Origin of the sequence: Pantoea rodasii (assembly GCF_002095465.1) — a bacterium.
Classification (GTDB): Bacteria; Pseudomonadota; Gammaproteobacteria; order Enterobacterales; family Enterobacteriaceae; genus Pantoea; species Pantoea rodasii.
Genome location: NZ_MLFP01000002.1, coordinates 57,672 through 115,342, shown reverse-complemented (window position 1 = coordinate 115,342; position 57,671 = coordinate 57,672). Strand labels below are relative to the sequence as shown.

Here is a 57,671-nt window from a genome sequence, read left to right as displayed (position 1 = left end):
CGCCGCCAAGCTATGCGCGCGAAATGTTTAACCGCTTTGTGGTGGCGCTGCAACCGACGCAGTGCCAGCTGATTGTGCTGGCCGGCAACCACGATTCCGTCGCTACCCTGAACGAATCACGCGAGTTACTCGCCTGTTTAAATACGCGGGTGATCACCAGCGCCACGCCGCAGGGGGAGCAGCAGGTGCTGACGCTGCAACAGCGTGACGGCACGCCGGGCGCGCTGCTGTGCGCGATTCCCTATCTGCGCCCACGCGATATTCTGCGCAGTCAGGCGGGACAATCGGGACGCGAGAAACAGATATCGCTGCTGGAAGCCATTGAGCAGCACTATCAACAATGCTACGCCGCCGCGCTGGCCGAGCGTGGCGATCGCGCACTGCCGATTATCGCCACCGGGCACCTCACCACGGTTGGGGTAACAAAGAGTGACTCGGTGCGCGATATTTACATCGGCACGCTGGATGCCTTCCCGGCACAGGCTTTTCCTGCCGCAGATTACATCGCCCTGGGCCATATTCACCGGGCGCAGCGTATTGCCGACAGCGACCATATTCGCTACAGCGGATCGCCGATCCCGCTCAGTTTTGACGAGCTGGGCCGTGAAAAAAGCGTGTTCCTGCTGGAGTTCGGCGCTCAACTGGATGGCGTCACAGCGCTGCCGATCCCGCTGTTCCAGGCGATGCAGATGTTGAAAGGTTCGATGGCCGAGATCGAGCAGCAGCTGAGCCAATTCAGCGAAGGTGACAGCGAGCAGCCGGTATGGCTCGACATTGAAATCACCACGCAAGAGTACCTGAGTGATTTGCAGCGCCGCGTAGAGCAACTGACTGAAACCTTGCCGGTAGAAGTGCTGCTGGTGCGCCGCAGCCGTGAACAGCGGCAGCGCAGTCTGGCACGCATGGACAACGAAACCCTGAGCGAACTCAAAGTCGAAGAGGTATTTGCCCGTCGGCTGGCGCAGGAAGATCAGTTGGATGCCGGGCAGGCCGAGCAGCTGACCCAGCTATTTCGCACCACCCTCGCCGCGCTGGAGAACCCGTCCGCATGAAAATTCTGACGTTACGCTTTAAGAATCTCAACGCGCTGCGCGGAGAATGGTATATCGATTTCCGCCGCGAGCCCTTTGCCAGCAACGGCTTATTTGCCATTACCGGCGCAACCGGCGCGGGTAAAACCACGCTATTGGATGCCATCTGTCTGGCGCTCTATCACCAGACACCGCGCCTCGGCGTGCTGTCGCAGACGCAAAACGAACTGATTACGCGCGATACCGCTGAGTGCCTGGCCGAAGTCGAGTTTGAAGTCAAAGGTGAGGCCTGGCGCGCCTTCTGGAGTCAGAACCGCGCACGCGGCCAGGCCGATGGGAAATTGCAGGCACCGCGCGTGGAACTGGCGCGCGTGGCCGATAACCAGATTGTGGCTGACAAAGTCGGTGACAAGCTCAAGGCGATTGAAACGCTTTCGGGTCTCGATTTTGACCGTTTCACTCGTTCAATGATGCTGTCTCAGGGCCAGTTCGCTGCCTTTCTCAACGCCAAACCGGGCGAGCGCGCCGAACTGCTGGAAGAACTCACCGGCACAGAGATCTACGGCCAAATCTCAATGCAGATTTTCGAGCGCTGGCGCACCGCACGCGGTGAACTGGAGACGCTGCGTGCCCGCGCGGGCGGCATGCTGTTATTGGATGAAGTGCGTCGCGCAGAACTGACGCAGCAGCTTGAGGACTTAGCCGCACAGGAAAAACGTTGAGCGAGCAGTTTGCGCTGACTCAGCAGCAGCAGCAGTGGTTGACGCAATCCCAGCAGTTGGCGCAGGAGCAACAGCAAGCCGAACAAGCCAGCCAGCAGGCTGAACAGGCGTGGCAGCAAGCGGAAAGCGATCGTCAGCGGCTGGCACGCGCGGAGCCCGCCGAAAAGCTGCGTGAAAAACTGCAACAGCGCGAGCAGTTACAACAGGATCAACGGGCACAGACACAGCAGTCACAGCAGCGACATGCACAGCAGCAGCACGCGCAGACTGCGCTGCAACAGGGCGAAAAACACTATCAGGCGGCACAGCAGGCGCGTGAACAGGCGCTCGCCGACCAGCAACAGCTGGAAACCTTGCTGACGGAACAGGTGATTCCGCTCGATCAACAACTGGCCAGCAGTGCGCAGCAGTTAACCGAGCAACAGCGTCTGCAGGCGCAGCAGTCACAGGTGGTGCAGCAGAGTGAAAGCGCGCTGAATCAGCATCAGCAAGCGAGTGAACGCTTACAACAGCAAATGGCTGAGCAGCAGGCCTTTCGTAGCCGTGAAGCCGCGGTGGCGCACTGGGGCCCGGAACTGACGCGCTGGCAGGCGGATATCGCCCGTTTTGATGAACGCGAGCAGTCGCTGGCACAGCTCAGTGCACAGCAGCAGCAGCAAAACGCACAGTTAAAACAGCAGCAGCAGGCCATTGCGCAAAGTGAGCAGGCGTTGCAACCTTTGCAACAAGCCGAGACGCACGCCAGCCAGCATCGTCAACAAGCGGAGCAGGCACTGACTACGCTCGAAGCCGACACCAGCAGCACCACGCTGCGTGAGGCACTGGCCCAGCATCAACATCAGCGAGCGGCACGCCACCAGCTCAGCCTGCTGGCAGCACGCTGGCAATCATTACAACCCCAACTTCAGCAACGACAGCAGAAGCTCACCCAGTTACAACAGCAGCATCAACAAGATGAACGCGCTTTGCAGGCACTTCGCGACGACTACAAGCGCGAGCATCAGGCACTGCTGGATATCCGCAAAATTTGCGAGCTGGAGCGCACCATTGCGCAGTTAGCGGATGAACGCACCCGATTACAACCCGATCAGCCCTGCCCGCTGTGCGGATCCTGCCAGCACCCGGCGATCGCGCAGTATCAGCAGTTACAGCCGGGCGAAAACCAGCAGCGGCTGGCGGCGCAGGAAGCGCTGGTCAGCAAGCTCAAAGAGTCGGGCACCGCGAAAGGTGAGCAGCAAAAGCTTTCGCTGCAACAACAGCAGATGCTGCAACTGGAGATCACTGAGTTCGAACAGCAACTCGCCGCTGCCCGCGAGCAGTGGCAAGGTCTCAGCGGTGAGCTGGCACTTACCTGCACGCTGGAGCAGCAGGAAGCCTTTGCAACCTGGCAACAGCAACAAGATGCGCAGGAAGCCACGCAACAACAGCAACTGCAGCAGCGTGACAACACGGCGCGGACGCTGCAACAGGCCAAAGAGGCGCATCTGTTACAGCAACAGCAGTTGCAGCAGCAGTTAAGCGCTCAACAGCTGGCGCAGCAGCAACTCAGCAACCTGCAGCATACGCTGGATGAACTTAACCAGCGCGAAACCCTTGAGCGCAGTGGCTGGCAGCAGTTGGCGCAACAGCTGGAACAGCAACTCGCGGCACACCAGTTTACCTTACCTGAGCGCGATGCCCGTGCCAGCTGGCTGATGACGTTACAGCAGCGCTGGCAGGCGTGGCAGCAGAGTGAGCGATTGCTGACCGAGCTACAACCGCAGCTGGCCAAGGTCGACAGCGAGCGCAGCAGCCTGCAAAACAATCTCACGCGTGAGCAGCAGCAGCTGGAGGCGCTACAGCGCACGTTGAATACCTTGCAGCAGCAGCATGCAGAACAGCAGCAGCAGCGCCAACAGCTGTTTGGCGAACGTCAGGTTACCGCCGCGCGTCAGCAGCAACAGGCCGCGCTGCAACAGTGCGAACAGGCGCTGGCACAGCAGCTGCAACAGTGGCAGCAGGCGCAGAGCCAGCTGCACAGCCTTAACGGCCAGTGTGAGCAGATCGATAGCCAACTGCAGGCGATGCATCTGCGCATGCAGGCTGCGGAAGCGGCGTTTAACAGTGCGTTGCAACACAGTGACTTCGCCGATGAAAACGCACTGCGCAGCGCACTATTGGATGAACAAGAAATTCTGCTTCTGCGCCAGCGCCTGCAAACCCTGGAGCAGCAGCGCCAGCAGCAGATCACCCTGCGCCAACAGCTCACGCAGCGTGTGACCGCGCATCAGCAACTGCGCCCCGCCGATCTCAGCGATGAAATCGCCGCCGGTATCGCCGAACGGCTCGAATCTCTGCGCGTGGCACTGCGCGACACGGCCCGGCAGCAGGGTGAAGCGCAGCAGCAATTGCACAGCGATGCCCAACAGCGTCAGCAGCAACAGTCGTTACTGGCGCAGATTGCCGATGATGAAGTGCAGCTGACGCAACTGGGCCGCCTGAATGATTTAATCGGTTCAGCCAAAGGTGACAAGTTCCGCCGCTTCGCCCAGGGATTGACGCTCGATCATCTGGTGTGGCTGGCGAACCGTCAGCTGGATCGCCTGCACGGACGCTATTTACTGCAGCGCCGCGTGACGGATGAGCTGGAGCTGGAAGTGGTCGATACCTGGCAGGCCGATGCCACGCGCGATACCCGCACGTTGTCCGGCGGCGAAAGTTTCCTCGTCAGCCTTGCGCTGGCGCTGGCGTTGTCGGATCTGGTCAGCCACAAAACGCGCATTGAATCGCTGTTCCTCGATGAAGGCTTCGGCACGCTGGATGCCGAAACGCTCGACACCGCGCTGGATGCCCTCGACGCATTGAACGCCAGCGGTAAAACCATCGGCGTGATCAGCCACGTTGAGGCCATGAAAGAGCGCATCCCGGTACAGATCAGAGTGCGTAAAATGAATGGATTGGGTTACAGCAAGCTGGAGTTGCCGGGGGAATAATCTTTCGCCTTGCCATAAAACTGGGCCTGCTTTCGCAGGGTGCGGCTTTCCGGTCGCCCCTGCCTATTAGGCTGTGTCACGTGCGAGCGGTTCTGCGAAAAAGCCTGGATCTAATCAGAGTCAGAGAAATGCCATAGCAATCCCTTTACTGTTCAGTACACTGGCCACCATGTTTTGCAAATCCGGGCAAATTGATGAACGTATTTCGCCGCGCTGTTGGCACGTTGTTGTTGAGCACCCTGCTCAGCGCCTGCCAGCAGGCTCCATCGCATCCTACGGAAAACATCACAAACCTATGCCAACTGCAAAGTGAACCCGGCAGTGCATCCTGCAAATGGGCTGATGAAATGCAGCACCAGCTCAACCGGCAATTTTCCGATGCGGGACATTACGCGGGACAACAATGCATGGTGCGGCTGGAGTGGCAAAACAGCGGGCGCTATGCGGTCACGCAGACACAAGGTGATGAAACCCTGTGCCTGCGCGCCTGGCAGTTGATTGGTCAGTCGAAAGGATTACCGCCGCCGCCGGATCGTACCCAGCCTGCGTGGTTCGGCTTCGCGCCGCATCAGGCTAGCTCACCAGCCCATCCTGGCGCCACTGACGCGGGCTGATGCCAAACCAGCGCCGGAAAGCGCGTGAAAAGGCACTGACTTCGGAATAGCCCAGCAGCAGCGCCATCTCCGAGATCGGCAATTGCTTCTGTTGCAGGTAGTGCGTGGCCATTTCGCAACGCACTTTATCCACCAGCGCGGTGAAGCTGATGCCCTCTTCGCGCAGCCGCCGTTGCAGCGACCAGCTCGACAGGCCCATTTTATCCGCAATCTCTTCCAGCACCGGTTCGCCCTGCATCAACGACAAATTGACCTGCGAACGCGCCTGCTCCACCACACTTTGCAGTGAAGCGCTACTGTTCAGGCGGCGGATGGCATCCTGCATCACCATCAGCAGCATCGGGTCCTGTTCTGGCATCGTGCGTTGCAGATCCCGTTTAGCGATCAACAACGAGTTAAAGGGTTGCTCGAACCACACGGGCGCATCAAACACTTTGCAGTGCTCGTGCCACTGCTCCGGGCGTGGATGCTCAAAGTGCACCTCGCGCGGCGCCCAGTTTTTGCCCGCCACGTGACGAATCAGATTCAGGAACATCCCGAGCGTCAGTTCTGCATCCTGCCGACGCGAGAGGATTGCCCCGTGCCGCACCTGATAATCCAGCCGCCAGCAGTCGCCTTTGTCGACCAGACGCGTCAACGTATCGTGCTGATGCCAGGGAAAAGCATTCACCACATTGTGCAGAGCCTGCTCCAAAGTGGGCGAACAGAGCCCGATATAGCCAATCAGCCCTAATGACTGCGGTTTGAACTGCTTGCCGTAGTGCAAACCGAAGTTATCAAAACCAGAGTGGCGCGCCGCTTCTTCCATCACACGGCAATAGTTGACCAGGCCAAGGCTGAGCGTCGGGCTGGCCAGTAGCTCAGAATCGATGCCGCTGATGCCAAAAATACGATCAACATCGCCGCCTTTGTCGGTGATAAAAGTGCTTAAGCCGGTTGCCGCCGCCGCCAGCACGCCACGGTTATTGGCCTGGGCTGCGAGCGAGCTGTACGCTTCAGAAGGAGTCATCAGTGATTGCATCGGAACCTCTCAAGGATCGCGCGAGTGAATCTAATGGAGGGATGCAGCAAGATTCGTACCATGACGTACCGAGAAGCCGTCATCCATGACGACCCGGCCAGGTTCGGGAGTATTCCCTGGCATGCGCTTTGATGCACATGCGGCCCAAGGGTCCGGTGGCATTCCGTTGCGCCGCTATCGCTCTCTGTAAATATCCGTAGCGGCGCAGTTTATTGCGCTATGTGGGGTGCATTTACGTCGTTGCGCAATACATTGCGCCGCTACGACGCAGTGCTGCTCGCTACTGGTGCAACTCAAACCCCGACCGGCAGCTGGTTGGTCTCCAGATAGCGACGGCACAGACGCACGGAGTGATCGGCCCAGCGCGGTCCCAGGCTCAGCGCCATCTCGGTGTCCGCATGGGTACCCATCCACGCCGTCATCTGAATGCGGCGTTGAATCAGCAGCGTCGGCACCAACGCCATCTCCTGATCGCTGATGTGCGCCACGCGCTCATAGCCCTGAATCCAGTTATCCACCCACTCGGCGGCACGAGGATGATGTTCGACAAAACTGATCGCCGCCGCCAGATCGTGCAAATACCAACCCATGCCGCAATCATCAAAATCGATCACCCGGGTTTCACCCTGGTGCTGCAGCAAATTGGTGAGGCGCAGATCGGCGTGGATCAATCCATAACGATCCGCACCTTTGCCAAAGCTCTGTAGCTCATGGCCAACACGCGCCACGGCCTCGGCAACAATCCCATGATCGGCCGGATTGAGATTCGGCGCATCCTGCCAACGGCCCCAGTGGCTGCGATCGCTGACCATGGTGTGATGATCCCAAATAATGCGCTGGAAGCCAGCCGGTTTTTGCCAGCTACGGCTGTGCTGATGCAGGCGCGCGGTGATGTGCCCCAACTGCTGGAAGGCTTTGGGATCGACATCGGTGGTCGGCATCTCCCCCTCGATCCAGTGGAACAACACCGCGTGACGAACCCCGCCTTCCGGCATATTCAGCGACAACACCGTTTCACCATCGAGGGCCGGAATGGCCTGCGGAACCATGATGCCAATCTCGCGCAGCGCGTCCAGCCACAGCAGCTCGCTCTGTATATCGGCTTTGCTGTGATAGTCAGGGCGATGCAGGCGCAGCGCATAACGCTTGCCACCCGCCAGCAGCAGAAAAGTCGCGTTCTCCGAACGACATAACAGCTTCAGTTCGCCCTGCAAGGGCCCGGGATAACAGGCCAGCGCCTGCTGTGCCAGTAAAGTCATTTCCGCATCGGTCAGGGTATCGGATTGTTTGGCGCTCATTCATCTGTCTCCAGCATCAATCTTTAGGGAAGCAAGTGTTATCAGCATGGGATGACGTCGTCCTGACTGCTTGACCGCAGATAACCCAAAGTTGACCGCAGCGTGCAGTTGGCACTTTTCTTGCCTCAGAGTTGACCGTGGAGGACAAAACTCACTGCGCCCACGTCAAGTTTTCCCGCAGCGGGCGGCGGCATTATCACTTCACTGTAGTGCATAGAACAAAACAGCGCGGTGCAGCCGCCGCACAACAATCACGACGGGGAGACGATTATGACGAGTAAGCTCAAACCCACGCTGGGCACTCTGCATTTGTGGGGTATCGCGGTTGGACTGGTAATTTCCGGGGAGTATTTTGGCTGGAGTTATGGCTGGGGCGTGGCGGGCACGTTGGGGTTTCTGATCACCACCGCGTTGATCGCCACCATGTACACCTGCTTCATTTTTAGCTTTACCGAACTGACTACCGCCATTCCACACGCCGGTGGTCCGTTTGCTTACAGCCGCCGCGCCTTTGGTGAAACCGGCGGTTTAATTGCCGGTCTGGCGACGCTGATTGAGTTTGTGTTTGCCCCGCCGGCGATTGCCATGGCGATCGGTGCCTATCTCAACGTGCAATATCCCGATCTCAACCCGAAAACCGCCGCCGTCGGCGCGTATCTGGTGTTTATGACCCTCAACATTCTCGGCGTGAAACTGGCGGCGATGTTTGAACTGGTGGTGACAGTGCTGGCGGTGCTGGAACTGCTGGTGTTTATGGGCGTGGTCTCGCCGGGCTTCAGTATCGCTAACTTTGCCGCTAACGGCTGGGCGGGAAGCGATCACTTCGGCATGCCGGCTCTTTCCGGTATCTTCGCCGCCATTCCATTTGCCATCTGGTTCTTCCTCGCCATTGAAGGCGCCGCCATGGCCGCCGAAGAGGCCAAAGATCCGAAACGCACCATTCCCAAGGCTTACATCACCGGTATTTTAACGCTGGTGGTACTGGCGATTGGCGTGATGCTGCTGGCCGGCGGCGCAGGCGACTGGCGTAAACTGTCCGACATTAACGATCCGCTGCCGCAGGCGATGAAAATGATTGTCGGCGAGCATTCAAACTGGATGCATATGCTGGTGTGGATCGGTTTGTTCGGCCTGATTGCCAGCTTCCACGGCATTATCCTTGGTTATTCACGTCAATTCTTCGCCCTGGCGCGCGCCGGTTATCTGCCGCAGGGTCTGGCGAAACTGTCACGCTTCCAGACGCCGCACCGCGCCATTATTGCCGGTGGCGTGATTGGTATCGCGGCAATCTACAGTGATGGTCTGATCAATCTGCAGGGCATGACGCTGACGGCCGCGATGATCACCATGGCGGTGTTTGGTGCCATTGTGATGTACCTGATGAGTATGCTGAGCCTGTTTAAACTGCGCCGCACGGCACCGGATTTAGAGCGCAGTTTCCGCGCGCCGGGCTATCCGTTTATTCCAGGCATCGCGCTGGTGCTGTCACTGGTGTGTCTGATCGCCATGCTGTGGTTTAACCCGGTGATTGGCGGCCTGTTCGTGGGGATTATGGTGGTGGGATATATTTACTTCCTGGCGACCAAAACCCAGCGTCAAAATGCGCCGCAGGATGCGATGTTGATGGGTGAGTAATGGCTAAATTGCAGGGGCGCAGACCTGCGCCCCTGTCCAAAGGTTGCTATTGAGGCGACCTTTTTTACGATTTAAGCGGCCACAGCCATGCCGCACCGCGCACGCCACTCGAATCGCCGTGCACCGCTTTCAGCACCGGCGTTTCACACTCGCGACCAAACACCCACTGTTTTATCAGCGTGGGGAGCGTCTGATACAAACGATCGTTATTACTCATGCCGCCGCCCAGCACGATCACATCCGGATCGAGTAAATTCACCACTTGCGCCAGTGATTTGGCTAAACGCATTTCGTAACGGCTCATCGCCAATTCCGCCACCGGATCCTGCTGCTCAATCAGCTTGATGATTTCCGCGCCCTTCAATGCTTTGCCGCTCAAACGTTGATAATCGATGGCAAAGCCCGTGCCCGATACAAAGGTCTCAATGCAGCCCTGCAAACCGCAATAGCACGGCACTTCTTCGCGATGGCGCAGTTCATCTTCATCCATCCACGGCAGCGGATTGTGGCCCCACTCGCCGGCATTACCATTGCCGCCAATACGTGACTCACCACCAATCGCTACGCCCGCGCCCGAACCGGTGCCAATAATCACCGCGAACACCAGCGGTTTACCGGCACCAGCGCCATCTACTGCCTCAGAAACCGCCAAACAATTCGCGTCGTTGGCGATGCGCACGTCACGATTCAGCGCCTGCGCCAAATCCTTGTCCAACGGCTGTCCGTTGAGCCAGGTGGAGTTAGCGTTTTTGACTCGCTGAGTGTACGGCGAAATCGTGCCGGGAATGCCAATGCCGACCGTGCCCTTTTCGCCGGTTTTCTCTTCTGCCAGTAGTACTAAATCAACAATCGCCTGCACCGTGGCAGCATAGTCATCGCGCGGGGTATTGACGCGGTGACGGAACAGTTCTTGACCCTGATCGGAGAGCGCAATCACTTCAATCTTGGTACCGCCTAAATCAATCCCAATACGCACGATTTATTCCTCATTATTCGTTCTGGTGACAGATACAGTAGAAGGCTGAATCGGGAAAGGCAATGAAACCCATCCGATGTTTCGCTATCATGCGCGCTGACTTTGAGACTTGTGCGCCCGATCGCACCCACGGTAAGGAATCCCGATGTTGTGGTTTAAAAATATGATGGTTTATCGTCTGAATCGTGACATCCCGCTGTCCGCAGACGATCTGGAAAAACAGCTCGACGCCTTTACGTTTTCACCTTGCGGCAGTCAGGATATGGCGAAAACCGGCTGGGTGTCACCGATGGGCAACCGCGGCGAAGCGTTGACGCATGAAATCAATGGCCAAATCGTGATTTGCGCGCGTACCGAGCAGAAGATTCTGCCATCGCCGGTGGTGAAGCAAGCGCTGGAAGCGAAGATCGATAAACTGGAAGCGGAACAGAGCCGCAAGCTGAAAAAGACCGAGAAAGACTCACTGAAAGATGAAGTGCTGCATAGCCTGCTGCCACGTGCGTTCAGCCGTTTCAGCCAGACTTTTATGTGGATCGACACCGTTAACAACCTGATCATCGTCGATTGCGCCAGCGCCAAGAAAGCCGAAGATACCTTAGCGCTGCTGCGTAAGAGCCTCGGATCACTGCCGGTGGTGCCGCTAACGCTGGAAACCCCGATTGAATTGACGCTGACCGAATGGGTGCGTTCGGGCGAATTGCCTGCCGGTTTCACTCTGATGGATGAAGCCGAGCTGAAAGCGATTCTGGAAGATGGCGGCGTGATCCGTTGTAAGAAACAGGATCTGATCTCCGATGAGATCGCCACCCATATCGAAGCCGGCAAAGTGGTGACCAAACTGGCTCTGGACTGGCAGGAGCGCATTCAGCTGGTGATTGCCGACGATGCATCGATCAAGCGTCTGAAGTTCAGCGACACGTTGCGTGAGCAGAATGACGACATTGACCGTGAAGATTTCGCCATGCGCTTTGATGCCGATTTCACCTTGATGACCGGCGAACTGGCTGCGTTGATCAGCAATCTGGTGGAAGCGTTAGGCGGCGAAGCCAAGCGCTGAAGCCTTTATTGATCAAACCCCACTGTAGCGTAGTGCTTGTCCGTTTAGCGATGGGTGATAACGCAGTCTGGTGCCGTTCAGGGGCTGGCGGTCCTCGCGCCGCTAACGCGGTACCTTCACTTCATTCATCTGCCTGACGGACCGGCGGGGATGGCACATCGTGTGCCGCCCCGTCTTTCGCCCGCATCCATGCGTGCTCTCCTGGCATCCTCATTACGTTCAGCGCTGCGGATTGCCAGCCCCTGAACGGCACCAGCCTGCTCTGAAGCTTCAGTGCGAGTTGTTGAAATGGGCACGATAGTGAAGGCCAGAGCACCTCTGCTGCTGCAAGGGCTATCCGCAGCGCTGAGGCGAAGACGTTGTGCCAGGAGCGTGGCGCATGGATGCGCCAGGCAGTTCGGGTCGGCCATGGATGGCCATACCCGAACGATCCGCCCGGCACGACGTTGCAGCCGAAGGCACCGCGAAGCGGCGTGAGGACGGCCCGGAAGCAGCAGAGGTGCACTGGCCCGCACGCCCGTGTATATGCTACGACCAAAAAGAAACCGGGAATGCTAAAAGCATTCCCGGTTTAATGATGACTCATGCTGAAAGTCAGCGTTTACAAGTAGCGGCACAGATAAGACGTTGGCTCAGCAACCTGTAAGTGGAATTCGCTGCTGCCGGGCACGTTAAACACGGAACCCGCTTCGTACCATTTCCACTCGGTTTCACCTGGCAGCAGCACTTTCAGTGCGCCGCTCAACACCGTCATCTCTTCCGGCTGTCCTGTACCGAAGGTGTATTCACCTTCTGCCATCACGCCAACGCTGGCACGGCCAATGGTTACGCTGTCGAAACCAATGGATTTCACTTTTCCGTCGAAATACTCACTTACGTTGAGCATGTTACTTCCTCACAGCACATTATGGTGTCTGGCAGATTACAAGGGAACTCGCTGATCTGTCACGCGAATTTGCGGCGCAGATCGCAAGTTGTGATCGGCCTTAAGCTAGACGATTAATTCTGCCGCCAGCTTCGCCACCAGTACATTGGATAGCAGCACCGGAATGCCCAGCATTTTCTGCAGGAAATCCCGGTGCTTCTGGTGATAGCCAATGCAGTCCAGCACCACCACATCCGCGCCCTGCTCTTGCAATGACAAACCGGCTTCGATCAAATCATTCTGCTGTGCCAGATAAGGGCTGGCAACGGCAAAGCAAGGTGCACTGTTCAGATGACGCCACTTGTTGGCCTGCTCGGCGATTTGCTCTTCCACCGGCACCACAATCCCCACTTTATGTTCTTGCACGATGGCCTTTACCAACGGTGGGATGATGCGATCCGGCTCCAGCAACAGCGCGGATTGTGTTTTTAGCGTGCCAAATTCACCGGTGCACAGCAGCAAAATCGTGTCGTAGCCCTGCTCTTCCAGTGCATTGATTTTGCGTTGCAGTCCCTGTTCAACTTTCGGTCCCGATAAGCGTACTTGCTCGCCAGTGGTCATACGTGAAACCAGCACCTTCTCGCCCGCTTCTGGCGAGTAGAACTGCTCCACTTCGGCTAACGTCAAACCGTCGAGCAAACCGGCGTGAGCTACCTGATCTTCGGGAAGATGATCCTGCAGCAGCGGCAGAATGTCGCTACGCGGGGATTGACCAATCGTTAAGGTAACCAGGGACTGTTTCATCATTAGGCTTTCCGCGTACGCAGGTGACTGAGACTACCATACAAAGATAGCAGCAAAGCGTACTCTTGCGCGTCATAGAACTGGCAGGTTTCACGGCCAAACTCTTTCGCCACTTCCACCGCAAACTTCACGGTCGCCGCGATATCCACTTCATGGCTGGCACCGGTGCCGCAACCCGGCACGACCGATTCCGCGCAGATCGCTACACCAACAACTGGCACATCGGTGGCGGTTGAAGGCTGCAGGATGCTGTTGAGGTGATACACACCGTTGCCATATGGCGTGATGTCCTGCGTGGTGATCGGGAACGTCACCGCTGGCTGGCCGCTGGTCATCTCCATAATGCGCAACAGATCTTCTGATACGCGCAGGATGTAACCCTCTTTCACGGTCGGCGACAGCGCGTAGCCTTTGTGATTGAGAATGCGGTTACCCTTGGTGGTATCGATGGAGAGAATCGCGTCAACACCGTCAATCACTTCGTTGTCATTCATGGTGATGTCATCGCAAGGCGAATCCATGAAATCCACCGGCTCGTGCGGACGCGTTGGCGCATCCGGGCAGATGTGCGTAGTGATGATCACATCACCGGCTAGCACATCGCCTTTGGTCTGCATTTGTGCCAGTTTCAGCGCACTGCTCACTGCCGCTACAGCGCCATCCGCATCCGACACCATACCGATACGCGTCGGGCGGGCACCGATGCCGCCTAAACGACCGACAATGCCCAGCGTGGGCGCAGTGCCGCCTTTGCTCTTGCCATGCGAACCCGGAATATCGATGCGCACGAAATCAGTGCGCCCTTTCGGGCCGGTGACGCGCTTGAAGCTGGCGGTCACGCCTGAATAGCTGGCAAACAGATCCACTACCTGCTGTCCATCCACGTAGGCGCTGTCGAGTAACTCAAAAACCTGCAGTGTCTGCTGTAAACTCATATTGAATTCCCTGGGTTATTTCTTGGTGCTACTGGCAAAAAGAGAATGGAAGAAGCTGTACAGCGCGTCGCCCGCAATAAACCCTGCGGCCATCACCTCCATCGGTGAACGTCCACGCTCGCCCCACACTCGAATGATCAGGATACGCAGTGCGATCCCCACCATCACCGCCCAACCTGCTGCGGCGTTGTTGATTAACAAACCGGTCGCCAGCAATACGCCTAACTGACGCTTCGGCCCACCGATAAACTGAATAATGGCACCCGGAATCGCCCACATCAGCAGGTTGCCGGCAATACCTGGCTCAGCCCCGGCCTGAATGGTTTTGGCATAAACGCGTGCCACTGGCGGCAGCAGATTCTCGGCAAAGAACAGGTTGTGCGCGTACCACACCACTGGAATACAAATCACAAAGGCAATCATCGCGGCGATAAGCTGGATGCGACGGCCCCACAGCTCTTGCTGCATATCGGCACCGTTACCGCGCAAAATGAAGCCCGCTTTCAGGTCATAACCCATGTCGGCAAAGGCCGGTCCTGTTGCGGCGGTAAAGCCACACAGCAGGCAGAGCGCCAGCGGCGGGAAGCCGAGCAGAATACCGAGGATCAGCGTAATCAGCGCCACTGCAAATGCCGGGAACCAGCCGGAGTGCATCGCGGCGATGCCGACAATCAGCTCATGCACAAAGGCGGCGAACGCGGCATAGACGATAAACAGCACCAGCATCGGCAAGCCCATCTGGCTCCACAAACCGCCCGCCAGCGCCAGCAGCGTTGAGATGATGATGTAGCCCACGGTGCCGAAGCCGAGTGAACGCTTCACTTCGCTGTCACTGCGGCTGACATTCAGCTGATCGTTGCGACGGCTGACAATCACCTGCACCACTTGAATCAGCGCCACCAATCCTGCACCGACCATCATGCCGTGTGGGATATACAACGCATTGATATCGATACCAGCAACCGGTTGCGCATAAGCACGCAACAGAAAACCAATACCCAACATGCTCAACGCCCAAATATTGCCGATAAACGCGGTCCCAAAGGCCGACATCGGTATTTTCAGCATTGAACCGACGATACCGCCGACAATGCCCACCACCAGCAACCACGCCTGACGGCCGCCTTTATCGCCGGCTTTGATCGCTTCCGCTGCCGCCACGCCAGGCGGCCATGCATTGCTGGCCGGGAAAATACGTGTATCGAACAAGCGGTAAAGCAGATAGGCATCCAGCAGCATCGCAGCGCTAACGCCGACAAACAGCGGCAGCACTAGCTGCGGCTCGCCCAGCGCCCACGGCACCGCAATCGGCATCAGCAGGCTGTTTGCTGCGCCAAAGGTGGCAGAAGAGATAGCAGTTTGCGCAAGGTTCTGGACTTCAATTGAGCGATAGCGACGGAACCATTGCAGAGGAATGCGCGCCAGCAGCATGGCAAACAGCGCACCGATAATAGAAGTATTGGGTGTGACCCCAATGGTGGTAATAAGCTGAACCCCGATGATAGCGCCCGCTACGGATAGCAGAACCAGCATTAAGCCCACGCCAAAACTCTTTATTGGATTATGTTGACGCATATTATCCCCGTATTTTCACCCTGTAGAAAACGCGAATACGTTTCATGCCCGACACGCGGGACATCAACGCTTTTAATAAATCGTTCCCTGATTTTTGAAATAGGCAGGTCCGAAGACCTGCTATTTCCCTGGTGTGGCGCGAATAAACGCCTTTAAATCGAAAATAAGGTTATGCGCCGTATTTCTCGGCCATCAATGCAGCCGTAGAGCGCAGTTCGCTGAGCAGCGCTTCCGGATAACCCGGGGCCGCCTCTTGCGAAAGAAACGAGAGACACAGTGCGGCACTTTCGCCGCGATGCTTATTGGTAACCGCTACCGCCAGTGAACTGATGCCCGGCAACGTCTCATTGCGTGCCAGTGCCCAGCCCTGCTGGCGAATCACCGCCAATTCTTCACAGAGTGCATCAATATTCAGCGGCGAGTTCGCTGATGCGGCTTGCCAGTTGTCGGCAAAACGCGCGCGCACTTGCTCATCGCTCAACTGTGCCAACAGCACGCGCCCGGTAGAAGTACCGGAAAGGGAAACGCGCGAGCCTGGCGGTGTCACTAACTGGGTGAAAAAACGACCGTGATACATACGCATCACCAGGACGTCATGGCCATCCAGCACGGAGATGTAGCCCATACAGCCACTACTGGCAGCCAGCTGTGCCATCGGCGCAGAGGCGCTATCCACTAACGGCGTGGATAAGTAATGCCCCGCTACCGAAAGCAACACGCGACCAATCTGGAAACAGCGACTGTCAGGATCACGCTCAAGTAATCCTTCACTTTCCATGGTCGCCAGCAGGCGAGAAACTGTACTTTTCGGCAATCCCAATGCCTCAACCACCTCGGTGAAGGTCAGGCCCGGATGGCCCTGCGTCACGCCAAAGCGCTGGAAAAGCTTGAGTACGGCAGCGGCGTTTTCGAGTGTGGTCATGGCATTAGTTTCATTATGTGGAACTGAGTTCCTATATCAATACAATGAAAGTAATTCGCTACGTTTATCGGGTCAAGTGCAAATTTTGAACCGGCTAAATTTGCACCGATTTCACGCAGCACAAAATACGGCACAAACTAAAAAGAGAATGACGTTATCAGGCAATCAACCACGATGGCAGAAAAGGATAAAGATTTAGGCCGGCTTCACAGCCTTTTTGCGAGGGTGAAAAATTTCTATTTAACAACGGTAAGTCATTAACACTATAAAGGCGTCCTTGCCCGCCAGAATTACTCTTTATCAGCGTCTTCGTAACGCTCTTTGGCATCCTGCGCTTCAGCTTCGGTTTTGTGCTCGCTGATCAATGAGTCAGGCTTCGGATGGTCGGCGCGTAATTCATACCAAGTCACGGTATTGTCCGCTGCGCCTTTCTCAACGGCAACGATGCGTGCTTCTCGCGGATAGGGTGGTTTAGTTGGCATAGATTTCCCTCTTATGTCTGGTTTCCACACAGACAGCGGCGATCCCCTGTCTGAAGGTAAGTATAGACAATGGAGGATCGCGGTTGAAAAGAGGGATAAATCTGAAGGCGTTAGCTGGCGCGGGCGAGCGAAAGGGATTGGAGAATTTGGTCTACAACCTGTTCCGGCGCCTGCATGGCATTCACTTCATGATGTGCCGTTTGACGGTAGAGATGCGCACGCTCACGTAGAATATCGCTCATCTCTTCGGCAATCGGACGGCCGGTAAGCGTTGGACGCTGTGCGGCTTCAGGTTGGCGTTCCAGACGATCGGCCAACACCGTCGACGGCGCGTTCAGCCAAATCACCTGCCCATGCTCGCGCATAAAGCGACGATTCACCTCAGCCAATACCATGCCGCCACCGGTGGCAATCACCGTGGCCGGGGCCGTTACGGCACGCAGTGATTCAGTTTCGCGCGCGCGGAAGCTGTCCCAGCCTTCGGAGGCCACGATTTCCGCAACGGAACGCTGAGTGGTGAGTTGCAGATAATGATCGGTATCGCTAAAGGCATAGCCGAGTGCCTGCGATAGCGCCTGGCCGATAGTGGTCTTACCGCAACCGCGTGCGCCGATCAGATAGATGGGTAATGACATCCGGGCTCATCCTCCGCCGTATTTATGCCGCACGGGCAAGGTCATCAGGTCAATATTGCGTCGCATGATACCTGGATTTTATTTTATCAGCCACCCGCGAAGCACGATTTACGCGTATTTACGACCAGAAAATCACTATCTATATGATTAATAATCATAAAATGATGCGCATTTCGTGCATCACCCAATTTGTAAGTGCGGGCAACATTTCCTTACCAGGCCATTGATTTACTTTCTGTCACGTTGCCCACATATAAAGAGGTACGAATCATCGGAGGTTCACACCATGCAAAATGAAGAACAACAGTTAATCGAAAATCTTTTCAGCCGACTGAAACAGGCTGAAAACCAGAGCGGACCGCGTGATGCCGGTGCTGAGCAACTGATCAAACAGCAGTTACAGAACCAGCCGGTGCGCCTTATTACATGTCGCAGGCGATTCTGATTCAGGAAGCGGCGTTGAAGAAACTCAATGCACAAGTAACCGATCTGGAAAATCGTCTGGCGCAGGCTCAGCAGCAACAGCAAGCCCCGCAGCAGAGCAGCGGCGGTTTCCTGTCGAGTTTGTTTGGCGGCGGTTCACGTCAGTCTGCACCGCAGCAACAACAGCCGGTATGGAACAGCGCGCCGCAGCAGCCGCAACAACAATATGCCCCGCAGCAGCAGCAGCAGTATGCGGCACCGCCTGCCCGTGGCACCGGTTTTCTCGGTGGTGCATTACAGACAGCCGTGGGTGTGGCGGGTGGCGTGGTGATGGCCGATATGCTGACCAGCATGTTCCACCATTCCCAGCCGGAAGAAATCGTCAACATTATCAACGAACCGGCACTGCCGCAGGTGGATAACAATCTCGATACCTTCAACGGCAATGACAGCGACAACGCTTTCCTGAATGACAATGCCAGCTGGGACAACAACAGCCTGGCGGATAACAACGACTTCAGCGATTTTGGTGGCGGTGATTATGACGATGACGACAGCTTCGTCTGATTAGCGCTGTCTTAACCACTTATCCAGTTCGTTAGCAAACAGCTGGCGGTCACGTTGGTTTAGCGCCGACGGGCCGCCACTCTGCACGCCACTCGCTCGCATCGTTTCCATAAAGTCACGCATGGTCAGGCGCTGACGGATGGTATCCGGTGAGTAGCGCTCACCACGCGGATTCAACGCCGCTGCGCCCTTCTCCAGCACTTCAGCCGCTAACGGAATATCACCGGTGATCACCAGCTCGCCCGGTTGCACACGCTTAACGATTTCGTTATCAGCCACGTCAAATCCCGCCGCCACCTGCAGCGTTTTCAGCCACGGCGATGGCGGCACGCGCAGTGGCTGATTGGCCACAAAGGTCACGGTGATTTTGGCGCGCTCGGCTGCACGGTACAGCACTTCTTTGATGACATTGGGGCAGGCATCGGCATCAACCCAAATCGACATGTGTTTTCCTTTTTCGAACAGAATTGCAGGCGATCTTGCCCGCTTGCGTCAGAATGGCAAATATTTTTACGCGGCTTGTTATTCAGCACAGCTGTCGTAAGCTAACTCGCACGAGAAAATGAACACTTAAAGGATAGAGCGATGCTGGAGAAGAAAATCGGGTTTATCGGCTGCGGCAATATGGCGAAAGCGATTATCAGCGGACTGGTCAACAGCGGGCTGATCGCCCCGGCCAACATCTGGGTCTGCGACCGTAAACCGGCCACCAATCAGGCGATGGCAGAGCAGTATGGCGTGACGGCGGCAGAGAGCCCAGAGAGCCTGGCGCGTGAAGTCGATATCCTGTTTGGTGCCGTGAAACCGAATGTGATTCTCAAAGTGCTGAAAGATCTCGCCGGTCAATTAAAGAAAGATACGCTGGTGGTATCGATTGCCGCAGGCGTAACCCTTGATTCACTGGCGGCGGCGCTGGGACACGACCGCAAAATCATCCGCGTAATGCCGAATACGCCGTCGCTGGTGAACGAAGGTATGACTTCCGTCACGCCTAACGTGCTGGTTGAGCCGCACGAAGTTGACGAAGTGGTCGGCATTTTCGAGAGCTTCGGTAAAGCTGCGGTCGTGAATGAATATCTGATTCATGCCGTGGTCGGCGTGAGCGGTTCGGCTCCAGCCTATGTATTTATGTTTATCGAAGCGATGGCTGATGCCGCCGTGCTGGGCGGTATGCCCCGTGCACAGGCCTATCAGTTCGCGGCACAGGCGGTGAAAGGCTCAGCACAGATGGTGCTGGAAACCGGCAAACACCCTGGCGAATTGAAAGATATGGTGTGCTCTCCGGGCGGCACCACCATCGAAGCGGTAAAAGTGCTGGAGGAGAAAGGCTTCCGTGCAGCGGTGATCAACGCGATGCAACAGTGCATGGCCAAGTCAGAGGCGTTAAGTAAGCAGTAACCTGGTGGAATGAGTCAGGTGCGCATCTCAGCGCACCTGTGTTCAACCCATGTTACCCGCCCTGTCCCTGATACGCCTCAAACAACGCCAATCCTTGCGCCAGCGTCATCGGCTGCTGCATTGCTTCTACCAGCGCCGCCGTCAGCGTATACATTCCTGCTGAACATACCGCCGCAATGATGCCCTGACGACAGTAAAAGGCGATAAAGCTTTTGTCCTGCAGCGATCCCAGCAGTCGGTAGTCGTCCCACTCTTCGGCATGGCCCAGATATTCGTAGCGCGTGCCGTAGTGCGCGGTCCAGAAAAACGGCACGCGATCGTACATCACACCTTTGCCCAGCATATTGAGAGCCGCGATGCGCCCCTGTTGGTGCGCCACACGATAATGCTCAATGCGCTGCGGACCCCGCGGCGTGAGATAACTGGCGATATCGCCCGCGATCCAGATATTTTCGGCAACGCGCAGCTGCCCATCGGCGAGTAAACTGCCATCGTCCTGCAGTGGCAAATCATGGATGAAATCTGTCGCCGGTTTCACGCCAGTAGCAAACAGCACCTGACTTGCTGGCACAGATTTGCCCCCTTTCAAGCGCACCGCACGCACCTGATCTTCCCCTTCCAGCGCTTCCGGCTCACCCTCAACAAATTTCACCCCATTGCTGCGATGCAGATCGTAAAAATGGCGTCCAATCTCTTCACCAAACTGTTTTGCAAAAGGCAGCGGATGGCGTGCAATCACCGTAACATCCACATCCCGATTGCGCAGCGCGCCCGCCATCTCCATACCGATAAAGCTATTGCCGATAATCACCAGTTGCTGTGTCTCATCCACCTGTTTGAGCAGTTCATCCGCCTGATTCAGCGAACGTAATAGATGCACACCCTGCAAATCCTTACCGGGGATATTGAGAGGTTGAGGAATGCCGCCGCTGGCAATTAATAGCTGATCAAATTTCACTTGCTGACCATCAGTAAGAATCAGTGTGCGATCCTGCGCCTTGAGTTGCTTAACCTCGCCCTGAATGCGTTGTAACGAACTCAGCACATCCGGCTTGAGCAGCTTGGGCACATCCTCAATCGCCATTTTCCCCGAAGGCACAAACTTGCTGAGCGCGGTGCGATCGTAGGGGGCGGCGGATTCACGCTCTACCAAAACAATACGACCGCTAAAGCCCTCATCACGTAACGTCCAGATCGCCGCACTGCCTGCTGCACCGGAACCTAAAATCACGCACACCGGTGATTCGCCCTGAGCAACAGGCGCACTGGCAGGCGGCATCGCCTGCGGATTGACCAGCACCTTGCCCTGTTCAACACGCACCGGGTAACGTTTGAGATTAGCCAATGCCAGCGGCTCACACATTTTGCCATCACGCAGTTGAAACACCGCCTTGTGCCACGGACACACCAGCTTATCACCGCAGATTGCGCCCTGCTCTAACGGCGCTCCCGCATGTGGGCACTTTGCCTGCAACGCCTGCACCCGTTCGCCATCGCGAACCAGCACCATATCGACATCACCCACGGTGAATTTGGTCGGTTTGCGCTGCGCCAGCGACTTGAGTTCCACGACAGATTGATAGCTCACGATTAGCCTCCTGCGTTGTTATTGGATTCACGACATTAAATCCCTACAAACAGTAAGCCTGGCAAAACAGGAGGATTTCGCTGGAAAAACAAAGCGAAACGGCGAGTAAGCTATTACTTATCACGCCGTTAGCGAGGAAAAATAAAAATGCGATTCAGGTAGAAGCGGCTTGCCACACCTTTTTACCCTGTTTGATACATGCGACCAACGAGACGCTGCCATCTGGCTGGGGCTTTAACAGCAGCACGTCTGCCGGAGCACCGGGTGCCAACCCCTGCTGCTGTGGCAGATCTAACTGCTGCGCCGGACGAATCGACGCCATCTCAATCGCCTGCTGCAAAGGGGCTAATTTTTGCCGCAGCAGGAAATTGACGCCATCCAGCAGGCCTCGTGCAGAACCGGCCAGCAACTGGGGCGCATCCGCCATGCTTAACCGCCCTTGCGCGCTCAACTGCACACGTCCGCCTATCGCCGAATCGTAGATGCCCGGAGGCTGTCCAGCAAAGCGGGTTACATCACTCACCAGCAGCGCCTGCTCGCCTTTAGCGCGTAAAAAGACTTTCAGAACTTCCGCGGGCAGATGGTCACCATCGGCAATCAGCGTGGCCGCCAGCGCATCCTCCGCCAGCTGCTGCCAAATGTAATTGGGATGGCGCGGCAGTTGCAGGTGTGCGCCATTACCCAGATGAGTAGAAAGCGAAGCACCCGCCAGCACTGCATCATGGATCTGCGCGGCAGTGGCCGACGTATGCCCAATCGCCACCCGCACCTGCTGTGCTACGCAATGGCGAATCAACTCGCAACTTTGCGGCCATTCCGGTGAGAGCGTCAGCAAACCAATGCGCTGCTGCGCGGCGTGTTGCCAGCGTTCAAACAGTGCGATATCTGGCGCACAGATCGCTTCTCGTGGATGCGCACCACGTGGTCCATCTTCCGATGACAAAAACGGCCCTTCCAGATGAAAAGCCGGCACCGCCAGCGCGACGTCAGAATAGTGCTCACAGGCGCTGGCCAGCCGCTGCAACGCTTGCGCAATCTCTTCCGGCTGTGCAGTGATCACCGTTGGCATAAAGCTGGTGACGCCTTGCTGCCACAAGGCCTGCGTGGCATGCAGCACATCTTGTTCGCTAAAGGGAAAATGGTTGAAATCCACCCCCTGAAAGCCGTTAACTTGCAGGTCCACCAGACCCGGCGCCAGAATCAGATCGCTGTCGGGCTCTGACAGCGATCGCACCTCTGCCAGCGTGCCTTCACGCAGGTACAGTTCTATCGGTTCCAGCGTGCGATAATCGCGACCACGTAACAGGGTTTCAGTCAAAGCACACCTCCGCGCAAGCATCGGTATCGATATACAGCGTGCAGTTGGGATGCTGACGCAACAGCGTTGCCGGGCAAGCCGTCGAAATCGCGTCGTGTAATGTGGCCTGAACCGCCGCGCGTTTGGTCGCACCCGGCACCATGCAGAACAGCCGGGCACCGCGCATCAAAGCCGGTATCGTTAGGGTCACCGCGTGCGTCGGCACCTGCAGCAGCGTCGTGAAACAGCCGTCATTGACCTGCTGTTGGCGGCAGGCTTCATCCAGTTGCACCGTCTTGACGCTGAGCGGATCGTTGAAGTCCGCCACCGGCGGATCGTTAAAGGCCAGATGACCATTCTCACCGATGCCCAGACAGACTACATCAATCGCTGCGGCATCCAGTTCACGCGCGTATTCGAGGCAAATTTTCGCCGGTTCACCCCTTGAAGGGATGAGGTGCACCTCGCCAGGTTGCACCCGGTTAAACAGATGCTCACGCAGGAAATGGCTAAAACGCTGCGGTGCGGCCTCATCCAGCCCAATATATTCATCCATATGAAAGGCGTGAATGCGCGACCAGTCGACATCCGGTGCTGCAGCCAGCGCGGCAAGAAACTCACGTTGCGATGGCGCGGCAGCGAATACCATCCGCACCACTGCCTGTTGTTGCAGTAATTGCTGCAGATGGGCAATGAGTTCCTGTGCTGCCGCAACGCCTAATGCCTCACGGCGATCGAAGCGTTTAACCCACAAACGATCGCGTTTTCCCTGTTGAAGAAGCGTCATTTTATCCCTCCTGAGAAGCGTTATGACTTTGCGGCCAGCGCGTGCTGGCGGACATATCCTGATCCTGATTGAGTGCAGCAAGCAGCGTGTCGACTTCCGGGCGAACCGGTGCACGACGCAGCCATCCCATCACCACAAACAGCACCAGCGATGACAGCACCGGCGCGGCTACCTGAGTGGCGGTGCTAACGTCGTTAAAGATAAATTTCACGCAGAAAAAGGCACCCACGCCCACAGCCCAACTCACCAGTGCGGCGGCACTGCCGCTGCGTCGAAACGCCGGCAATAAACCCAAAAGCATCGGAATCGATATCGGCCCCACCAAACCGCCGAACCAGATAATCAGCAGTGAAAGCACACCGCCGAAACGGCTGGCATTCATCGCGATAATCAAGGTGGTGATGATGAACAGAAAGGCGGTAAGTCGTGCGACTAACAGCGAGCTTTTACCGCGCTGGAAGCGTCGCGGCAGCATGCCGGGCAGAATGTCTCGCGTGACCACCGCCGTGATGGCATTGGCATCTGATGAGGTCATCGACAGCGTGTGAGTAAACATCGCCACCAGCACTAAACCGATTAACCCATTCGGCAGCAGCTCCATTGCCATTACAGAGTAAGAACGTGAGGGATCGCTAAGATTGGGGAACAGCAGCGGTGCAGCCCACATTGGCCAGAACAGAATCAGCGGCCAAATGAGGTAAAGTGCGGCTGAGAGCAACGCCGCTTTGCGCGCATCGCGCCCCGCCGGTGCAGCGATAAAACGCTGTGCCAGATTCCAGGTGCCACCGTTGTAGCTCAGGGTATAAATCACGAAGTAGGCCAGAATGAAGCCGAGCGTATACGGCTCCTGCACGATCTCGGTGTGAGTGACAGGCAGATGCTGCCAGATGGTGAACAGCTCGGCGAAACCGCCAAGATGCATCGCCACCGCCACCACCATCACAATCGCGGCAACAAACTGCACCACAAACTGGCCAAAGTCATTGCAGGCATCGGCCCATAACCCCCCCATCACGGTATAGAACAGGCTGAGCGCACCAGAGATACAGATGCCAATCAGCGGATCTAATCCGGTAAAGACATTGATGATCACGGCGATGGCCGCCCATTTGGCGCCGACGTCGAAGGTTTTCAGCAGTACGCCGCTCCATGCCAGTACCATCTGCGTTGGCACGTTATAGCGTGTGGAGAGGTATTCCATCGGCGATTCAATATTCATATGAATACGCAGCCGGGCCCAGCGTGGAGCAAAGAGGCGTGAACCGATTAATACCGCAATCGAGATAGGAAAGGCCCACCAAAAATAGATGGTGATGCCCATGTTGTAAGCCACCGCTGCATAGGCGACAAACACCGCCGCGCTATAACCGGACATGTGATGTGAGACGCCCGACAGCCACCAGGGCATTTTCCCGCCAGCGGCAAAAAAATCACGTGTACTGCCCACTTTACGCATCGCCCATAGGGTGATGGCGACTATCATCAGCGCATAAAGCGCCATCACAGCATAATCAAGCACATTCATAGCAGTCTCCCCAGATAAAGGCTGCCCAACGAACGATCCGGTTTCGCGGGGATGATCAGGTTAAATTCTAATTAATCCTAACTTAGGATTAAAACATCCTGGCATCGTTATTCACTTGAAAATGTGATGACGCTCCGGCTATTACTTTTTCTTCTGACCTGAGGTTAGATTCGTAGGCGGGAGATTAAATAAGGTTCATATCAAATATGAACCTTATGGTGATGAACGAAGCGCTAGGCTTTTTTCAGGCAGGAACTCATAAAGGTCTTACGTGCATCGCCGCTGAGTTTTTTATCAGCCGCGTCGGTATTACAGGTTTTCATCTTCATTTGTTGCGGCGTCATGCTGCCCATTTTGCTGTCTTTTTTCAGACAGTCGCTCATAAAGGATTTACGCGCATCCCCTTTTAAATCCTGTGAAGAAGCGTGTTGGTTACACATCGTCATTTTATTTTGCTGGGCAGTTTTCTCTGCTGCACCCGCATTGCCCGCCAACAGCAGGCCTGCTGCTATCATTGCCAAAAGACACGATTTCATTGCCGGAATCTCCATAGAATTATTGCCTCTTAATAATGGCAGGAAATAAGCAAAGCAGAAAAAAATATATTCCCTCGCACCGAATTGCGCTGCATGTACGCAGGCAGCAAAACAGGCCGTTAAGAGGGACTTTTACACGCGGGGATGATTCAGCAGCTTCTCGACATAATTACGCAACAGTGTGGTGTCGCGCGTTTCTGCAGCAGGGGCAAGGGGTGGCATAGCGGTGGCAATACCCGCCGCAATATCACTGAATTGTTCAGGATCCAGCTTACGCAACATCGCCGTCAGCACGATTTCTAATGCCTCAACCTGGACCACTAATTCTTTAGACTCTTCTTCTTTCTCAGCCAGTTTAAGCAGAAGTTCCGCGATAAGGTTTTTCATGCGACAGGCTCAACAAGAGATGGAAAACAGACGTTAGCATTGAGGAGGTTAAAACAACAGGGATTTTTGGCGGTTTAAGCAAAATAAGCAATAAGCGCAGCGTGAAAAAAGAAACCGAAATTCAATATGTAACGGCGAAACGTTTCAATTTAGTCATACCGCCTTTTCGAAACGTTTCGCGCGCATTTATTTATCAGCTGATGGTGCTAATTAATGGGGTCCAACAAAACCACGACCTGGACCACCACCGCCATGACCACCCCAACCGCCGCCACCGCCTGGTGGTGGGAAGATACAACCGCTCAGCGCGGTCACCAGTGCCACAACGGCAGCGAGTTTAATAATACGGACCATAATTACCTCAGAATGGTGAAATCGGGCTGAGTGTATGAGGCGGCAACCGGCGCGACAATACAGAATTCTCTGCAACCCGGCGCTATTCATCTCTGCTCACCACGCTTAACAAATAACTGGCACTACACCGGCAAAATTCCCACAGAGGCGTCATGAAAACGACCAAAAATTCATCCATGCCGCGCAGTCGATCGCTTTACACCGGACGAGAAATCACGCAATGTGAGCGCATTACAATTAATGAGATCTTACCATGACTCTGCCTACACTCTCTTTAAGTGATATCCTCTCGCGCCGCGACTGGGAAAACCCAGTGATCACCAGCCTGAATCGGTTAGATGCCCATCCGCCTTTTGCCAGCTGGCGCGACGAAATCAGCGCGCGCGATGACGTGGCCTCACCTTCGCGCCAATCCTTAAATGGCCAATGGACATTCAGCTATTTCAGCCAACCTGAAGCAGCGCCGCAGAGCTGGTTGTTACAGGACTTACCAGACGCGCATTCGTTGCCGGTGCCGGCTAACTGGCAGCTTCATGGCTTTGACGCGCCGATTTATACCAACGTGCAATATCCGATCCCCGTGAATCCGCCGTTTGTCCCCAGGGAAAATCCCACTGGATGTTATTCGCTCACATTCAATATTGACGATCGCTGGCTGGCAGAAGGGCAAACGCGTATCGTCTTTGATGGCGTCAACTCTGCTTTCTTTCTGTGGTGCAACGGCCAGTGGATCGGCTATTCCCAGGATAGCCGACTGCCGGCCGAGTTTGATGTCAGCAAGGCATTGCAGCGTGGTCAGAATCGGCTGGCGGTAATGGTGTTGCGCTGGAGCGATGGCAGTTATTTAGAAGATCAGGATATGTGGCGCATGAGCGGCATCTTCCGCGACGTCACCCTGCTGCACAAGCCATCAACGCAACTGACAGATGTGCAGCTAGAAACCGCACTAAGCCCGGAATATATTCGTGGCGATCTGCGCGTGAGGATAAAAATCCACGCAGGCGATCGCCCGCTGAATCAGTGCCGTCTGCGCGTTATTCTGTGGCAGGGTGAGACCTGTATTGGCAGCGAAGAACAAGCGCCGGGCAGTGTGGTGATCGACGAACGTGGACATTATCCTGAACAAACGCAGTTGGTGTTAGCGGTGCAAAATCCCCTGCTGTGGAGCGCCGAAACACCTTATCTTTATCGCGCCGTGGTGTCTCTGCTGGATGAGGGTGGCGAAGTGATCGAGGCGGAAGCTTACGATGTCGGCTTCCGCCGCGTGAGCATTGAAAACGGCCAGCTGTGCGTCAACGGTAAGGCCCTGCTGATTCGCGGCGTAAATCGCCACGAACATCATCCTGAAAACGGCCAGGCGGTGGATGAAGCCAGCATGCGGCGTGATATCGAATTGATGAAGCGCCACAACTTCAACGCCGTCCGCTGTGCACATTATCCCAATCATCCGCTGTGGTATCGCTTGTGTGATGAATACGGATTGTACGTGGTCGATGAGGCGAATATCGAAACCCACGGTATGCAGCCCATGAATCGCTTATCCGCCGATCCACGCTGGTTCGCGGCGTACAGTGAACGGGTGACGCGCATGGTGCAGCGCGACCGCAACCATGCCTGCATTATCATCTGGTCGCTTGGTAACGAATCCGGTCACGGCAGCACCCATGATGCGCTCTATCAGTGGGTGAAAAGCAGCGATCCGACGCGTCCGGTGCAATACGAAGGCGGCGGCGCCGATACTGCCGCCACCGATATTGTTTGCCCGATGTATGCGCGCGTCGATCAGGATCAGCCCTTCCCCGCCGTACCAAAGTGGTCACTGAAAAAATGGATTGGCCTGCCGGGTGAAACGCGTCCGCTGATCCTGTGTGAGTACGCGCACGCCATGGGCAATAGCTTCGGTGGCTTCGCCAAATACTGGCAGGCCTTCCGCCAGTTTCCGCGTCTGCAAGGCGGCTTCGTCTGGGATTGGGTTGATCAGAGCCTGACGCGCTATGACGAGCAAGGACAACCCTGGCAAGCCTACGGCGGCGATTTCGGCGATACGCCTAACGACCGTCAGTTCTGCATGAACGGCCTGGTATTCGCCGATCGCACGCCGCACCCAGCGTTGTTTGAAGCGCAGCGCGCGCAGCAGTTCTTCCAGTTCCAGCGCGATACGCATCACGCTTATCGTTTCACGATCGCTAGCGAATACCTGTTCCGCAGCAGCGATAATGAAGTGCTGCGCTGGTCGATTGAGCAGGATGGTGTCTCCCTCGCGCAGGGCGAACTGCCGTTGCACCTCGCCCCTCAGGGCAGCCAGACATTTGATATCCCTGCACCTGAACATTTACAGGGCCATGCGTGGCTGAATCTGGCGGTGCATCAGAAGGCTGCCACCGCATGGTCGGAAGCCGATGCCCGCGTTGCCTGGGATCAATGGCCACTCGCCGCCGCCTTAGTGCCACGCAGGGTCGATACCACGCCAACCGCGCCAGAGCTGATTGCGAATCACAATTTGGTCGCGGTGGCATTGCCGCATCAACGCTGGCACTTCTCACGCCAGACCGGGGAATTGGTGCAGTGGTTTATCCATGACCAGGAAACAATGCTGACGCCATTGCAGGAGTGCTTTGTGCGCGCGCCGATTGATAATGATATCGGCACCAGTGAAGCAGCCAATGTTGATCCCAACGCCTGGGTGGAACGCTGGAAACACGCTGGCTTTAACCAGCTGGAAGCGGTACTGCTGGATATGCAGGTCGATAGTCTGAAACACAGCGTGCTGATTGAGACCTGGCATCAGTGGCAGGCCAATGGGCAGGTAATCTTTACCAGCCACAAGCGTTATCAGATCGGTGGCAACGGTGAGCTGAGCATCAGTGTCGACGTTCAACAGGCGCCCGGCTTGCCTTCTCCTGCGCGCATCGGGCTGCGTTGTCAGTTAAATAGCGCACCGCAACAGGTGAGCTGGCTGGGGCTGGGCCCGCACGAGAACTATCCGGATCGTCAACTGGCGGCACAGTTTTCACATTGGCAACAGCCGCTGGCCTCGCTCAGCACCGCCTATGTGTTTCCGGGCGAGAATGGTTTGCGCTGCGGCACGCGCCAGCTCGATACCGGCAGCTGGCAGATCAGCGGCGAGTTTGCGTTCTCGCTCAGCCGCTACAGCCTTGAACAGCTGCGGGATACGTCGCATCGTCATTTGCTGCAGGAAGAAGAAGGTTGCTGGCTACACCTCGACGGCTTCCACATGGGCGTGGGCGGCGACGATTCGTGGAGCCCCAGCGTCAGCCCGGAGTTTTTGCTTTCTCAGCAGCGCTGGCATTATGCGCTGACGCTGCGCCAGTAGCGTTATTCGCAGTGTCTCCTTGCTGACTCAGCGGTTGAGTCAGCTCGGTTTCGGGCGGCGATAGAAGCGGCGCAGCAGCAGCACATTAAGCAGGACCACCACGGCGGTGGCGAAGAAAACCCAGCGATAACCGGTAGCGGCGGACACTGCCGCGCCCAGCAGCGGACCGGCCACGTTGCCGAGATACATAAACGATTGGTTATAGCCAAAGATGCGTCCGGTGACGTTATCGCGCGAGTGGCGCACCAACAATGTCTGAACCGCTGGCATCATTGCGCCATCGGCGAAGCCGAGCAGGAAGCGCAGCACGCCCAATTGGGTGGCGCTGGTGACAAATGACATCGCCATCAATAACACCAGAGAAAACATCATGGTGCCAATCAGAATACGCTGGGTGCCGATACGGTCGCCGAGTTTGCCCAATCGCGGTGCCGAGAGCAGCGCCGAAACGCCAGGCAGTGCGGCAATCACGCCACTCAGGAAGGCAAGATTTTGCGCATCGGGCGCCAGCTCACGCACGAACAGCGTCAGGATCGGGTTCACCGAGCCGTTACACATCTGAATAACCATGGTGCTGACAAACAGGCACATCATCAGACGTGGGTTATCGAGGCTGCGAAAGACTTCGCGGCCGCTCATTTTATCCTGCTTGCTCACCGGGGTATAACCGGTCTCTTTGATTAAGAACAGCGTGACAAAGAAGCTCACCATCAGCAAAACAGCGGTGACTATAAACACCATGCGCAGTCCCAGCCAGTCGGCCAGCAGTCCGCCAATCATCGGCCCCAGAATCACGCCGCCAATTTGCCCGGTGGAGACACAACTCAGCGCCCAGCCGCTGCGTTCGCGCGGAACCTGAGCAGCCACCAGCGCCATCGCGTTGGGAATGTAGCCCGAGGTCAAGCCCATCAGCGCTCGCAGCAGCAGCAGTTGCCACGCCTCGGTCACAAAGGCCTGCAGCAAAATCACCGCCCCCATGCCAAACGACGCGCGCAACAGCATCAGCTTGCGCCCTTTACGGTCAGCTAAGCTGCCCCACAGCGGCGCTACCGCGGCAGAAACGATGAAGGTAATGCTGAAGGTAAGACCCGACCAGACGCTCAGGGCATTGGCGCCATGAATACCGAGTTGTTCAACGTAGAGCGGCAGGAAGGGAATGATTTGACTGATGGCTAATCCGGTAAAAAAACAGCCAAACCAGACCGATATCAGATTGACCTTCCAGGACTCGATGGAGCGTAGCATGGGCGTGTGCATCAGAAAAATGAAATGAGGGTTCAGTCTAACAACCTCATAACATTGCTGGACGGCAAAACAGGGCATGACGTTAAAAACGCAGTTTTACGCTGCCGTGCGTGATTCTGCTCACAGCAAATAGTGTAAGGGACACGATCTGTAGTGTCTTTATGTGCTGTAACGAACAACTCAGCAAGATAAGCGCATCGCCACGGCGAGCAAACGTGAAAAAATATGTCTATCCATTACTGACAATATTCGACGCCGCATCTATGTTTAAAAAATCACCGGCCATCGCTGGCGAGGCGCTGCCCGTTCTGGACAGTTCCCATGCTTAACCTATATTCCCCAATGCTGCCATTCTCGGGCGGTGGGCATCGTTGTCTCTGCGGAGGTCAGCCATGAGAACACATCCTAATAGCGCCAGTCGGGCGATTACCGACTACTTCAACAGCCCTGCCTGGCATGCGCCCCACGAGAGCGATCTGCTGGCAGCGATTATGCGTGAATTAATGGATGATGGTCAGCCTGCTACCAGCAAAGCGATCATTGCGCGGGTGATTGCCAAACTGGAGTTTGAAGGGGATGAGCAACAGCTACAAAGCTATCGCAATCTGCTGGCGCAGCTGCTGGAAGCCAGACAACAGCAGCCCTGAGACTTCACGACGCGCCGTTTACCGGCGCGCCTTAACATCTTTTACTTCACCGCTCGCAGGTGATCGGCTTCGCTGACCACCGCCTTGCCGCTCGCACGTTGGTACAGGCACAGCTCACGCCCAACCTGATTTTTCATCTGCTTCTGCGGATAGCGCCCTTCCAGCAGTACCGCGTCGTAGCCAATGCTATCGTCATATTGAATCGGTTTACCCACCACCTTCACCGCTTTCAGACCGCTGGCTTTCAGACAGGCTTGCTGCCGGGTTTGAGTGTTTTGCTGCCAGGCGGCTTCGCTCGATGCGTGAGCCAGTGGGCTTAACAGCAGAGTGATTAGCAGAATTTTACCGGTGTGTCTCATCGTCGCTCCTCAATCAATCCTGTACGGATTAACAGACAAAAAATTCCCGCCGAGGCGGGAAGAAACAAGACGAGCATTGCATATTCGAGAGTGACGAGGAAATCTTCGTAATGCGCTGCTATCCTCGCCCGGCGCTGTGACAGCGCGATGACAATGCAATGTCGATTTGAATTTAACCGCAGTAAACCTTCGAAATTTTACCACTCTGATCGGCGGTAAAGTTCAGGCGACGCAGATTAAAATCCATGGTGACGGCGCCATTCCATGGAATCGCGCGTACGGGCACCGTAAAGCGCTGGGTATCAAGGCTGGTTAATGGCTGGCCGATATAATTTTGATATTGCGATGCGCCACACTGATCGGTTTCGGGGTCGTGGCTGGTGGCAGCGGTGCTGTCAGGTTTGCTGGCGGACTGGCAGGCGGTTAAGGCAAAAAAAGGCCGTGGCCAGTAACGCTTTTCCATAATGGGTCACAAGTTTCTCCTCCTGGATAGTAAACGAACCATTCCCGAGAGTAACAAAGCGAGTCCTTGATGTGAAAAGAATGCCAGCCGATTGGTCGAAGAATTGTGCGCTAACGCGCGATCTTCCTCTCATTTTCCAGGATTAATCGCACGCACTGTCTAAATTCCACCTTCTCAGACACTACAATTAACTAAGAATTATCTGAGGAGGTAATAATGGAACTCGTGATTTTTATTGGCTTCGCCATCCTGATGACGGTGGTCGCGGTGCAGGTGCGCTAAACCGACCACATTGCAGCGGTAGGCGGCCTTTAGGCCGCCCCTGCAACGGGCTGTTTACGAAGCGGTTTCTTCCTGTAAACGTGCATTAAATGCGGCGAGCGGCATCGGCCTGCCAAGGAAGTAACCCTGCCCCTCTTCACAGGAGAGGGCTTTCAGCTCGTTTAACTGTGCTTCCGTCTCAATCCCTTCTGCCGTAATGGTTAGCGCAAAGGCGCGCGCCAACCCAACGATGCCCGCCACCACTGATTGCGCCTGCTTCGACTCCGGAAACTCCTTCATCCACGATCGATCGATTTTCAATCCGTTGAACGGGAAGGTTTTCAGATAGCCCAGCGCGGCGTAGCCGGTGCCAAAATCATCGACCGTCAGACGCACGCCCAGCGCACGCAGCCCTTGCATGATCTCCAGCGCGCGATCGGGATGCTCGAAGGTGACATTTTCCGTGATCTCCAGTTCCAGCCGGGTTGCCGGTAAACCACTGACCGCCAGCGCCTGCGCCACACGATCCACTAAATCGCTATTGCGGAACTCCACCGGTGAGATATTCACAGACACGTAGCGCTGCTCGCCCCAATCGCTTGCATCATGACAGGCGCGCATCAGCACCCAATCACTGATCGCCGCAATCAGGCCATTCTCTTCCGCCAGAGGAATAAAGCGATCCGGAGTGATCCATTGGTCTTCCGCCACTTGCCAACGAATCAGCGCTTCCGCACCAGCCAGTTGGCCGCTCTGTAACTGATAGCGCGGCTGATAGTGCAGTGAGAAAGCATTGTTGCGCAGCGCCTCTTCAATCGCCTGCACCATATCGCGTTTCGATTGCAGATGGTTGGCCATGTCATTGGAGTACCACACCCAGCGATCGCGTCCGGCCGTGCGTGCCTGGCCGAGGGCGATGTCCGCCAGTCGCAGCAGTGCCTCAGGATGTGCCGCATCCTGAGGCGCACTGACAATACCCATGCTGGCGGTCAGGCTCAGCTGGTGCGAACCGCTGATAATCGGCTGATGCACGGCGCGTTGCAGCGCGCGGCAACGATATTCCAGCCCGGCGCGCGAGGATTCCCGCAGGAGCAGAATAAACTCATCGCCACCCAGCCGTGCCGCCAGTTCATCGGGCCCAATCAGATTTTTCAGCCGTTGAGAAATCTCATTCAGCACCACGTCACCCACCGCGTGGCCCCATGAATCGTTGATCGGTTTGAACTGGTCCAGATCAAAACTGATCACAAACAGCGGCGACTCCTGGGTGGCATTCTCCAGATGCGTAGTCAAAAACTCTTGCAGCTGCATGCGGTTGGCGAGGCCAGTGAGCATGTCATGGCGCGACAGGAACTGAATGCGCGCTTCCGCATCCACTTCATGGGTAATATCAGACACCGTGCCGCGAAAGCCGGTGCGCAGTCCATTACGACGAATGGTTTTCGCCATCAGCTCGCCAATACGACGCTCACCATTGGACGCCATAAACTGACAGCGCAGCGGCACATGTTGGATCTCATCGCCCTGACGCAACAGCCAGGCCACCAGCGAATGGCTGGGATGTGTGAGCAGCTGATCCAGTGGGCGGCCAAGCCAAGCTTTGACTTCATGGCCCGTCACCGCTGAAAAACGCGAGGAGAGATAACAAAGGCGTCCCTGATCGTCGACTTCCCAAATCCAGTCTGATGCCGCCTCAGCCAAATCGCGAAAACGCTCTTCACTGTTGGCCAGTTCACGCTGGCTGATGGCGAGCATTTCAAAGCGGCGGTCAGAGATCACCGCATTGTGTAACGCATGGCGAATCACCCGATGCGTGACCCATGCCACCGCCAGCGCCGTAAACAGCAGCAGCGGCATCATCAGCCAGATCACGCCAAAGCCGGGATTTTTAGCCTGCCAGCGCAGCACCAGCGGCTCGCCCTGAATGACCGGTTCAGCTAAACGGGGTTTATACAGTGCATCGTTTAGGCCGTTCGCCACCCGTGGCGCAATCACATTCAGTGACTTGCCGAGAGCTTGCAGTTTGTCCGGGGTCATGATGTTGACGAACACCATCACCGAGGATGGGCCGGGGATCGTGGGCAGGTCAGGCACTTTGCCCGGGGTGATCGGGGCAGCCACCACCAGAGCCGGATGTTCATTGATCATGGCATTGCGTGTGATGCCATCGTCAGGCTGTTTACGCGCCGCAGCCAGCAGCAGGGCCGCTTGCCCACCTAACCAGCTCTCCAGCGAAATCTCAGATAATTTTCCATCCACCACTGCATAACGCGTTTTGCCCGCACCATCGATGACAAACACGCCGTCGTAGTGATACTCCTTGTACAGGCTAGGCCCAAAGTTCTCCTCGTCCCACGCCCATACTTTATTCACCGTGAGGTGCAGATTTTTCCAACCTTCACCCCAGTTCGCGTAATCGCGCACGTCGGTGATCATTTTTCCTGCTGCTGCTGCCAAGCCTGGCGCATCAGACTGACATCCTGCTGGATGGCATCACTGTTTTGTCGATGGGCAATGACCAGCACCATCACGACCGAAAGCAACAGCACGCCAAACAGCAGCGAGGTTAAGGTGCGCAGACTGCGCCGCGTCACCCGAACCGTGTGTGCTTCCATGTTAGCCCTGGCAGGCAAAGTCGCGTGCCGGTGATACTCAGAATTCATGCAATGTGCTCGCAAAACAGAGGCAGCAAAAAGAGAAGACAGGGTGCGTAGGGTAGACGCCGCTGTCCTGTAATGGTTTTTTCGGTTATCGGCGCGGGTGGCCGCAGATTTAGTCTTTACGGCGGAATTTTTGAACAGTGCAATTCTGTGCCGGGCAATCTCGACAGCGATGATCGCCATTGCTACTATGCGTTCTCCTCTGCCCATTGAGCCGACTATGGACACCCAATCCGACAAAGTGACGCTGACGCTGTTCTATGCCGCGAGCTTTGTGGTGTATTACGTTGTGACCATGCTGATTACGCTGTTTCCCAACTATGGGGCGCTGCGTAATAACGGTTTATTGGTGCCGGTGCTGTGCCTGTTCGAATTTGCGGTGATCTACCCGCTGTATCGTTTTTATTGCCAACGTCGCACGGATATTCCGCTGGGATATCTACGTCCTGGTCAGGCGCTGCTGTTTGTCGGTGCGCTGGTGGCGCTGATGGTGGCGCAAACGCAATTCCTGCAACCGGAAGGCTGGTTGATTGCTCAAAGCCAACAGGGACGCAGTTCGATGCTGATCCTGTTGCTGACTGCCGTTCTGCTGGCGCCGGTGTTTGAAGAGGTGTTGTTCCGCGGTTTTCTGCTTCAGGGGTTTCTGCTGTGGGCACCGAAGAGCCGCTTCGCCTGTATGTTGCTCACGTCTCTGTTGTTCGCCGCGATGCACACGCAATACGTGCATTGGGAAACCATCGTGGCGTTGACGCTGTTTTCGCTGCTGCTGTGTTACGCGCGGCTGCGCAGCAACAGCCTTGCGCTGCCGATCTTCCTGCACACGCTGAATAACCTGATCGCCATCCTGCCGGCGTGGTTCTACGCATAAAAAAACAGCGCAATCTCTTGCGCTGTTTTTAAGATAAAAGCATCAGGAAATAGCCGAGTCTTTGTGCTTGTCTGCCTCAAAGTGGGCTTTGAACTGCTCGTAAATGGAAATCATGTTTGAAGCATCGCCTTGCAGCGGGCTCAGTTTGCCTGCACGCACCAGTTCAATCACCAGTTGCAGCGCGGCTTGTTTTGGGCTGCTGGCCGGATGGGCAATTTCGTTCAACATTGGTTACTCACTCATCATTTTTGTCAGGGCCGCACAGTTTAGCCCAGATTGTACTGCTGTTGCGCGTCAGGCTGGTTATAATCTCGCCGTTCGCACCACTTGGCCGCTCAGGGTGATCATTGACTCTCCTGCCGTTTGGCTATACTGGAATAAAAAAAGGAACGAACAGCCACTGCTTCCGTATCATCAGGAACGTGTTAAAGGAGTCCAATCATGCTGATTGGTTTTGTGTTGTTAGTGAGCGCGTGTGGACATGATGCCTGTGACGCCTTACCGGTGTCAGAACGTATCTACCCAACCAAAGTGGCCTGTGAGCAAATGGCCGACCGCATCCATAAAGTCCGGCCGAATGTGGTCTTGCTGTGTGGCGAGGTGCACCGTTAATTCGGTGCCATTTTATTTTCACTGTACAAAAAACAAGCCAGGCGGCATTGCAAGATCGGCGCATAGCGTCCAAAATATAAGCTGCTTTACACTATTACCGTTGTGAATCCCATGAAGACTACTCGCCCCCGTCGTCCAAACGGACGCTGGGTTTATTACATTTTGTATGATGGCATTCTCTGGCCCTGCCCGGTGCGCTGGGAGTGGGAGAGCAGCTTTGAAGGCTGGTTGCCATTCTACTACTCGCCGACCTTTGAATTTGTGGCGGGTGATCCACGCAAGGCGTATCGCATTGCGCGCAGCAGTGTGCGTAACGTCCGTCAACCGGATAACGAATACGCCTGATTGATTAGCCCAGCTGCCAGGGTAGCCAGGACGCGGTCAGCAGATAGTGCACGGCTTCAAGTAGCAGGATCACCATCACCAATACGCCGAGCTTGTGGCGGCAAATCCAATCTTTCAGCCCCATATCATCGCAGCCCAGCGAATCAGCATCAGTGCACCGCAGATGCACAGCAGCACCACTATCATTTTCCAATGTTTTGTCGCAGCCAGTTTTTTGCCACGCATCCTCCAGACGGCAGAAAGCAACGATGCGCCCTAAGGCGCATCGCTATTCTACCGCTGGTAAACCGTAAGGGCGATTAATTATTCAGCGTATAGTCCAGGCTAATTTCAGCATTCAGCACCTGAGACACCGGGCAACCGGCTTTCGCTTTCTGAATAATCTCATCAAATTTGGCGCTATCGATACCCGGCAGCGCGATGGTGCTGGTCAGCGCAATTTTGGTAATGGCAAAACCTTCACCCTGCTTATCCAGTGACACATCGGCCGTGGTATCAATGCTTTTCGGCGGATGCCCAGCCTGACCGAGCATCAGCGACAGTGCCATAGAGAAGCACGCCGCATGCGCAGCACCAATCAGCTCTTCCGGATTCGTGCCCTTCTCACCCTCAAAGCGGGTGTTAAAACCGTAAGGCTGGTTGCTCAGCACGCCGCTTTCGGTGCTCACGGTGCCTTTGCCTTTGATGTCGCCTTCCCAATGGGCCGATCCTTTCTTATGAATGGTCATGTCATTCCTCCAGTTAGTCAGACAGGTACTCAGTATAGACAACACCGCCCATTTTGCTTGTCTCAGCTCACCGCGCGTGGCCGTGCGGCACTCAGCCCCGCTTCACTCAATAGCGAGTTTGCCTGCACCAGCGAGTCCTGAGTGATCTCGGCAATGGTTTTGGCGCCCGTTAACGTCATCGCCACTTTCATCTCTTTCTCAATCAGATTCAGCAGGTTCTCAACGCCACGCTGACCATGGGTCGCCAGCGCGTAGATAAAGGCACGCCCCAGCAGCACGGTGTCGGCACCCAGGGCAATCATACGCACCACATCCAGGCCGTTGCGGATACCGCTGTCTGCAAGAATGGTGATATCGCCCTTCACTGCATCGGCAATGGCCGGTAAAGCACGTGCTGAAGAGAGCACGCCATCCAGCTGACGTCCACCGTGGTTCGACACCACAATGCCGTCCGCGCCGAAGCGCACCGCATCACGCGCATCCTCGGGATCCAGAATGCCTTTGATCACCATCGGGCCATCCCAGAATTCGCGGATCCACTCAAGATCTTTCCATGAAATGGAAGGATCGAAATTGTTTGCCAGCCAGCCAATGTAATCTTCCAGTCCGGTCGGTTTACCGAGATAGGTAGAGATATTGCCGAGGTCGTGCGGGCGGCCATGCAGCCCCACATCCCACGCCCATTGCGGATGCGTCATCGCCTGCCAGTAGCGACGCATCGCCGCATTTGGACCGCTCATCCCCGAGTGCGCATCACGATAACGCGCGCCTGGTGTGGGCATATCCACGGTAAACACCAGCGTCGAGCAGCCCGCGGCCTTGGCGCGCTCCAGCGCATTGCGCATAAAACCACGGTCACGCAGCACATACAGCTGGAACCACATCGGGCGATTGATGGCGGGCGCCACCTCTTCAATCGGGCACAGTGATACGGTAGAGAGGGTGAACGGAATGCCTTTCGACGCAGCCGCCCTTGCCGCCTGCACTTCACCACGACGCGCATACATGCCGCACAGGCCGACCGGTGCCAGCGCGACCGGCATCGACAGCGTCTCGTTGAACAGTTTGGTTTCCAGGCTGAGATCGGACATGTTCTTCAGTACGCGCTGGCGCAGCGCCACGTCCGACAGATCGGACACATTGCGCTTCAGCGTATGTTCAGCGTAAGCACCGCCGTCAAGATAGTGGAACAGGAACGGCGGCAGGATGCGTTGCGCCGCGGCGCGGTAGTCACTGGCAGCTGAGATGATCATCCGTTTTTTCCTTATGATTAACCTGAGACTCGCCCGGCAGGCGGGTAATTCGCGCCTGCCGCGCTTCATCTTCATGGAGCGATTTCAGAGTGGTGTGCACGAAGCCAAGGTGATCCATTGCCGCCTGACGCGCCGCCTCGGCATCACCGGCCATCACCGCATCGAACATCGCCTGATGCTGTTCATTAAGGCGATTAAAAATCACCGGTTGGGTGTACATGCGCTGACGGCTATGCAGCACCGAAGACTGCAACAGATCGAAGAAACCGCGCATCGTTTGCAACAGCACCACGTTATGCGAAGCCTCAGCGATAGCCAGATGGAAGCGCAGATCGGCCTGTGCCGCGAGGTCAGGATCGTCACAGTCGTGCATCTTGAGCAGGGCATCGAAGGCGAGACGCAGCTTCTCTTTGTCCGCTTCGGTGGCGCGCAAGGCGGCGTGCCAGGCGGTGCTGGCTTCAATGGCGTGGCGCGCTTCCAGAATATCCCAGCGGTAGTCAGGATCGTCGGCCAGCAGTTGGCGGATCGGTTCAACAATGCGCTGTTCCGACCAGGGATCCTGCGGCTCGCACAGCCAGGTGCCGCCGCCGCGTTTACTGATTAACACGCCGCTGCTGATCAGCTGCTGGATGGCCTCGCGTAGCGACGATCGCGAAACGCCAAACTCCGCAGCCAGCTGGCGCTCGGCCGGCAAGCGCATGCCCGGCACCAGCTGATGTTCATCGATCCAGGCGCGCAGGCGCGCCCGAAGCGTATCCGCTAAACGCGGCGTGTTTTCTGTCACGGTATCATCCAGGTTAAAACATAGGCCTGCAGCGTGGTGATCACCCCCACCATACAGGTGAAGATCAGGCTATGTTTGACGGTAAAGCGGAACAGATCCGACTCCTTGCCCACCAACCCCACAGCGGCGCAGGCAATGGCAATCGACTGCGGTGAAATCATCTTACCCGTCACGCCGCCGGTGGTGTTGGCCGCCACCAGCAACACATCCGATACGCCAATCTGCTGTGCGGTGGTGGCCTGCAACGCGGCGAACAGCGCATTAGAAGAAGTATCGGATCCCGTCAGGAAAACGCCCAGCCAGCCGAGGAACGGAGAGAAGAAGGTAAAGGCGCTGCCGGTATGCGCCAGCGCTAATGCCAGCGTCGCCGAAAGCCCGGAATAGTTGGAAATAAAGGCAAACGCCAGCACCATACCGCTCGAGTAAATCGGCAGCGCCAGCTCTTTCAGCGTCTCACCGAAAGTCTTGATCGCCGCAGCGGGCTTCATGCGCAGCCAAATTACGGAGAGTACCGCCGCCACAATAATCGCCGTGCCGGTAGCAGACAGCACGTCAAATTTGAAGATTGCCGCATACGGTGTGGCCGCACTGACCACCGGCGGCATACGCGCCACCAGCTCGTGCAGCAGCGGCACCGGTACACTGAACACCCAATCGTACATCGCTCCGCCTTTAGCAAACAGCGCCTTGAACGGCGGGATGCTCCATAACGTGACGGTGGCGGTGAGGAACAGGAACGGCATCCAGGCGCGTACGATCTGGCCGAGCGAGTAACGCTGAGGGGTTTGCGTCGGATCGACCGCACTTTTCTCATCAAAGCGGAATATACGCACTGGCTTCCAGCGACGCAGAAACAGCGTCAGGCAGACTAATGACACCAGCGACGAGATGATGTCCGGCAGTTCCGGGCCGAGGAAGTTAGAGCTGAGGAACTGGGCGATGGCGAAAGATCCGCCCGCCACCACCACCGCAGGCCAGGTTTCCTTGACGCCGCGCCAGCCATCCATAATCGCCATGATCCAGAACAGCACAATAATGGTCAGGAAGGGCAATTGACGTCCTGCCATCTGGCCAATCTGGAAACTGTCGAGACCGGTGACTTGCCCAGCAACAATGATCGGAATGCCCATGGCACCGAAAGCCACGGGTGCCGTATTCACAATCAGGCACAGACCCGCCGCGTACAGCGGATTGAAGCCCAATCCCACCAGCAGTGCGGCGGTAATAGCTACCGGCGCACCAAAGCCTGCCGCCCCTTCGAGAAACGCGCCGAAGCAGAAACCGACAATCAGCATCTGCAACCGCTGATCGGGCGTGATGGACAGGATCGAGGCGCGAATAATGTCGAACTGGCCCGTTTTCACCGAGATTTTAAACACAAACACGGCGGCGACGATGATCCAGGCGATCGGCCACAGGCCATACAGGAAACCGTACACCACTGACGCCAGCGCCTGGCTTAAGGGCATACCATACAGGAACAGCGCCACCAGCAGGGCCAGCACCACCGTCACGGTTCCCGCCTGATAGCCTTTTAGCTTGAGCTTAATCAGCGCGAAGAAGAAGAACACAATCGGGATGACCGCCACCAGGCTGGAAAGCCACAGATTGTTCAGAGGATCGTAGTTTTGTTGCCATACCAGCATGCCGTTTTCTCCAGAGGTTACCAGATGAATACGGCGCAACGGCAATGCAGGTTTGCGCCGCAGGTCTTGCCCTCTGCTCACTGAAATTGGTAGGACCAAAATGCAGTGCGGGGCTTTCTGGCTCCAGATAGTTAATGCATTGTTAACCTAAAGCAACGAAGCTGGGGTGATTTTTCGTGTTATGTGACGATGCGGCAACATTTATATCGTTTTGGTAGGACCAATCATCGCATTGTCTGACCAAAGGCCTGACGATAACTGTGGGGATGAAAGCGCAGGTTTAAGAAAATAAGCCCGACAGTTACGGCTCCCTGCATGATCCACACGCTGGTAAAGCTGTGGGTCAGCACCTGCAATTGTCCGGCGATAAACGGCATGCAACCGGCGATGATAAAACCGACACCCTGCATGAATGCGACTAAACGTGCACCGGCCTGTGGATGTGGCAGGTGATCCAGCGCCAGCACCATTGCCAGCGGAAACGCCGCGCCCAAACCAAACCCTGCGATTGCTGCCCACAGCCACGGCGCTAATTGCGGTGCAAACAGAAAACCGCCCATGCCGACCAGCTGAGACAGCAGGCTGATAATCAGTTGCGGCCTGCGGTCCGCGTTGCGAGCCAGCAGCGGCATCAACAGCGCACCTGCCACCTGACACAGAATCATCGCACCGAGCAGCGATCCGCCTGCCTGTGCTGACCAGCCTAGCTGATGATAGGCATCCGGCAACCAGGCCACACAGGTGGCATAGCCGCCATTCACCAGGCCAAAGCTGAGCGCCAGCGACCAGGCGCGCGGTTTGCGCCACAGCGCAGGCAGGGACACAGGCTCTGCACTCTGTGCCACCGGCACCCGCACCACCCACCACAGCACAATGGCCAGCAACACCGGCAGCGCCCAACCGGTGAGTGCCAGCGACCAGCCAAAATGCGCGCTCAGCCACGGCGAGAGTGCTGCACCTAATCCCCCGCCGCCCATCAACGCCCCCGCCCACAGCCCGGTCACGGGTGCACTACGCTGGGCAAAACGCTGGCGAATCAAACCGGGCATCGCCATCTGCACGACACCCACGCCCAATCCAGCAAACAGTGCACTGACGACCAGCCACTGGCCATCGTGAATCACGCCACGTGCGGCCAGCGCCAGCAGCAGCAGGATCAACCCGGCGATTAACAATCGTTGCAGCGGGACACGCTGCATCAAAGAGGCGCTGAGGAGTGCCACCGCGCCCATCATCACCATCGGCACGGCGGGTAAGAGCGAAGCGGCAAGCGATGAGAGGCCCATCGCCTGGCGTAATTCGCCCAATAACGGGCTCACGGACGTCAGTAATGGACGCATATTGAGGCCGGCCAGCACCAAAGCAGCGAGCGTCAGCCCGTTGGAATGTCGGTTCATACACAATCCTGCAGTGAAAAGGTTGTCAGCATCGCAGCAGCGGTTACTATTTGGAAATGAAATAACACCATAGCGACCAGTGGAAAAATGAATCGTCAGCCGATGTTCACCCCGCAACAGCTGCTCAGCTTTGTAGCGGTATGCGAAACCGCCAGCTTCACCCGTGCCGCTGAGCGCGTGCACCTGTCGCAATCCACCGTCAGCCAGCAGGTGCGGCGTCTGGAAGAGATGATTGGTAAAGCGCTGCTGGAACGCACCTCGCATCAGGTAGTGCTGACCGAAGAGGGGGAAAAATTACTCGGCTACGCACGCCGCATCATCGCGCTAAATGGCGAAGCGCACGATGTACTGAGTGATAAATGGCGCGACGGCGTGCTGCGCCTTGGCGTACCCGAAGATTTTGCCGCACCGACCGCCACTCTGCTGGCACAGTTTAGCCGCGAGCACCCACAACTGCGCCTCGACGTCATGAGCGGCATGTATGTCGATCTGCACCGTGCGTGGCTGCGTGAGGAACTGGATATCATGTTGATCAAGCAGCCGGGCGGTGAACGTCCGTTGGCGGCGCGCCCGGAACCGCTGCTGTGGCTCGACAGCGCCGAATATCCCTGCTTTGAGCAGACGCCCGTGCCGCTAGTGGTGTTTCCGCAACTTGGACTGTACCGCGAAGAGATGTGCCAGACGCTGGATGGATTGGGGCGCGGCTGGCGCATCAGCTACAGCAGCGCCAGCCTGGTGGCACTCGCCAGTGCCAGCGCGGCAGGATTAGGGTTGACCTTACTGCCTGCCAGCTGCCGTTTGCCGGGCCATCGCGTGTTAGGCGAGAACGAGGGTTTACCGCCGATCGGCCACTTTGAACTGGCCCTGTTTTGTCGCGCGCCGCAGGACGATTTGCAGCAGGCGCTGGCCGCCGCGTTAGTGGAACTCTGTCAATTAAAGTGGCAGTGATTTTCCCACTGCTCAGCAGTGGGAAATATCGCAGCGCCGCGGCACGCGTTTTGCCAGATTAACGTTTTCCCTGTTGATCGGAGCCTCTGATGCACCTCTCTTCTCCCAGCCGCCGCCATTTTATCAGCCAGGGCGTACGCCTGAGCGCCGCCGGAAGCCTGTTGGCCGCCGGTATGAGCACCACGGCTCAAGCGGCATCGTCCACTGAAGCACTCACGCCCACGCCGCCACCGCAAGTGGCACATTACCAGTTGCTCAATGTACGCCTCGAAGAAGGTTTGAGCGTGACGGCACTGAAATCGTCGCCACACGCACCGCGCTATACGATATCACCATCAAGGACGGCAAATTCGCTGCCATTGATGCCGCCGGAAACGCGCGCCATGCCGATATCCCGCAGTGGGATGCCAACGGCTCTCTGCTGCTGCCGAGCACCCGCGACATGCACATCCACCTGGACAAAACCTTCTACAGCGGGCCGTGGCAAGCACCGCGGCCGCGTCAGGGCAAAACCATCATGGACATGATTGCGCGTGAGCAAGTGCTGATCCCGCAACTGCTGCCCACTTCGCAGGCACGTGCCGAAGCATTAATCGGTCTGCTGCACAGTAAGGGCACTACCGAAGCGCGCAGCCACTGCAATATCGATCCGGTGAGTGGCCTGAAAAGCCTGGAACACCTGAAGCTGGCGCTGGCCAATCATCCAGCCTTTCCCTGCGAGATTGTCGCCTTCCCGCAGCATGGTTTACTGCATTCGAAAGTCGATGGCCTGATGCGCGAAGCGATGCAGATGGGCGTGCAGTATGTCGGCGGGCTGGATCCCACCAACGTCGATGGCGCTATGCAGGCGTCGCTCGATGCGATGTTCCAGATTGCGCTGGATTTTGATCGTGGCGTCGATATTCACCTGCACGAAACCGCGCCGTCTGGCGTGGCAGCGATTCAGTACATGGTGGACACCATCGCCAAAAATCCCCAGCTTAAAGGCAAAGTGACGCTAAGCCACGGCTTTGCGCTGGGCACGCTGGAAGGCAAAGCGCTGGACCAAATGATTGCCGGCATCGCCGAACAGCAAATGAGCGTGGCGTCCACTATCCCGATCGGCAAGCTCACCATGCCGCTGCCCCAGCTGCAGGCAGCAGGTGTCACGGTAATGACCGGCACCGACAGCGTGATCGATCACTGGTCACCGTTTGGCACCGGCAGCATGCTGGAGAAAGCCAATCTCTATGCGCAGCTGTATCGCGGTTCCGATGAGTTTGGTTTGAGTCGGGCGTTGCATATCGCCACCGGCGGCATTCTGCCACTCTCCAATCAGGGCGAACGTCAATGGCCGAAAGTACAGGGTGACGCCAGCATGATGCTGGTTGCGGCAAGCTGCTCCGCCGAAGCGGTGGCGCGCATCGCTCCGGTTCGGGCGACCTTCCACAGCGGTACGCCGGTGTTCAGTCTTTAGGATCAAAAAAGCCCCCGAAACGGGGGCTTTATGAACGAAAAAGCAGGGGCGACAAGCGCCCCATGCAGGTTGCTGGATTTACGATAACATCTGAATAGCCAGCGCGTACAAGCGCTGGTTTTCATCGTCGCTAGCTGGCTCTTCTTCCGCATAACACGCAATCATAGAGCTGACTTTATCCGAAGATAGGGTCTCTCCATGCAGATGCAGCGTTAACACGGCGCGGCCGACGATTTTCAGAATGTCTTCGTTTTGTCCCTGGACGTAAAGACTCAAACTGGACCTCTGAATATATTATTGTTCGCCAAATGGCGCGGTAAATATAAAGCAAGTCGGTGGGTTATTTTAATCGGAATTTACCCATCTTAAGTGACACATAAGCGTAACATCGGAAAAATCAGCGTAAAATGACGTTATATAGTCATATTATCAACGCTAATTGCACCTATTCGTTAAAGAAAGCATTTTTCCCTCAGAAAGATCCGAGTCACCTCATTAGGTAATTGATTAAAATTTCACATCAATAAGCGTTCATTACTTAAGCAAATGATCATATCGCTAACTGTTTTCTTAACGTTATCAGTTTTGCGATTACGATTGCCGATGACGGCCCTTTCTGCCAGACTGGCCGCCGCAATCCTGACCGCTATTCGAGACATTCCTGTGACCGCTTTTTCTACCCTGACGCAACTCCCTGCCAGCCAACTCGACAATCTGCGCGAGATGGGTTTCGACGCCATGACGCCGGTTCAGGCCGCTTCCCTGCCAGCCATTCTTGAAGGGCGCGACGTGCGTGCGCAGGCGAAAACCGGCAGTGGTAAAACGGCCGCTTTTGGTATCGGTTTGCTGCAACGCATCGATATCAGCCGTTTCCAGACGCAGGCACTGGTACTATGTCCGACCCGCGAATTGGCCGATCAGGTCGGCAACGTGCTGCGTCAGCTAGCCCGTTTCACGCGCAACATTAAAATTCTGACCCTGTGCGGCGGCCAACCCATGAGCGCGCAACGCGATTCATTAGTTCACGCACCGCATATCGTGGTCGGCACGCCGGGCCGTATCCTTGATCACCTCAAGCGCGATAACCTCGATCTGAATCAGTTGCAAACGCTGGTATTAGATGAAGCCGACCGCATGCTGGAGATGGGTTTCCGTGATGACATGGAAGCGATCATTGGCTTCACGCCAGAAGCGCGCCAGACGCTCCTGTTCTCAGCAACCTGGCCGGACACCATCGCCAGCCTCAGTCAGCGTTTCCAGCGTGATGCGCTGGCCGTTGCCACCGAAGACAAAGCCGAGTTACCGGCCATTGAACAACAATTTATTGAAGCCAGCGCCCACGAGCGTGGCAATCTGCTGAGTGCGCTTTTGAGCCAACAACAACCGGCATCCTGCGTGGTGTTCTGCAACACCAAACGTGAATGTGATGACGTTGCCGCGGCGCTGAACGACCGTCAGATCAGCGCACTGGCGCTGCATGGCGACCTGGAGCAGCGCGATCGTGAACGCGTCCTGATTCGCTTCGCCAATGGCAGTATCCGCGTATTGATCGCTACCGATGTTGCAGCGCGCGGGCTGGATATCAAATCACTGGCATTAGTGGTGAACTTTGAGCTGGCGTGGGATCCGGAAGTGCATATCCACCGTATCGGCCGCACCGGGCGTGCAGGCGAGAAAGGATTGGCCGTTAGCTTTGTCGCGCCGGATGAAATGGCACGTGCCAACGCGCTCGAGGAGTATCTCAGCCAGAAACTCAACTGGGTTCCCTCCGCCACGCTGAAAGGTAAAGCGGCACAGGCATTGCCTGCCACCCGAATGACACTGTGTATTGATGGCGGACGCAAAGCCAAAATTCGCCCAGGCGATATTTTGGGTGCGTTGACCGGAGAAGCCGGTTTCAGCGCCGATCAAATCGGTAAGATCGATCTGACACAAACCCATGCCTATGTCGCGATTGATGCTGCGCAGGCCAAAAAAGCCCTGATCAAGCTGAAAGAAGGCAAGATCAAAGGCAAAAGCGTGCGCGCTATCCTGCTGAAGTGATCCCTGCTAGCGCGAGAGCATTGGCTCTCGCGCTAAATTTGTCCCCTCCCCCCTTCATTTTTTTCTTCCGCTGCCGATAAGTTAATCATTGCCCCTTTACCCCGCCCAGATTCCGCTTGAGGCCATGATGGATAATTTTCAGAAAGAGATCGATGAACGCGCCAACCTTGCGCTTTCCAATAAATTCGAACTGCTGCTGTTCCGCCTGGGTTCCGATCAGCTGAAAGGCAAATCTGAGCTGTATGGCATTAACGTGTTTAAGCTGCGCGAAATCGTGCCGATGCCCACCATCACGCGTGCAGCGGGTATGCAATCGCCACTGCTGGGTATGGCCAGTATTCGCGGCCAGTTTATTCCGGTTATCGATCTGCCTGCGGTCACCGGCTGCAAACCAGAAACGGGCCTGAATTTGCTGCTGGTGACCGAGTACGCGCGCAGCACCCAGCGTTTGCCGTTGAGTCAGTGGAAAACATCGTGCGTCTGGACTGGAATCAGGTGCATACGGCAGAAGCCGGGATTGGCAGCCGCAATATCACCAGCATCGCCTGTCTCGACAGCGATGGTGAAAGCAATAATCTGGCGCTGGTGCTCGACGTTGAGCAGATTTTGTATGACATCATTCCTTCAGTGCGCGGCGTGGAGCCAAGCGAAGAAACCGCGAAAAACTTCAATCTCAAGCCTGGCCAGGTGGCGATCGTCGCGGAAGATTCCAAAGTCGCGCGCCAGCTACTGGAGCAGGGCCTGAAGAGCATGGGCATTCCCGCCATCATGCACAATACCGGCCTGGAAGCCTGGATCAAGATTAACGATATGCAGAAAGAAGCGGCAGCGGCGGGTGAATCGATCCACGACAAAATCGCGCTGGTGCTGACCGATCTGGAAATGCCTGAGATGGATGGCTTTACCCTCACGCGCAACATCAAGCGCGACGAAGCATTACGCCATATTCCGGTGGTGATCCACTCGTCGCTCTCCGGCAGCGCCAACGAAGATCACGTGCGTAAAGTCGGGGCTGATGGTTATGTGGCTAAATTCGAGATCAACGAGCTGTCGAGCGTGATCCATCGCGTGTTAGAGAAGAAGCGTTAATCCCAGCTTTGGTTACCCCCTTGCTATCAGGCGCGAACTTCGCGCCTTTTTTACGCCCCTTGTTTCCTCAGACAATCAGTTCCAACCTTTAGTGTTGTTAACGATTCTGTGACCTACCTCTAAAAAATTAAAGTTAAAACATTAACAACCGATAACTGATAGCGCTTAAACCGGCACATCCACACCCGATTAATCACGCCCGGTGAGTATCTTTACCTTATAAAACATCAGCCTGATGCGGGCCTCCAGCCTGCTTTTCCGTCTTGAAAACAACACTATTTAGCATTACGGGGAGAACCAATGTTGAGCTTAAAGAATATGAAAGTGGGCGCCCGCTTAGGGATAGCCTTTGCTTTAGTCGTGGCACTACTGTGTGTGGTCGGCGTGACGTCGATTATGAAAATCAACAACATCAAAAACGGCATCACGTCGATTGTGGAAGATCGTTATGTGAAAGTGCGTCTGGGCTTTGACGTGCGAGATGGCGTCAACGATCAGATTAAATTTCTGCGCGGCATGGTGATTGATACGCTGCGCCCAGAGAATAACCTTCAGCGTTTTAAGCAGCTGGATGAAGCCACCGATCGCACCAACAGCGCCATGAAGAAAATCGAAGCGATTCAGACTACCGAAGTGGGTAAAAAGAAAATCGCCGGTCTGCTGGCGGCCAGCCAGCTGTTTGAAGCGCAGAAGAATGAAGTATTGGATTTGGTGCGTGCCGGTAAACTGGAAGATGCCAGCACCTATGTGCTGAAGAAAATCACCAGCACCCAGAATACCTTCCTCGATAGCGCTGTGGCATTCGCCAATTCACAGTCCGATCAGCTGCGCAAAGAAGGCAGCGGCATTATCGACGACGGCTCAACCGCGATTGAAATCACGCTCATCTTCTCAGCCATTGCGATTGCCGCCTCCGTGCTGCTGGGCTTTATGCTGACGCGCTCGATTGTGCGTCCGCTGAATGAAGCAGTGAGCATTGCCGGGAAAGTTGCCGCAGGCGATTTGAGTTCTCACATTGAGGTGAGCGGCAAAGATGAAACCGCAGTGCTGATGCAAGCACTGCAGGCGATGAATGACAACCTGCTGACCATTGTGTCCAATGTGCGCGCCGGTTCCGACACCATCGCCGTGGCCTCAAATCAGATCTCTAGCGGTAACATCGATCTCTCATCACGCACCGAGCAGCAGGCCAGCTCGCTGGAAGAGACCGCATCCGCCATGGAGCAGATGACGGCCACCGTTAAACACAATGCGGATAACGCGCGCGAGGCCAATCAATTGGTCGCCACCACCTCCACGGTTGCCAAAGAAGGCGGCGTGGTGATGGAGCAGGTGATTGAGAAGATGGAAGCCATTACCCTTTCATCGAAGAAGATCGTCGATATCATCAGCGTCATCGATTCCATTGCGTTCCAGACCAACATTCTGTCCCTGAACGCCGCCGTTGAAGCGGCTCGCGCCGGTGAACAAGGCCGTGGCTTTGCGGTAGTGGCAACGGAAGTGCGTAATCTGGCGCAGCGTTCGGCCTCTGCGGCGAAAGAGATCAAAGTACTGATTGAAGATTCGGTGGCGAAAGTGGACGAAGGCAGCCGTCTGGTGACCCATGCCGGTTCAACCATTGGTGAAGTGGTCAATAGCGTGAAAAGCGTGGCGGATATCATGAGTGAAATCACCATCGCCAGCAGCGAGCAAAGCAGCGGCATCAGTGAGATCAATATGGCGATTACCCAGATGGAAGCGGTGACGCAGCAGAATGCGGCATTGGTACAGGAAGCGTCAGCCGCTTCGCAGGCGCTGCAGGAACAGGCCGATCGTCTGGCGCAGTCGATGAGTGTGTTTAAGACAGCAGCGGTGTAAGACAGAGCGGCGCGACCGATCGCGCCGCCCTTTTGCATTAATTCATCAGCGAATACGCAATCGACGAAATCGCTAACAAGCCAATAATGACCACGAAGACGTTGCTGATCTTACCGCTGTACTGACGCATGGCCGGGACTTTCTGAATCGCGTACATCGGCATCAGGAACAGGATCATCGCAATGATCGGCCCGCCTAAGGTTTCAATCATCCCGAGAATGCTTGGGTTCCAGGTCGCGACCAGCCAGGTGGTTAACAGCATAAAACCGGTGGTGACACGGTTCAGACGCTGCGGCGTCACGCTTTTGCCACGGCTGCGCAGTGACTTCACCACGATACCGTTAAAGCCTTCACGAGCACCAAGGTAGTGACCGAGGAACGATTTGGTGATCGCCACCATCGCCACAATCGGCCCCATCCAGGCAATCATCGGCACATTAAAGTGGTTTGCCAGATAGGAAAGAATGGTGATGTTCTGATCTTTTGCCGCCTGTAAATCCGCTGGCGACAGGCTCAGCACACAGCTGAACACAAAGAACATCACTGTCACCACCATCATCAGGTGTGCGCTAGCCAGAATGCGCGAGCATTTCTTTTCCGCCCCGGCGCCATACTCTTCACGCTTGGCGACTGCAAACGACGAGATAATCGGCGAGTGGTTGAAAGAGAACACCATTACCGGAATCGCCAGCCACAGCGTCATCCAGATGCTGCTATCGCTGGCGCTTTGGCTGAAAGAGAGGGTTTCCAACGCTGCGCCATGCCAGTGTGGTACCAGGTAAGCCGCCAGCAGCATCAGTACTGCCACAAACGGGAACACCAGCACGCTCATCGCCTTGACGATCATCTGCTCACCAAATCGCACTACGGTCATCATGCCGATAATCAGAATCAGCGACAGCAGTACGCGCGGCGGCGAGTTCAGGCCAAGTTGATGCACAATAAAGCTATCAACGGTGTTGGTGATTGCCACGCTGTACATCAGCAGGATCGGGAAGATGGCGAAGAAATAGAGCAACGTGATGATCTTGCCGGCGCCCACGCCAAAGTGCTCTTCCACCACTTCAGTGATGTCTTCACCGGGATTTTTACCCGACAGCACAAATCGCGTCAGTGCGCGGTGTGCATAGTAGGTCATCGGGAAGGCAAGGATCGTCATAATAATCAGGGGAATCAATCCACCTGCACCCGCATTGATTGGCAGGAACAGCACGCCTGCGCCAATCGCCGTACCGTACAGACCCAGCATCCACACGGTATCACTCTTGCGCCAGCCTGTTGTGCTGGCCTCAACCGTGCCCTGCGCAACGGTTTGTGAGTTGTCCATCTGTCTCTCCACAATGTAAAGCTTCATCAACAATGCAACCGCAATCACGGCTGCTAAATAGGCGATTAACGCGACCGGGCACATGCTACGCGTTTTTCGCGCGTTAAGGTTGCCTGAACGCAAGACATGCATCACAAACAGGCTAAAAATGCTTGAACTGGCGAATTAATCGACAAAAATGCATGATTCGCGCACGCAAACGATTGCATGGGGCGCTATTTGACATGAGACGTGGGGAGAGTGCAAGGACTTGTCGGCCACGGGGAAAGCGTGGCGAGCGTGCAGAACAATCAGAAAGGGGTGAGTGAGCGGTATGGCGAAAAAGCAGGATTGGCAGGGAAAATGTGGCAACGGCAAACCGTTGCCACAGGTGCTGCAGTCAACAAGGGTGAAACTCCCCCGGCAACTGCTCTCTGACGCAGCAATCGTTCCACCCTGTATCCTGGAGGATTAACAGCGGCAGACAATTTCAGAGAATAATTCCGGAGGAATTTCAAATCAGAATGCGCGCATTCTGTAGAGTGCATAAAGAAAATAGTACGCTGTGATAGTATTCAAATTCATAATCATGTACTTCAATTTTTCATTTTTATTGAGCAGAATGAAAATCCCTTTCGAGTATTTACCCCGCTTTATTTCATTTATTTCCTGCGCAATATCCGCAGGTGAAAAGGACGAATGATACATTGCCGTTACGATTTGCATATCCAACGCCAGGACGCGTTTAGAAATGCCCTTCAGCAAATAATCGAGATTGCTTCCCTGATATTTATCAACAATCGAATCATACAACGTCGTGAGAAATTGCTTTCGCACCTTCAATTCACTGTACTGTACTTTCTGCTTAGATAACGAGCCCGCGACGTCTTCATAATGATAAGCCGCACCCGGTGTCACGAGAAAATTACTGATACAGCTAAAGAACTTCAGGTTGAACAGCAGATCTTCACTCATGGAGATGCCTTCCATGAAACGCAGATTTAATTCACTTAAAATCTGACGGCGATAACATTTATTATGCAGATAGCCAATGTTATCACTCATCTCCAGCTCACCGAGAACATAAGGGATATCCTCGTTGCTAAAGAAGCCTGCCTGCGAAACCTTACCCACACGGTTATCGTTGAGGTTGCCGACCATTAAATCGACGGTCTCTGCTGGCCACGCATCCAGATTCTGCTTGAACAGCATCAGGAAATTATCATCGACCCAATCATCTGCATCGAGGAAAAGCACATAATCCCCACGGGCCTGTTGCAATCCACTGTTGCGGGCTGCACTGACGCCGGCATTAATCTGGTGAATGACACTGACCTGAGAAAAAGGTAAAAACTCTTCCAGGACTTTCACGCTTGAATCATTGCTACCATCATTAACCACCACAACTTCATAATTGCCGTAAGTCTGATTAAGCACGCTCAGCAATGTTCGCTTGATGGTTTTTTGTGAGTTATAGACGGGAATGATAATACTAAATAGTGGGTTTTCATTCATGATAAACTCTCTTTACTGTCTGAGGTTTTAATATTGCTAAAGAGCAGCCATAGCTTCCTGGGGTTGAAAAATATTTGATGAATACGCATGACAGGTTGTGCAGCAAAAAAGTAATTAAGCAGCGAGAAGGAAAGGAATTCGGTTAATACCACGCTCATGGCGGCGCCGGTTAAACCAAAAATCGGCACCAATATCACGGAAGATGCCAGGCAAATAATTAAGACGGCGAAGGTTTTTTTCACCAGATAACGGTAACCGTTATATTTAATAATAAAGCGGTCCATCACACTGCTCAGCACTGCGCACATGGCACCCACGCTCAGCAGCAACGTTGGCGCCACGGCATCCAGATACGCCTCACCATAAAAGTCACGAATGAACCAGCCGGACAGCAGCCAAATCGCCATGATCACCCCACCGGATACGCCCAGTACCAACAGATGGAGCTTTTGCGCTTTAATGATCGACTGCTCACTGTCTCGCTCGGCGAAGAAGGCCGGGAAGAAAGAGGCTAATAACGCGTTGGGGAGAAAGACCCACGACGTTGCCAGTGTCATCGCCACGGCGAAAATACCGGCCTCTTTAATACCGAGAAAATAGGAGACGCTGACCTGGTTGACACGGGTATAAATCGCCACCGCGATCACTGAGAAAACCAGTGATATTCCGGATGCCACCATATAGCGCGAATATTTCTTCATCTGTCGCAAGGCGGGAACCGGAATTTGCCGGTGGTAATGCATGAAAATGGCAAGTTTGATGCTGAAGGGAAGCAAAGTCGCCAACACGATAGGGATGGCGAGATAGTGAGGATCCAGTTCGTACCAGGAAATAAAGAAGCGCACAGTCAAACTGATTGCCAGTCCTGCGACATTGGCGATCACATTCAAACGCGCATTGAGCATCGCTTCGTTATAGATATTGACCAGATCGAGCGAAGAGAACAGGCAAGCCACCGCCGCCGCACAGATAAAGATCAGTGCTTCCCGGCTCCACTCTTCCCCCATAATCACCATGCCACTGGCCGCCAGCGCGCAATACAACACCAGCACCAATAAAAACGTGGCCATCATCAGACGAATCCCTGAGTGGCGGTTTTGTGAAATGCGTTTTAGCAGAATCACATCACTGCCCATCGCGGCAATCGACTGGATAAACTGAAACACCAGCATGGAAACCGAGATAATGCCGAAGGTGGTTGGCCCGACATATTTCGCCACGTAGGAGGTGACAAAGATCAGGCCAAATACCGCGATCAGTTTTTCCGCGATCATCCACATCGAATTCTTTAATTTATCTTTCACAGATCACCCTCAGCGTTTATTTTTGTGCCAGTTTGCGTAAGCGTGAGACGAGACGCGGGCTGACGAAAAACAGCGCAAAGTAGAGACTCCACGGATTGAGCATCGGCCCTGATGAGCACCAGGACTTAAAGCTGCGACGATAGAGCGCGATATATTCATCAACAAACGCGCGGCTAAAGCCGTCGCTATGCAACGCCTTATAGATGTATGACGAGGTGACTTTTAAATAGAGGTGGTAATAGCAGCGGTCGTGCTGAGTGGATAAAAACGCTTTCATGCCGCCAAATGAGCGAGCAAAAGAGAAGTGTTTTTCGCGCAACATCGACCGGGTCGCCGAGTTGTCCGATACCACATAGTGATAAACCACCCGCTGAGTGAAGACCACGTCGCTTGCCTGCTGCAGGTGCAGATAATTCATCACAAACAGCAGGTCTTCGAAGTTATAAATCTCCTCGTTAAAACACAGCTGATGCTGACGGATCACGTCGCCGCGAAACACCTTGTCGCAGATGCCGTGACGCGGGTTGAAATAGAGCAGATCGTTAATCGCTGCTGAGGCATTCAGCGTGCGTGAAGCCTCCGCATTCGGCGGGAAATCGAGCGGTTTGCCCTGCGCCGTAAAGTGCTGAGACTCACCCACCACCAGGCCCACATTGTTTTGCATCAGGCGCACATAGGTTGAGAAAGCGGTGGGCGGCAGAAAATCATCGGCGTCGAGGAAACACAGCAGTTTGCCACGCGAGGCGCGAATCCCCTGATTGCGGGCAGACGACACTCCGCCATTTGGCTGATTAATCAGGTGGAAATGCGGGTAATGGGCATAGTTCTGTAATATGGCCAGCGAATGATCGGTTGAGCCGTCATTGATGAATATCACTTCAAAGCGAATTTCATCCTGCTTTATCAGACTTTCGATGCATCGCTCCAGATACGCCGCGGCGTTGTACACCGGCACGATGACGCTCAGTAAAACGTCGTTAACGGGATTTTGCATATGACCTCTGGACTCTGTCGGTATTAAAAAAGCGGGTAAATAAAGATAAGTGAAACGGGAAGCGATTTACGCAGTCCACACTTCAGATTACTGTCACCCGGCTTAACAATGATGGATAGCATATTTAGGAGTATCCTCAGGAAAATAAATATGGCCTTTAAATACTCACGAAACCACAACGAAAATAAGAATTTCGCCAGGTAAATCGTGCAGTTTTATTTTTAATTCAGGCTGCAAAATAGACAGGCTACCGCCCCTGGCTTACAGCTACCAGTGTACTGACTGCATGATTCAGGCTATTTTTGACGTAAAGAGACCGCGCTGCGCTCATAAGAGTTCAGTTAAATATCAGCCAGTTAAAAACTTTCAGCGGGAAAGTAGCGTTTCGCAACCCTCGCGCCTTTCAAGGCATTAATTAATAATGTTCTTTATCATTAGCCTGATAAATTCAGCCGCATTGCGCTGATTTGTCAGGGTTCACAGGACATGCCGTTCGGGATTAAAAAGGTACATCTAAAGACGGCCTTCTCAATGAACATCACGACATTAACGATTTTTGCTGTATGCCCTGCCCTTTAATCATTTCGGTGCGTCATTCGCTGTCCGTTAAGGGCAAGTGGCGTTAATTCAACACGGCCCTCGCAGCCGTATTGCAATGGGCTAGCAGCCCCAAATTTGCGATCTAATTCAAAACTTTCACTGGCATTCTCACCAGGCACGGTAATTAGGTCAATGGGCACCCTGCCAATACGGAATTTACTTAGCTGATAAACGGATTAAGCAGGGAGGCAAAGATTAGCCGTGATGAATTGGGATTCTTCAAATTGATAAGTGCAGCTGTAACAGATTGTTAGGAATAATAAGATAGAAATCAGTTTAAAAGGCCATCCGTCGCTAACACGTTGTTCTATAAGTTATCAGGCGAATAATCTCATTAAATTAAACTGTAATTAATCTTCAGTTACTTTCGGACCTACTATATTTAGTAGTCTGTTTCCCATATCTCCATAAAAATCCACTCCTGCAACACATTGCAGAGCAACATTAAATATAAAATCAAACCAATAGTATAAAACACTGCAAATTTAAGCGAAGCGTAGCCAATGAAGGTTACTTAGCTCAAATCTTTTTTAAAGTCTGAGATGAGATGCCGATAATGCATACAGTGCAATTTGGCCTTGAGAACCCCGATGATCAGCCTTCAAACCAACGTTTCTGCGATGATCGCGACGAAGCAGTCGAACCAAAATGGTTCCGCTCTGAGCGTGGCGATTGAGCGCCTGTCCTCAGGGATGCGCATCAACAGTGCCCGTGATGATGCAGCAGGCCAGGCGATAGCAAACCGTTTTACCAGCCAGCAGAGTGGCCTGGCGCAGGCGCAGCGCAACACCGGCGATGGTTTATCGATGGTAGATACGGCCAGCAGCGCGCTGGATGAAGTCAACAATCGCTTGCAGCGTATCCGTCAGCTAACGGTGCAAGGGTTGAACGGCACCAACTCTCAGGAAGATACCGATTCCATTCAGGCGGAGATAAACCTGAATCTCAAAGAGATTAATCGCCTCAACAGCAGTTCGAGCTTTAACGGGCTAAAACTTCTGGATGGCAGCGCGGGTCGCGTGGGAATTCAGGTGGGTGCCAATGATAATCAAAAGATTGGCGTCGATTTATCGAGCGGATTCAGCGTCAGTGAGTTAGGTCTGGATGACTTCGTGATCAGCGGTATCAGTGGCAAGGTTACGGCGGTTCCGAGCCTGACCGGTTTGGCGCTGAACATGTCATTGAGCAGTCCGGCCATTACCGTGAACTACTCTCCTGCAGCGGACTCGCCACAGCTGGTGCAAAGTAGTAACAATGGTCAGCAATTTATTCAAACCACCGGCAGCGATGGCAAGCCGACCTATTATCTGGCCAGTGTCAGCGCCCGCTGGGATACCTCTTCAGCGGCGGGTAATGTTTTAATCAGTAGAAGCACCAGCGTGCCGCTTTACAGCCCGGTGGAGACCATTGCTTCCCGCAGCATGACCTCGATTAACTACCAGGATAATACTGGCACCGCGTTGAGCAACACGCCCGCCCCAACGCTGACTGAAGACAGTGGCCAGTATTATATTGAACAGGATGATAATTATTATCCTGCCACTATAAGTT

Annotated in this window: 50 protein-coding genes and 4 pseudogenes (2 of these 54 cut by a window edge); 20 read left to right on the top strand and 34 right to left on the bottom strand. The window is 55.3% G+C overall.

The window, feature by feature from the left end; all coding sequences use genetic code 11:
• The 4 genes from sbcD to HA45_RS02875 form a co-directional block, all read left to right on the top strand.
• Window positions 1–1,052, top strand: the 3' portion of a protein-coding gene (sbcD, locus tag HA45_RS02885; RefSeq protein ID WP_100702242.1) for an exonuclease subunit SbcD. Its footprint begins 160 nt before the window's first position; 1,052 of the gene's 1,212 nt are visible here — the last part of the coding sequence; its start codon lies beyond the left edge, outside the window; its stop codon occupies window positions 1,050–1,052.
• On the top strand, window positions 1,049–1,753 hold the full coding sequence (locus tag HA45_RS29260; RefSeq protein WP_436404992.1) for an AAA family ATPase: 705 nt from the start codon (window positions 1,049–1,051) through the stop codon (window positions 1,751–1,753). The genes sbcD and HA45_RS29260 overlap by 4 nt, the downstream gene beginning before the upstream one ends.
• Window positions 1,750–4,725: an SbcC/MukB-like Walker B domain-containing protein gene (locus tag HA45_RS02880; protein WP_436404991.1), complete on the top strand. Its 2,976-nt coding sequence runs from the start codon at window positions 1,750–1,752 to the stop codon at window positions 4,723–4,725. The genes HA45_RS29260 and HA45_RS02880 overlap by 4 nt, the downstream gene beginning before the upstream one ends.
• 194 nt (window positions 4,726–4,919) lie before the next feature.
• Window positions 4,920–5,339, top strand: coding sequence for a cell envelope integrity TolA C-terminal domain-containing protein (locus tag HA45_RS02875; RefSeq protein ID WP_100702240.1), 420 nt, complete (start codon window positions 4,920–4,922; stop codon window positions 5,337–5,339).
• Here HA45_RS02875 and qhpR read toward each other — a convergent pair.
• A complete protein-coding gene (qhpR, locus tag HA45_RS02870; RefSeq protein WP_100702239.1) occupies window positions 5,299–6,360 on the bottom strand; it encodes an AraC-like transcriptional regulator QhpR in 1,062 nt (353 codons plus the stop codon). The genes HA45_RS02875 and qhpR overlap by 41 nt on opposite strands.
• Before the next feature lie 293 nt (window positions 6,361–6,653).
• The gene (locus tag HA45_RS02865) at window positions 6,654–7,658 is read right to left on the bottom strand and encodes a phosphotransferase enzyme family protein (protein WP_100702238.1); all 1,005 of its coding nucleotides are present in this window, start codon (window positions 7,656–7,658) and stop codon (window positions 6,654–6,656) included.
• A 270-nt stretch (window positions 7,659–7,928) separates the two neighbouring features.
• Here HA45_RS02865 and eat point away from each other — a divergent pair, with 270 nt between their 5' ends.
• Window positions 7,929–9,293 carry an ethanolamine permease gene (gene eat, locus HA45_RS02860; RefSeq protein WP_100702237.1) on the top strand — a complete coding sequence of 455 codons (1,365 nt, stop codon included), beginning with the start codon at window positions 7,929–7,931 and terminating at the stop codon, window positions 9,291–9,293.
• A 64-nt stretch (window positions 9,294–9,357) separates the two neighbouring features.
• Here eat and mak read toward each other — a convergent pair whose 3' ends face one another.
• Window positions 9,358–10,269, bottom strand: a complete 912-nt coding sequence (mak, locus tag HA45_RS02855) for a fructokinase (RefSeq protein WP_100702236.1) — start codon at window positions 10,267–10,269, stop codon at window positions 9,358–9,360.
• Between the two features lie 145 nt (window positions 10,270–10,414).
• On the opposite strand from mak, the gene rdgC reads away from it, so the two are divergent.
• On the top strand, window positions 10,415–11,326 hold the full coding sequence (rdgC, locus tag HA45_RS02850; RefSeq protein WP_100702235.1) for a recombination-associated protein RdgC: 912 nt from the start codon (window positions 10,415–10,417) through the stop codon (window positions 11,324–11,326).
• Between the two features lie 601 nt (window positions 11,327–11,927).
• On the opposite strand, the gene ppnP is transcribed toward rdgC, so the two are convergent.
• The 7 genes from ppnP to aroL form a co-directional block, all read right to left on the bottom strand.
• Window positions 11,928–12,212, bottom strand: coding sequence for a pyrimidine/purine nucleoside phosphorylase (gene ppnP / locus HA45_RS02840; protein ID WP_100702234.1), 285 nt, complete (start codon window positions 12,210–12,212; stop codon window positions 11,928–11,930).
• Window positions 12,213–12,317: 105 nt separating this feature from the next.
• Window positions 12,318–12,995 carry an AroM family protein gene (locus HA45_RS02835; protein WP_100702714.1) on the bottom strand — a complete coding sequence of 226 codons (678 nt, stop codon included), beginning with the start codon at window positions 12,993–12,995 and terminating at the stop codon, window positions 12,318–12,320.
• A 2-nt stretch (window positions 12,996–12,997) separates the two neighbouring features.
• On the bottom strand, window positions 12,998–13,930 hold the full coding sequence (locus HA45_RS02830) for a DUF1177 domain-containing protein (protein WP_100702233.1): 933 nt from the start codon (window positions 13,928–13,930) through the stop codon (window positions 12,998–13,000).
• Between the two features lie 15 nt (window positions 13,931–13,945).
• Entirely contained in the window at window positions 13,946–15,505 is a 1,560-nt protein-coding gene (locus HA45_RS02825; RefSeq protein ID WP_100702232.1) for an OPT/YSL family transporter, read from the bottom strand.
• Window positions 15,506–15,674: 169 nt separating this feature from the next.
• Window positions 15,675–16,427 carry an IclR family transcriptional regulator gene (locus HA45_RS02820; protein WP_100702231.1) on the bottom strand — a complete coding sequence of 251 codons (753 nt, stop codon included), beginning with the start codon at window positions 16,425–16,427 and terminating at the stop codon, window positions 15,675–15,677.
• 290 nt (window positions 16,428–16,717) lie between these two features.
• On the bottom strand, window positions 16,718–16,909 hold the full coding sequence (locus HA45_RS02815) for a YaiA family protein (protein ID WP_100702230.1): 192 nt from the start codon (window positions 16,907–16,909) through the stop codon (window positions 16,718–16,720).
• Window positions 16,910–17,019: 110 nt separating this feature from the next.
• Window positions 17,020–17,544, bottom strand: a complete 525-nt coding sequence (gene aroL / locus HA45_RS02810) for a shikimate kinase AroL (protein ID WP_100702229.1) — start codon at window positions 17,542–17,544, stop codon at window positions 17,020–17,022.
• A 286-nt stretch (window positions 17,545–17,830) separates the two neighbouring features.
• Between aroL and HA45_RS02805 the strand changes: the two are divergent.
• Window positions 17,831–18,534 (top strand): annotated as a pseudogene (locus tag HA45_RS02805) (DUF2076 domain-containing protein).
• Here the strand turns inward: HA45_RS02805 and HA45_RS02800 are convergent.
• Window positions 18,535–18,978, bottom strand: coding sequence for a YaiI/YqxD family protein (locus tag HA45_RS02800; protein WP_034830508.1), 444 nt, complete (start codon window positions 18,976–18,978; stop codon window positions 18,535–18,537).
• Window positions 18,979–19,119: 141 nt separating this feature from the next.
• Here HA45_RS02800 and proC point away from each other — a divergent pair, with 141 nt between their 5' ends.
• Window positions 19,120–19,932: a pyrroline-5-carboxylate reductase gene (proC, locus tag HA45_RS02795; protein WP_100702227.1), complete on the top strand. Its 813-nt coding sequence runs from the start codon at window positions 19,120–19,122 to the stop codon at window positions 19,930–19,932.
• Window positions 19,933–19,984: 52 nt separating this feature from the next.
• Here the strand turns inward: proC and HA45_RS02790 are convergent, their stop codons facing one another.
• From HA45_RS02790 to iraP, 6 genes are all read right to left on the bottom strand, one after another.
• Window positions 19,985–21,520: an FAD-dependent oxidoreductase gene (locus HA45_RS02790; RefSeq protein WP_100702226.1), complete on the bottom strand. Its 1,536-nt coding sequence runs from the start codon at window positions 21,518–21,520 to the stop codon at window positions 19,985–19,987.
• A gap of 154 nt (window positions 21,521–21,674) precedes the next feature.
• Complete coding sequence (locus tag HA45_RS02785; protein WP_100702225.1) at window positions 21,675–22,838, bottom strand: N-acetylglucosamine-6-phosphate deacetylase; 1,164 nt, start codon at window positions 22,836–22,838, stop codon at window positions 21,675–21,677.
• Window positions 22,831–23,604, bottom strand: coding sequence for a glucosamine-6-phosphate deaminase (locus tag HA45_RS02780; protein ID WP_100702224.1), 774 nt, complete (start codon window positions 23,602–23,604; stop codon window positions 22,831–22,833). Before HA45_RS02780 ends, HA45_RS02785 begins: the two co-directional genes overlap by 8 nt.
• A 1-nt stretch (window position 23,605) precedes the next feature.
• Entirely contained in the window at window positions 23,606–25,129 is a 1,524-nt protein-coding gene (locus HA45_RS02775; RefSeq protein WP_100702223.1) for a sodium:solute symporter family protein, read from the bottom strand.
• A 233-nt stretch (window positions 25,130–25,362) separates the two neighbouring features.
• Window positions 25,363–25,665, bottom strand: a complete 303-nt coding sequence (locus tag HA45_RS02770) for a PsiF family protein (protein ID WP_034830548.1) — start codon at window positions 25,663–25,665, stop codon at window positions 25,363–25,365.
• A gap of 132 nt (window positions 25,666–25,797) precedes the next feature.
• Complete coding sequence (iraP, locus tag HA45_RS02765; RefSeq protein ID WP_100702222.1) at window positions 25,798–26,052, bottom strand: anti-adapter protein IraP; 255 nt, start codon at window positions 26,050–26,052, stop codon at window positions 25,798–25,800.
• A 213-nt stretch (window positions 26,053–26,265) separates the two neighbouring features.
• Between iraP and HA45_RS27270 the strand changes: the two genes are divergently transcribed.
• The gene (locus tag HA45_RS27270) at window positions 26,266–26,436 is read left to right on the top strand and encodes a hypothetical protein (protein WP_157811638.1); all 171 of its coding nucleotides are present in this window, start codon (window positions 26,266–26,268) and stop codon (window positions 26,434–26,436) included.
• A gap of 223 nt (window positions 26,437–26,659) precedes the next feature.
• Window positions 26,660–29,740 (top strand): beta-galactosidase, encoded by a 3,081-nt coding sequence (locus HA45_RS02760; RefSeq protein WP_100702221.1) that lies wholly within the window; start codon window positions 26,660–26,662, stop codon window positions 29,738–29,740.
• A 39-nt stretch (window positions 29,741–29,779) separates the two neighbouring features.
• Here HA45_RS02760 and HA45_RS02755 read toward each other — a convergent pair whose 3' ends face one another.
• Window positions 29,780–30,985, bottom strand: coding sequence for a multidrug efflux MFS transporter (locus HA45_RS02755; protein ID WP_128598878.1), 1,206 nt, complete (start codon window positions 30,983–30,985; stop codon window positions 29,780–29,782).
• A 392-nt stretch (window positions 30,986–31,377) separates the two neighbouring features.
• Here HA45_RS02755 and HA45_RS02750 point away from each other — a divergent pair, with 392 nt between their 5' ends.
• Window positions 31,378–31,632, top strand: coding sequence for a biofilm development regulator YmgB/AriR family protein (locus tag HA45_RS02750; protein WP_100702219.1), 255 nt, complete (start codon window positions 31,378–31,380; stop codon window positions 31,630–31,632).
• 41 nt (window positions 31,633–31,673) lie between these two features.
• Here the strand turns inward: HA45_RS02750 and HA45_RS02745 are convergent, their stop codons facing one another.
• From HA45_RS02745 to HA45_RS28910, 4 genes and pseudogenes are all read right to left on the bottom strand, one after another.
• Window positions 31,674–31,991 (bottom strand): hypothetical protein, encoded by a 318-nt coding sequence (locus HA45_RS02745; RefSeq protein ID WP_100702218.1) that lies wholly within the window; start codon window positions 31,989–31,991, stop codon window positions 31,674–31,676.
• 172 nt (window positions 31,992–32,163) lie between these two features.
• Window positions 32,164–32,464, bottom strand: a pseudogene (locus HA45_RS02740) (I78 family peptidase inhibitor).
• A gap of 326 nt (window positions 32,465–32,790) precedes the next feature.
• Window positions 32,791–35,151 carry a bifunctional diguanylate cyclase/phosphodiesterase gene (locus HA45_RS02735; protein ID WP_366557314.1) on the bottom strand — a complete coding sequence of 787 codons (2,361 nt, stop codon included), beginning with the start codon at window positions 35,149–35,151 and terminating at the stop codon, window positions 32,791–32,793.
• Entirely contained in the window at window positions 35,148–35,330 is a 183-nt protein-coding gene (locus tag HA45_RS28910; RefSeq protein ID WP_366557313.1) for a hypothetical protein, read from the bottom strand. Before HA45_RS28910 ends, HA45_RS02735 begins: the two co-directional genes overlap by 4 nt.
• Before the next feature lie 265 nt (window positions 35,331–35,595).
• Here HA45_RS28910 and HA45_RS02730 point away from each other — a divergent pair, with 265 nt between their 5' ends.
• Complete coding sequence (locus tag HA45_RS02730) at window positions 35,596–36,243, top strand: CPBP family intramembrane glutamic endopeptidase (RefSeq protein ID WP_034830547.1); 648 nt, start codon at window positions 35,596–35,598, stop codon at window positions 36,241–36,243.
• A gap of 42 nt (window positions 36,244–36,285) precedes the next feature.
• Here the strand turns inward: HA45_RS02730 and HA45_RS02725 are convergent, their stop codons facing one another.
• Window positions 36,286–36,471, bottom strand: a complete 186-nt coding sequence (locus HA45_RS02725; protein ID WP_100702215.1) for a hypothetical protein — start codon at window positions 36,469–36,471, stop codon at window positions 36,286–36,288.
• A 213-nt stretch (window positions 36,472–36,684) separates the two neighbouring features.
• Between HA45_RS02725 and HA45_RS27465 the strand changes: the two genes are divergently transcribed.
• Both HA45_RS27465 and HA45_RS02720 read left to right on the top strand, forming a co-directional pair.
• Window positions 36,685–36,855, top strand: coding sequence for a hypothetical protein (locus HA45_RS27465; RefSeq protein ID WP_007887091.1), 171 nt, complete (start codon window positions 36,685–36,687; stop codon window positions 36,853–36,855).
• 111 nt (window positions 36,856–36,966) lie between these two features.
• Window positions 36,967–37,200 (top strand): hypothetical protein, encoded by a 234-nt coding sequence (locus HA45_RS02720; protein ID WP_100702214.1) that lies wholly within the window; start codon window positions 36,967–36,969, stop codon window positions 37,198–37,200.
• A 114-nt stretch (window positions 37,201–37,314) separates the two neighbouring features.
• Here the strand turns inward: HA45_RS02720 and yniD are convergent, their stop codons facing one another.
• From yniD to HA45_RS02695, 6 genes are all read right to left on the bottom strand, one after another.
• Window positions 37,315–37,425 (bottom strand): small membrane protein YniD, encoded by a 111-nt coding sequence (gene yniD, locus HA45_RS27845; RefSeq protein WP_244563364.1) that lies wholly within the window; start codon window positions 37,423–37,425, stop codon window positions 37,315–37,317.
• Between the two features lie 74 nt (window positions 37,426–37,499).
• Window positions 37,500–37,928: an OsmC family protein gene (locus tag HA45_RS02715; RefSeq protein WP_100702213.1), complete on the bottom strand. Its 429-nt coding sequence runs from the start codon at window positions 37,926–37,928 to the stop codon at window positions 37,500–37,502.
• Window positions 37,929–37,990: 62 nt separating this feature from the next.
• Complete coding sequence (lldD, locus tag HA45_RS02710) at window positions 37,991–39,181, bottom strand: FMN-dependent L-lactate dehydrogenase LldD (protein ID WP_100702212.1); 1,191 nt, start codon at window positions 39,179–39,181, stop codon at window positions 37,991–37,993.
• On the bottom strand, window positions 39,159–39,965 hold the full coding sequence (lldR, locus tag HA45_RS02705) for a transcriptional regulator LldR (RefSeq protein WP_128598876.1): 807 nt from the start codon (window positions 39,963–39,965) through the stop codon (window positions 39,159–39,161). Before lldR ends, lldD begins: the two co-directional genes overlap by 23 nt.
• Window positions 39,962–41,611: an L-lactate permease gene (gene lldP / locus HA45_RS02700; RefSeq protein WP_100702210.1), complete on the bottom strand. Its 1,650-nt coding sequence runs from the start codon at window positions 41,609–41,611 to the stop codon at window positions 39,962–39,964. Before lldP ends, lldR begins: the two co-directional genes overlap by 4 nt.
• A gap of 224 nt (window positions 41,612–41,835) precedes the next feature.
• The gene (locus tag HA45_RS02695; protein ID WP_100702209.1) at window positions 41,836–43,008 is read right to left on the bottom strand and encodes a cyanate transporter; all 1,173 of its coding nucleotides are present in this window, start codon (window positions 43,006–43,008) and stop codon (window positions 41,836–41,838) included.
• Between the two features lie 87 nt (window positions 43,009–43,095).
• On the opposite strand from HA45_RS02695, the gene HA45_RS02690 reads away from it, so the two are divergent.
• Complete coding sequence (locus HA45_RS02690) at window positions 43,096–43,956, top strand: LysR family transcriptional regulator (RefSeq protein ID WP_100702208.1); 861 nt, start codon at window positions 43,096–43,098, stop codon at window positions 43,954–43,956.
• Window positions 43,957–44,045: 89 nt separating this feature from the next.
• Window positions 44,046–45,412: pseudogene (locus HA45_RS02685) on the top strand (amidohydrolase family protein).
• Window positions 45,413–45,490: 78 nt separating this feature from the next.
• Here HA45_RS02685 and HA45_RS02680 read toward each other — a convergent pair.
• Complete coding sequence (locus HA45_RS02680) at window positions 45,491–45,688, bottom strand: hypothetical protein (RefSeq protein WP_034825302.1); 198 nt, start codon at window positions 45,686–45,688, stop codon at window positions 45,491–45,493.
• Window positions 45,689–46,075: 387 nt separating this feature from the next.
• Here HA45_RS02680 and dbpA point away from each other — a divergent pair, with 387 nt between their 5' ends.
• The 3 genes and pseudogenes from dbpA to HA45_RS02665 all read left to right on the top strand — a co-directional run bounded on the left by dbpA (window position 46,076) and on the right by HA45_RS02665 (window position 50,401).
• On the top strand, window positions 46,076–47,455 hold the full coding sequence (dbpA, locus tag HA45_RS02675; RefSeq protein WP_100702713.1) for an ATP-dependent RNA helicase DbpA: 1,380 nt from the start codon (window positions 46,076–46,078) through the stop codon (window positions 47,453–47,455).
• Window positions 47,456–47,582: 127 nt separating this feature from the next.
• Window positions 47,583–48,544, top strand: a pseudogene (locus tag HA45_RS02670) (chemotaxis protein).
• Between the two features lie 300 nt (window positions 48,545–48,844).
• On the top strand, window positions 48,845–50,401 hold the full coding sequence (locus HA45_RS02665) for a methyl-accepting chemotaxis protein (RefSeq protein WP_100702205.1): 1,557 nt from the start codon (window positions 48,845–48,847) through the stop codon (window positions 50,399–50,401).
• A 37-nt stretch (window positions 50,402–50,438) separates the two neighbouring features.
• Here HA45_RS02665 and HA45_RS02660 read toward each other — a convergent pair whose 3' ends face one another.
• From HA45_RS02660 to HA45_RS02645, 4 genes are all read right to left on the bottom strand, one after another.
• Window positions 50,439–51,728 carry an HAAAP family serine/threonine permease gene (locus HA45_RS02660; protein WP_100702712.1) on the bottom strand — a complete coding sequence of 430 codons (1,290 nt, stop codon included), beginning with the start codon at window positions 51,726–51,728 and terminating at the stop codon, window positions 50,439–50,441.
• 498 nt (window positions 51,729–52,226) lie between these two features.
• Window positions 52,227–53,222 (bottom strand): glycosyltransferase family 2 protein, encoded by a 996-nt coding sequence (locus tag HA45_RS02655; RefSeq protein ID WP_100702204.1) that lies wholly within the window; start codon window positions 53,220–53,222, stop codon window positions 52,227–52,229.
• On the bottom strand, window positions 53,219–54,526 hold the full coding sequence (locus HA45_RS02650) for an oligosaccharide flippase family protein (protein WP_100702203.1): 1,308 nt from the start codon (window positions 54,524–54,526) through the stop codon (window positions 53,219–53,221). The genes HA45_RS02655 and HA45_RS02650 overlap by 4 nt, the downstream gene beginning before the upstream one ends.
• Before the next feature lie 16 nt (window positions 54,527–54,542).
• Window positions 54,543–55,520 carry a glycosyltransferase family 2 protein gene (locus tag HA45_RS02645; protein ID WP_100702202.1) on the bottom strand — a complete coding sequence of 326 codons (978 nt, stop codon included), beginning with the start codon at window positions 55,518–55,520 and terminating at the stop codon, window positions 54,543–54,545.
• 1,190 nt (window positions 55,521–56,710) lie between these two features.
• Here HA45_RS02645 and HA45_RS02640 point away from each other — a divergent pair.
• Window positions 56,711–57,671, top strand: the 5' portion of a protein-coding gene (locus tag HA45_RS02640; RefSeq protein ID WP_100702201.1) for a flagellin N-terminal helical domain-containing protein. Its footprint extends 947 nt past the window's final position; the window shows 961 of its 1,908 coding nt (coding positions 1–961); it begins with the start codon at window positions 56,711–56,713; its stop codon lies off the right edge, out of view.

Bases quoted from the DNA above. Each gene is read 5' to 3' on its own strand.
- lldP (WP_100702210.1), bottom strand. From the start codon at position 41,611: ATGCTGGTATGGCAACAAAACTACGATCCTCTGAACAATCTGTGGCTT.
- HA45_RS02690 (WP_100702208.1), top strand. From the start codon at position 43,096: ATGAATCGTCAGCCGATGTTCACCCCGCAACAGCTGCTCAGCTTTGTA.
- HA45_RS02770 (WP_034830548.1), bottom strand. From the start codon at position 25,665: ATGAAATCGTGTCTTTTGGCAATGATAGCAGCAGGCCTGCTGTTGGCG.
- ppnP (WP_100702234.1), bottom strand. From the start codon at position 12,212: ATGCTCAACGTAAGTGAGTATTTCGACGGAAAAGTGAAATCCATTGGT.
- HA45_RS02655 (WP_100702204.1), bottom strand. From the start codon at position 53,222: ATGAATGAAAACCCACTATTTAGTATTATCATTCCCGTCTATAACTCA.
- HA45_RS02730 (WP_034830547.1), top strand. From the start codon at position 35,596: ATGGACACCCAATCCGACAAAGTGACGCTGACGCTGTTCTATGCCGCG.
- eat (WP_100702237.1), top strand. From the start codon at position 7,929: ATGACGAGTAAGCTCAAACCCACGCTGGGCACTCTGCATTTGTGGGGT.
- HA45_RS02835 (WP_100702714.1), bottom strand. From the start codon at position 12,995: ATGAAACAGTCCCTGGTTACCTTAACGATTGGTCAATCCCCGCGTAGC.
- HA45_RS02665 (WP_100702205.1), top strand. From the start codon at position 48,845: ATGTTGAGCTTAAAGAATATGAAAGTGGGCGCCCGCTTAGGGATAGCC.
- HA45_RS02645 (WP_100702202.1), bottom strand. From the start codon at position 55,520: ATGCAAAATCCCGTTAACGACGTTTTACTGAGCGTCATCGTGCCGGTG.
- yniD (WP_244563364.1), bottom strand. From the start codon at position 37,425: ATGCGTGGCAAAAAACTGGCTGCGACAAAACATTGGAAAATGATAGTG.
- HA45_RS02825 (WP_100702232.1), bottom strand. From the start codon at position 15,505: ATGCGTCAACATAATCCAATAAAGAGTTTTGGCGTGGGCTTAATGCTG.
- HA45_RS27465 (WP_007887091.1), top strand. From the start codon at position 36,685: ATGCTGATTGGTTTTGTGTTGTTAGTGAGCGCGTGTGGACATGATGCC.
- lldD (WP_100702212.1), bottom strand. From the start codon at position 39,181: ATGATCATCTCAGCTGCCAGTGACTACCGCGCCGCGGCGCAACGCATC.
- HA45_RS02780 (WP_100702224.1), bottom strand. From the start codon at position 23,604: ATGACGCTTCTTCAACAGGGAAAACGCGATCGTTTGTGGGTTAAACGC.
- HA45_RS29260 (WP_436404992.1), top strand. From the start codon at position 1,049: ATGAAAATTCTGACGTTACGCTTTAAGAATCTCAACGCGCTGCGCGGA.
- HA45_RS02800 (WP_034830508.1), bottom strand. From the start codon at position 18,978: ATGTCGATTTGGGTTGATGCCGATGCCTGCCCCAATGTCATCAAAGAA.
- HA45_RS27270 (WP_157811638.1), top strand. From the start codon at position 26,266: ATGGGGTCCAACAAAACCACGACCTGGACCACCACCGCCATGACCACC.
- HA45_RS02735 (WP_366557314.1), bottom strand. From the start codon at position 35,151: ATGATCACCGACGTGCGCGATTACGCGAACTGGGGTGAAGGTTGGAAA.
- iraP (WP_100702222.1), bottom strand. From the start codon at position 26,052: ATGAAAAACCTTATCGCGGAACTTCTGCTTAAACTGGCTGAGAAAGAA.
- HA45_RS02875 (WP_100702240.1), top strand. From the start codon at position 4,920: ATGAACGTATTTCGCCGCGCTGTTGGCACGTTGTTGTTGAGCACCCTG.
- HA45_RS02720 (WP_100702214.1), top strand. From the start codon at position 36,967: ATGAAGACTACTCGCCCCCGTCGTCCAAACGGACGCTGGGTTTATTAC.
- HA45_RS02865 (WP_100702238.1), bottom strand. From the start codon at position 7,658: ATGAGCGCCAAACAATCCGATACCCTGACCGATGCGGAAATGACTTTA.
- HA45_RS02695 (WP_100702209.1), bottom strand. From the start codon at position 43,008: ATGAACCGACATTCCAACGGGCTGACGCTCGCTGCTTTGGTGCTGGCC.
- HA45_RS02745 (WP_100702218.1), bottom strand. From the start codon at position 31,991: ATGAGACACACCGGTAAAATTCTGCTAATCACTCTGCTGTTAAGCCCA.
- HA45_RS02660 (WP_100702712.1), bottom strand. From the start codon at position 51,728: ATGGACAACTCACAAACCGTTGCGCAGGGCACGGTTGAGGCCAGCACA.
- qhpR (WP_100702239.1), bottom strand. From the start codon at position 6,360: ATGCAATCACTGATGACTCCTTCTGAAGCGTACAGCTCGCTCGCAGCC.
- HA45_RS02750 (WP_100702219.1), top strand. From the start codon at position 31,378: ATGAGAACACATCCTAATAGCGCCAGTCGGGCGATTACCGACTACTTC.
- aroL (WP_100702229.1), bottom strand. From the start codon at position 17,544: ATGTCATTACCCATCTATCTGATCGGCGCACGCGGTTGCGGTAAGACC.
- HA45_RS02715 (WP_100702213.1), bottom strand. From the start codon at position 37,928: ATGACCATTCATAAGAAAGGATCGGCCCATTGGGAAGGCGACATCAAA.
- HA45_RS02830 (WP_100702233.1), bottom strand. From the start codon at position 13,930: ATGAGTTTACAGCAGACACTGCAGGTTTTTGAGTTACTCGACAGCGCC.
- proC (WP_100702227.1), top strand. From the start codon at position 19,120: ATGCTGGAGAAGAAAATCGGGTTTATCGGCTGCGGCAATATGGCGAAA.
- HA45_RS02725 (WP_100702215.1), bottom strand. From the start codon at position 36,471: ATGTTGAACGAAATTGCCCATCCGGCCAGCAGCCCAAAACAAGCCGCG.
- HA45_RS02820 (WP_100702231.1), bottom strand. From the start codon at position 16,427: ATGACCACACTCGAAAACGCCGCTGCCGTACTCAAGCTTTTCCAGCGC.
- HA45_RS02815 (WP_100702230.1), bottom strand. From the start codon at position 16,909: ATGCCAACTAAACCACCCTATCCGCGAGAAGCACGCATCGTTGCCGTT.
- rdgC (WP_100702235.1), top strand. From the start codon at position 10,415: ATGTTGTGGTTTAAAAATATGATGGTTTATCGTCTGAATCGTGACATC.
- HA45_RS02760 (WP_100702221.1), top strand. From the start codon at position 26,660: ATGACTCTGCCTACACTCTCTTTAAGTGATATCCTCTCGCGCCGCGAC.
- HA45_RS28910 (WP_366557313.1), bottom strand. From the start codon at position 35,330: ATGGAAGCACACACGGTTCGGGTGACGCGGCGCAGTCTGCGCACCTTA.
- HA45_RS02755 (WP_128598878.1), bottom strand. From the start codon at position 30,985: ATGCTACGCTCCATCGAGTCCTGGAAGGTCAATCTGATATCGGTCTGG.
- HA45_RS02775 (WP_100702223.1), bottom strand. From the start codon at position 25,129: ATGAATGTGCTTGATTATGCTGTGATGGCGCTTTATGCGCTGATGATA.